At 58.6% G+C, this 57,671-nt stretch carries 44 protein-coding genes and 5 pseudogenes (2 of these 49 cut by a window edge); 26 read left to right on the top strand and 23 right to left on the bottom strand.

The window, feature by feature from the left end; all coding sequences use genetic code 11:
- Positions 1–820, top strand: the 3' portion of a protein-coding gene (locus AC0L3B_RS25825) for a radical SAM protein (RefSeq protein ID WP_473381278.1). 284 nt of this gene lie to the left of the window's left edge; only the last 820 of its 1,104 coding nucleotides appear in the window; its start codon lies off the left edge, out of view; its stop codon occupies positions 818–820.
- A 321-nt stretch (positions 821–1,141) separates the two neighbouring features.
- On the opposite strand, the gene AC0L3B_RS25820 is transcribed toward AC0L3B_RS25825, so the two are convergent.
- The gene (locus AC0L3B_RS25820; RefSeq protein WP_473381277.1) at positions 1,142–2,698 is read right to left on the bottom strand and encodes an ISL3 family transposase; all 1,557 of its coding nucleotides are present in this window, start codon (positions 2,696–2,698) and stop codon (positions 1,142–1,144) included.
- 95 nt (positions 2,699–2,793) lie between these two features.
- On the opposite strand from AC0L3B_RS25820, the gene AC0L3B_RS25815 reads away from it, so the two are divergent.
- The gene (locus AC0L3B_RS25815) at positions 2,794–3,147 is read left to right on the top strand and encodes a hypothetical protein (protein ID WP_473381276.1); all 354 of its coding nucleotides are present in this window, start codon (positions 2,794–2,796) and stop codon (positions 3,145–3,147) included.
- Here the strand turns inward: AC0L3B_RS25815 and AC0L3B_RS25810 are convergent.
- Positions 3,123–4,406: an IS256 family transposase gene (locus AC0L3B_RS25810; protein ID WP_473381275.1), complete on the bottom strand. Its 1,284-nt coding sequence runs from the start codon at positions 4,404–4,406 to the stop codon at positions 3,123–3,125. The two genes, AC0L3B_RS25815 and AC0L3B_RS25810, sit on opposite strands and share 25 nt — an antisense overlap.
- 110 nt (positions 4,407–4,516) lie before the next feature.
- Between AC0L3B_RS25810 and AC0L3B_RS25805 the strand changes: the two are divergent.
- From AC0L3B_RS25805 to panC (AC0L3B_RS25795), 3 genes and pseudogenes are all read left to right on the top strand, one after another.
- Positions 4,517–5,556 (top strand): annotated as a pseudogene (locus AC0L3B_RS25805) (IS5 family transposase); the annotation flags it as partial.
- Positions 5,557–6,987: 1,431 nt separating this feature from the next.
- Positions 6,988–7,860 carry a 3-methyl-2-oxobutanoate hydroxymethyltransferase gene (gene panB, locus AC0L3B_RS25800; RefSeq protein ID WP_473381274.1) on the top strand — a complete coding sequence of 291 codons (873 nt, stop codon included), beginning with the start codon at positions 6,988–6,990 and terminating at the stop codon, positions 7,858–7,860.
- Between the two features lie 14 nt (positions 7,861–7,874).
- Entirely contained in the window at positions 7,875–8,735 is an 861-nt protein-coding gene (gene panC / locus AC0L3B_RS25795; protein ID WP_473381300.1) for a pantoate--beta-alanine ligase, read from the top strand.
- 156 nt (positions 8,736–8,891) lie between these two features.
- On the opposite strand, the gene AC0L3B_RS25790 is transcribed toward panC (AC0L3B_RS25795), so the two are convergent.
- From AC0L3B_RS25790 to AC0L3B_RS25775, 4 genes and pseudogenes are all read right to left on the bottom strand, one after another.
- Entirely contained in the window at positions 8,892–9,470 is a 579-nt protein-coding gene (locus AC0L3B_RS25790; protein ID WP_473381273.1) for an anthranilate synthase component II, read from the bottom strand.
- Positions 9,467–10,857, bottom strand: a pseudogene (gene pabB, locus AC0L3B_RS25785) (aminodeoxychorismate synthase component I). Before pabB (AC0L3B_RS25785) ends, AC0L3B_RS25790 begins: the two are co-directional and overlap by 4 nt.
- Positions 10,858–10,953: 96 nt before the next feature.
- On the bottom strand, positions 10,954–11,289 hold the full coding sequence (locus tag AC0L3B_RS25780) for a Dabb family protein (protein ID WP_369726178.1): 336 nt from the start codon (positions 11,287–11,289) through the stop codon (positions 10,954–10,956).
- Positions 11,290–12,190: 901 nt separating this feature from the next.
- The gene (locus AC0L3B_RS25775; protein WP_473381272.1) at positions 12,191–12,880 is read right to left on the bottom strand and encodes a methyltransferase; all 690 of its coding nucleotides are present in this window, start codon (positions 12,878–12,880) and stop codon (positions 12,191–12,193) included.
- A gap of 1,385 nt (positions 12,881–14,265) precedes the next feature.
- On the opposite strand from AC0L3B_RS25775, the gene AC0L3B_RS25770 reads away from it, so the two are divergent.
- Complete coding sequence (locus tag AC0L3B_RS25770; RefSeq protein ID WP_473381271.1) at positions 14,266–14,934, top strand: helix-turn-helix transcriptional regulator; 669 nt, start codon at positions 14,266–14,268, stop codon at positions 14,932–14,934.
- 18 nt (positions 14,935–14,952) lie between these two features.
- Here the strand turns inward: AC0L3B_RS25770 and AC0L3B_RS25765 are convergent, their stop codons facing one another.
- From AC0L3B_RS25765 to AC0L3B_RS25735, 7 genes and pseudogenes are all read right to left on the bottom strand, one after another.
- Positions 14,953–16,302, bottom strand: a complete 1,350-nt coding sequence (locus AC0L3B_RS25765; protein ID WP_473381270.1) for an aminotransferase class III-fold pyridoxal phosphate-dependent enzyme — start codon at positions 16,300–16,302, stop codon at positions 14,953–14,955.
- A 23-nt stretch (positions 16,303–16,325) separates the two neighbouring features.
- A pseudogene (locus AC0L3B_RS25760) lies at positions 16,326–16,961 on the bottom strand (HAD family hydrolase); the annotation flags it as partial.
- A complete protein-coding gene (locus tag AC0L3B_RS25755) occupies positions 16,958–18,223 on the bottom strand; it encodes a Tm-1-like ATP-binding domain-containing protein (RefSeq protein ID WP_473381269.1) in 1,266 nt (421 codons plus the stop codon). The gene AC0L3B_RS25755 and the pseudogene AC0L3B_RS25760, both read right to left, overlap by 4 nt.
- A gap of 587 nt (positions 18,224–18,810) precedes the next feature.
- Complete coding sequence (locus AC0L3B_RS25750) at positions 18,811–19,962, bottom strand: acyl-CoA dehydrogenase family protein (RefSeq protein ID WP_473381268.1); 1,152 nt, start codon at positions 19,960–19,962, stop codon at positions 18,811–18,813.
- An 81-nt stretch (positions 19,963–20,043) separates the two neighbouring features.
- Positions 20,044–21,255 (bottom strand): ABC transporter substrate-binding protein, encoded by a 1,212-nt coding sequence (locus AC0L3B_RS25745; protein ID WP_473381299.1) that lies wholly within the window; start codon positions 21,253–21,255, stop codon positions 20,044–20,046.
- The gene (locus tag AC0L3B_RS25740; protein WP_473381267.1) at positions 21,252–22,811 is read right to left on the bottom strand and encodes an acyl-CoA synthetase; all 1,560 of its coding nucleotides are present in this window, start codon (positions 22,809–22,811) and stop codon (positions 21,252–21,254) included. Before AC0L3B_RS25740 ends, AC0L3B_RS25745 begins: the two co-directional genes overlap by 4 nt.
- A 119-nt stretch (positions 22,812–22,930) precedes the next feature.
- Entirely contained in the window at positions 22,931–23,983 is a 1,053-nt protein-coding gene (locus AC0L3B_RS25735) for an AraC family transcriptional regulator (RefSeq protein ID WP_473381266.1), read from the bottom strand.
- Here AC0L3B_RS25735 and AC0L3B_RS25730 point away from each other — a divergent pair.
- The 12 genes and pseudogenes from AC0L3B_RS25730 (at position 23,959) to AC0L3B_RS25675 (ending at position 35,926) form a co-directional block, all read left to right on the top strand.
- Positions 23,959–25,113: an NADPH:quinone oxidoreductase family protein gene (locus AC0L3B_RS25730; RefSeq protein WP_473381265.1), complete on the top strand. Its 1,155-nt coding sequence runs from the start codon at positions 23,959–23,961 to the stop codon at positions 25,111–25,113. The genes AC0L3B_RS25735 and AC0L3B_RS25730 overlap by 25 nt on opposite strands.
- Positions 25,114–25,221: 108 nt before the next feature.
- Positions 25,222–25,557: pseudogene (locus AC0L3B_RS25725) on the top strand (nuclear transport factor 2 family protein); the annotation flags it as partial.
- Positions 25,558–25,813: 256 nt separating this feature from the next.
- Positions 25,814–27,430 (top strand): linalool dehydratase/isomerase domain-containing protein, encoded by a 1,617-nt coding sequence (locus tag AC0L3B_RS25720; RefSeq protein WP_473381264.1) that lies wholly within the window; start codon positions 25,814–25,816, stop codon positions 27,428–27,430.
- The gene (locus AC0L3B_RS25715; protein WP_473381263.1) at positions 27,423–27,965 is read left to right on the top strand and encodes an SCO family protein; all 543 of its coding nucleotides are present in this window, start codon (positions 27,423–27,425) and stop codon (positions 27,963–27,965) included. The genes AC0L3B_RS25720 and AC0L3B_RS25715 overlap by 8 nt, the downstream gene beginning before the upstream one ends.
- 843 nt (positions 27,966–28,808) lie before the next feature.
- A complete protein-coding gene (locus tag AC0L3B_RS25710; protein ID WP_473381262.1) occupies positions 28,809–29,069 on the top strand; it encodes a hypothetical protein in 261 nt (86 codons plus the stop codon).
- A complete protein-coding gene (locus tag AC0L3B_RS25705; protein ID WP_473381261.1) occupies positions 29,029–29,670 on the top strand; it encodes a histidinol dehydrogenase in 642 nt (213 codons plus the stop codon). Before AC0L3B_RS25710 ends, AC0L3B_RS25705 begins: the two co-directional genes overlap by 41 nt.
- Before the next feature lie 1,276 nt (positions 29,671–30,946).
- Positions 30,947–31,219 carry a DUF3551 domain-containing protein gene (locus AC0L3B_RS25700; protein ID WP_473381260.1) on the top strand — a complete coding sequence of 91 codons (273 nt, stop codon included), beginning with the start codon at positions 30,947–30,949 and terminating at the stop codon, positions 31,217–31,219.
- A 543-nt stretch (positions 31,220–31,762) separates the two neighbouring features.
- A complete protein-coding gene (gene ehuB, locus AC0L3B_RS25695; RefSeq protein WP_473381259.1) occupies positions 31,763–32,602 on the top strand; it encodes an ectoine/hydroxyectoine ABC transporter substrate-binding protein EhuB in 840 nt (279 codons plus the stop codon).
- A gap of 73 nt (positions 32,603–32,675) precedes the next feature.
- Positions 32,676–33,341 carry an ectoine/hydroxyectoine ABC transporter permease subunit EhuC gene (ehuC, locus tag AC0L3B_RS25690; RefSeq protein ID WP_473381258.1) on the top strand — a complete coding sequence of 222 codons (666 nt, stop codon included), beginning with the start codon at positions 32,676–32,678 and terminating at the stop codon, positions 33,339–33,341.
- A gap of 1 nt (position 33,342) precedes the next feature.
- Positions 33,343–34,014 (top strand): ectoine/hydroxyectoine ABC transporter permease subunit EhuD, encoded by a 672-nt coding sequence (gene ehuD, locus AC0L3B_RS25685; RefSeq protein WP_473381257.1) that lies wholly within the window; start codon positions 33,343–33,345, stop codon positions 34,012–34,014.
- Positions 34,014–34,829 carry an ectoine/hydroxyectoine ABC transporter ATP-binding protein EhuA gene (gene ehuA / locus AC0L3B_RS25680; RefSeq protein ID WP_473381256.1) on the top strand — a complete coding sequence of 272 codons (816 nt, stop codon included), beginning with the start codon at positions 34,014–34,016 and terminating at the stop codon, positions 34,827–34,829. The genes ehuD and ehuA overlap by 1 nt, the downstream gene beginning before the upstream one ends.
- A 323-nt stretch (positions 34,830–35,152) precedes the next feature.
- Complete coding sequence (locus AC0L3B_RS25675) at positions 35,153–35,926, top strand: GntR family transcriptional regulator (protein WP_473381255.1); 774 nt, start codon at positions 35,153–35,155, stop codon at positions 35,924–35,926.
- Between the two features lie 791 nt (positions 35,927–36,717).
- Here the strand turns inward: AC0L3B_RS25675 and AC0L3B_RS25670 are convergent.
- The 4 genes from AC0L3B_RS25670 to AC0L3B_RS25655 form a co-directional block, all read right to left on the bottom strand.
- Positions 36,718–37,428: an aspartate/glutamate racemase family protein gene (locus tag AC0L3B_RS25670; RefSeq protein WP_473381254.1), complete on the bottom strand. Its 711-nt coding sequence runs from the start codon at positions 37,426–37,428 to the stop codon at positions 36,718–36,720.
- Between the two features lie 277 nt (positions 37,429–37,705).
- Entirely contained in the window at positions 37,706–38,872 is a 1,167-nt protein-coding gene (locus AC0L3B_RS25665; RefSeq protein ID WP_473381253.1) for a M20/M25/M40 family metallo-hydrolase, read from the bottom strand.
- Between the two features lie 495 nt (positions 38,873–39,367).
- Positions 39,368–40,663 (bottom strand): imidazolonepropionase, encoded by a 1,296-nt coding sequence (gene hutI, locus AC0L3B_RS25660; RefSeq protein WP_473381252.1) that lies wholly within the window; start codon positions 40,661–40,663, stop codon positions 39,368–39,370.
- A gap of 100 nt (positions 40,664–40,763) precedes the next feature.
- Positions 40,764–41,849, bottom strand: coding sequence for an FAD-dependent monooxygenase (locus AC0L3B_RS25655; protein ID WP_473381251.1), 1,086 nt, complete (start codon positions 41,847–41,849; stop codon positions 40,764–40,766).
- 685 nt (positions 41,850–42,534) lie between these two features.
- Between AC0L3B_RS25655 and panD the strand changes: the two genes are divergently transcribed.
- The 4 genes and pseudogenes from panD (at position 42,535) to panC (AC0L3B_RS25635) (ending at position 46,278) form a co-directional block, all read left to right on the top strand.
- Positions 42,535–42,894 (top strand): aspartate 1-decarboxylase, encoded by a 360-nt coding sequence (gene panD / locus AC0L3B_RS25650; RefSeq protein ID WP_473381250.1) that lies wholly within the window; start codon positions 42,535–42,537, stop codon positions 42,892–42,894.
- A 157-nt stretch (positions 42,895–43,051) separates the two neighbouring features.
- Positions 43,052–44,111 (top strand): annotated as a pseudogene (locus tag AC0L3B_RS25645) (8-amino-7-oxononanoate synthase); the annotation flags it as partial.
- A gap of 441 nt (positions 44,112–44,552) precedes the next feature.
- Complete coding sequence (panB, locus tag AC0L3B_RS25640; protein WP_473381249.1) at positions 44,553–45,461, top strand: 3-methyl-2-oxobutanoate hydroxymethyltransferase; 909 nt, start codon at positions 44,553–44,555, stop codon at positions 45,459–45,461.
- Positions 45,436–46,278: a pantoate--beta-alanine ligase gene (gene panC, locus AC0L3B_RS25635; protein ID WP_473381248.1), complete on the top strand. Its 843-nt coding sequence runs from the start codon at positions 45,436–45,438 to the stop codon at positions 46,276–46,278. The genes panB (AC0L3B_RS25640) and panC (AC0L3B_RS25635) overlap by 26 nt, the downstream gene beginning before the upstream one ends.
- A 313-nt stretch (positions 46,279–46,591) precedes the next feature.
- Here panC (AC0L3B_RS25635) and AC0L3B_RS25630 read toward each other — a convergent pair whose 3' ends face one another.
- From AC0L3B_RS25630 to AC0L3B_RS25615, 4 genes are all read right to left on the bottom strand, one after another.
- Entirely contained in the window at positions 46,592–47,170 is a 579-nt protein-coding gene (locus AC0L3B_RS25630) for an anthranilate synthase component II (RefSeq protein WP_473381247.1), read from the bottom strand.
- Entirely contained in the window at positions 47,167–48,561 is a 1,395-nt protein-coding gene (pabB, locus tag AC0L3B_RS25625) for an aminodeoxychorismate synthase component I (RefSeq protein WP_473381246.1), read from the bottom strand. The genes AC0L3B_RS25630 and pabB (AC0L3B_RS25625) overlap by 4 nt, the downstream gene beginning before the upstream one ends.
- A 102-nt stretch (positions 48,562–48,663) precedes the next feature.
- Positions 48,664–49,023, bottom strand: a complete 360-nt coding sequence (locus AC0L3B_RS25620; RefSeq protein ID WP_473381245.1) for a Dabb family protein — start codon at positions 49,021–49,023, stop codon at positions 48,664–48,666.
- A 146-nt stretch (positions 49,024–49,169) separates the two neighbouring features.
- Positions 49,170–49,817 carry a GntR family transcriptional regulator gene (locus tag AC0L3B_RS25615; protein ID WP_473381244.1) on the bottom strand — a complete coding sequence of 216 codons (648 nt, stop codon included), beginning with the start codon at positions 49,815–49,817 and terminating at the stop codon, positions 49,170–49,172.
- Between the two features lie 136 nt (positions 49,818–49,953).
- On the opposite strand from AC0L3B_RS25615, the gene bioB reads away from it, so the two are divergent.
- The 4 genes from bioB to AC0L3B_RS25595 all read left to right on the top strand — a co-directional run bounded on the left by bioB (position 49,954) and on the right by AC0L3B_RS25595 (position 54,734).
- Positions 49,954–50,934 (top strand): biotin synthase BioB, encoded by a 981-nt coding sequence (gene bioB / locus AC0L3B_RS25610; RefSeq protein WP_473381243.1) that lies wholly within the window; start codon positions 49,954–49,956, stop codon positions 50,932–50,934.
- A 382-nt stretch (positions 50,935–51,316) separates the two neighbouring features.
- Complete coding sequence (locus AC0L3B_RS25605) at positions 51,317–52,471, top strand: 8-amino-7-oxononanoate synthase (protein WP_473381242.1); 1,155 nt, start codon at positions 51,317–51,319, stop codon at positions 52,469–52,471.
- A 368-nt stretch (positions 52,472–52,839) separates the two neighbouring features.
- Positions 52,840–53,472, top strand: coding sequence for a dethiobiotin synthase (gene bioD, locus AC0L3B_RS25600; protein WP_473381241.1), 633 nt, complete (start codon positions 52,840–52,842; stop codon positions 53,470–53,472).
- Complete coding sequence (locus AC0L3B_RS25595; RefSeq protein WP_473381240.1) at positions 53,469–54,734, top strand: adenosylmethionine--8-amino-7-oxononanoate transaminase; 1,266 nt, start codon at positions 53,469–53,471, stop codon at positions 54,732–54,734. The genes bioD and AC0L3B_RS25595 overlap by 4 nt, the downstream gene beginning before the upstream one ends.
- A 1,402-nt stretch (positions 54,735–56,136) precedes the next feature.
- Here the strand turns inward: AC0L3B_RS25595 and AC0L3B_RS25590 are convergent.
- Positions 56,137–56,469: a MarR family winged helix-turn-helix transcriptional regulator gene (locus AC0L3B_RS25590; protein ID WP_473381239.1), complete on the bottom strand. Its 333-nt coding sequence runs from the start codon at positions 56,467–56,469 to the stop codon at positions 56,137–56,139.
- Between the two features lie 315 nt (positions 56,470–56,784).
- Positions 56,785–57,671, bottom strand: partial view of a transglutaminase family protein gene (locus tag AC0L3B_RS25585; RefSeq protein ID WP_473381238.1) — the 3' portion only. It continues 1 nt past the right edge of the window; the window shows 887 of its 888 coding nt (coding positions 2–888); its start codon straddles the right edge of the window (only 2 of its three bases are visible, at positions 57,670–57,671); its stop codon occupies positions 56,785–56,787.

The raw sequence follows: 57,671 nt of genomic DNA, 5'->3' as shown, positions 1-57,671 counted from the left end.
AACCACCTCGAAGTGCTTTGGGAATTGCCAGTACTGCTTCCGCACGGACGTGCTTAGCGAGAACGCTTTGATTGACGAGTCAAGTGGAGGAGATGCGGACTTGTGCCGGCTGATTGAATACCTCCGCAGCCAACCTGAGGTCAGTGAGGTGATCCTCTCAGGTGGAGATCCGTTGATGCTGCCGGCATCCCGGCTGAAGGCAATCATCGAAGGAATTGGACTGGTTCCATCGGTGAAGTCAATCCGAATTCATACGCGGGCGATCGTCTATGAACCGAGAGCGTTCACGCCAGAGAAGATTGACCTCTTTGCGAGGCATGGCCTTCGCATCACCTTCCACATAGTGCACCCATACGAAGTTTGTGAGGAAGTCTCCGAAAAAATCGCGGAGCTTCGACATCACAAGATTAGGCTCTACAATCAACTTCCGCTGCTGCGAAACACCAATGATCATCAACTAGTGCTTCATCGGCTCTTGGAAACGCTCGATGGGCATGGCGTGCGTAATCTATCAATATTCATTCCGGATCCTATCAACTTCTCCGCGGCCTTTCGCGTTCGTTTGGCTCGCGTCTGGCACATTGCCGATCAACTTAACTTGTTTTCACCATCATGGATCAACTCAACGCGCTTTGTGTTCGACAGCAACCGCGGAAAGGTGAGGCGAGAACATTATATTGAAACGAATATCGAAACAGATGTCGCCATCTTCCTGCGCGACGGAAATTCAGTTCCTTTTCCGGATTTCCCTGAGCATCTTGATGTCCCCGGAGAGGTCGAGGCCATGCTGTGGAAGGAAAATAGAAAACAGCAAGTGTGAATAAGGTCGGCTGCAGTCAATTAATGCCTCGATCGGCGGAGCGCTAAAGAGGCGGTTTGATCGGCCGCAGGTTCATCGGGCCGTTGCTTTCGGTGCAACAGAGTTAGTCGTTCTTGAAGAACTTCCAAGTCATTGAGCGGGAATCCTGTTTTCTGACGAGGGGGAGATTGCTGGCTTTCGGGCTTTGACGGGCCAAAAGTTTGTAATTGTGCTTGTGAGGATTCCGTCGAATCGCGCGGCGTGATTCCTTCGGTCGGATCGGAGGGTGTCATTCGGCCTGCAATATTGGCTCTGACGCATATTCGATGATCGTGTTTGTTTTTAAGGCGCGCCAATCAGCCTAGCCTGAAGGAGATCGAGCTTAGCGCGCCCGTACATCTGCCGCTTGACCAGCTTGAGCTTGGTGATCTGAGCTTCCACTTGGCCATTGGACCATGGTTGCGTGATAGCCGCGTGCACCGCGCCCTTGTCGTTGGCGATGCCATTCGCGAACGAACCAATGAGGCTCCGTTTGGATTCATCTATCCAAGGTTCGAGCTCGATCTCGGCCCTCTTTCGGATCATCGCGTGGAAGCGGCCAACGAGAGCGTTGGCATCGGCCAGCATAGGGACGCTTTGTTCAATAGCGGCAACCGTGACGGTCTCGGCCTTGGTTAGGTGGTCCCGCTTCATCGTCATCAACTGCGCTATCGTCCGGGCGGCGGGGACCCTCTGCAATTGTTGGCGGCTGATGGTCTCGGCGCGTCGCCGTCGCGTGGCCCATTCCGCCACCACGCGCAGCGATCCCTTAAAGCCTTGCCCTCTCAAACGGCGCCAAAGTTCGGCACCGTTACGACAGCCGCCTGACCATTGCGCGTCCAGGAACGGCAGGTGCCCATCCAGGGTGCTTTGACGGGTGCGGAATATATCCGTACCGCCGCCGCGACTAATTTGGCGAACCAGGTTGCGACTATGTCCTGTGCGGCGGACGATCTCCTTGAACGGCACACCGTCGCTGACAAGAGCCGCTATTGCGGCATGGCTGTCCTGGCGCCGCAGATAGCCCTGATAGCGAAGCTTTTCCGCGCAGGTCAGCAGTTTAAGATCGATCGTCGTCGCCCCGATTGCGGTTCGGATTTTGCTCATGGAGCGGCGCACCGCATCAAGGAAGGCCGCGCTCGCGTTTTCCATCAGATGCCAGCGGTCGGCGACCTGGATGGCGTTCGGCAGCGCCTTGGCTGCTGCCTCGCCATATCCACCACCGCGATCTCGCGACACAATGTTGATGCCTGGGTGCTTCGACAGCCACGCCTGAACGGTCGCCGTTTCCCGGTCGGGCAGCAAGGCAACGATCCGCCGACGCTCCAAATCGCACACGATGGTCCCGTACCGACGATTTCTCCGGAACGCCCAGTCGTCGATACCCACAACAAGCAATGGATCCATCGGCATCGCCGTCCGCCGGCGGACCACCCGCAGCAAGGTATCGTTGCTGACAGGCAGCATGAGCCGCTTGGCGAAGCTTGCCGCCGGCCGGCCGCCGAGCGCCAACCCCAGGTGATGGACGATGTGTTCGAGCCGTGCCGTCCGACGCCGTCGCAGCGGAACGACGTCTTCTCCGAACCGCTCTGTGAAGATCCGACGGCGGCAATGCGGCACCTCACATGTGAAGCGCCGCGTGAGCAATCGGAGGCGCACCTTTCTGCCCGCTGATGGCAAATCGGCCACGTGCCGGATGTAACGGCTATGGACTCGGCGCGATGCTGTCGCGCACAAAGGGCATTGGGCCTCCGCAGCCTCTGACCGAACAGCCAGAATAATTGAATCCTCTGAATCACTTACGCCATCAAAGACCAAACCACTCGGTACTAGCGATGAAATTCGAAAGCCTGTCCGCATGGCGCCGATTCTCCGTTGAAGAACCACAGTCGCCGGCGAACTTCATCAGAAATGAGTCAGAGCCAAATTTGAACGCCGATTGACAGGAGGGAACGATGAAGCCGAAGGAAGGGCGCGACAGCGGACAAGCCGATCTCCTGCGCTCCCGGCTGGACGCGATCATCGACATGAACCATGCGCTAGTGAAGCTTTCGCGGACGACCGACTGGTCGATCCTCGAAGAGCGGTTCGGCGCGGTCTGTGAAATTAAGCCGGGCCGGCCCCGCTGCCACGCGGCTGATGGCAGGACTTGCATCCTCAAGCACACCTACGAGCTCTTGTGCGAGCGCTGGGTGGAGAACCCTATTACCAGTTCTTCTGCGGCGAGGAGTTCTTCCAGCGCCGCATGGAGCTATCGCCAAATTTTGGTGACGGCCGAAGCCGGTCAGGCGGCGGCGGTTATGGGCTGACGGTCGGTCGGTGTGGCGATGACCTCGATCCCATCGTTGAATGTCACACCGAGAACGAGTTTTGGCAACTGGTTGTGGCCATCCAGACGACGCCAGCTTTTGTGCGCGGCCTCAAGCAGTTTGAAGACCATCGCGAGCGCCGTCTTGTTGGACAGGCAGCCCTTCGATCGGATGGTGCGGTGGCGCACGGTGGCGAAGGTGCTTTCGATGGGGTTGGTGGTCCGCAAGTGTTTCCAGTGCTCGGCCGGGAAGTCGTAGAACGCCAGTAGCGTGTCTCGATCCTTGCTCAGGCAATCGGCGGCCTTCTCGTACTTCAGCGCGTAGCTCTCGATGAAGGCGTCGAACGCCAACTCGGCTGTGGCCTTGGTTTCAGCCATCCAGATCTCCTGCAACGTGCGTTTGGCCTTCGGCTGCTGGCTCTTCGGCAACTTGGCGAGCACATTTTCGGTCTTGTGCACCCAGCAGCGCTGCTCGCGCGTTTTCGGCCAGACCTCGCCGGCCGCCTTCCAGAACCCGAGTGCGCCATCGGCAATGACGAGCCGCGGAGCCACGTCGAGCCCGCGCCGCTTCAGATCGAGCAGCAGATCGCGCCAGTCCTGCGCGCTCTCGCGGGCGCCATCGGTAAAGCCGACCAGTTCCTTGCGGCCTTCCGGCGTCGCGCCGATGAGCACCAGGATGCACTGCTTTTCGTCTTCGAGGCGTGCTTGGAGATGGATGCCATCGGCCCAGATGTAGACGTAGCGCTTCGCCGACAGATCGCGCCTCTGCCACGCGATGTGTTCGTCGAGCCAGCCATCCTTCAGGCGACCGATGGCGGATGCCGACAACCCGGCAGCATCCTTGCCGAGCAGCGCAGCCAGCGCCTCGGAGAAGTCGCCGGTCGAGATCCCCTTCAGGTAAAGGATCGGCAGCAGCATCTCGATCGACTTCGACCGGCGCATGTAGGGCGGCAGGATCGACGGCGAGAACCGGATGCGGCCAGGATCGGCGGCGTCCGATTCGCGATCGCGTACACGCGGCTGGCGGACGGCGACCGGACCGATGCCGGTCATCACCTCGCGCTCCGGCAGGTGACCGTGGCGGACGACGCGCTGGTGGCCGTCCCGGGTCTTCAAAACGGCATGTTGGCCAAGAAAGTCTGTAACCTCGGCCTCGACCGCCTGGGCAAGCAGGGCACGCGCCCCATTGCGCAAGACTTCTGTGAGTTGATCGTCGAAGATTCCTGGCTGAATCAGATGGATGACGTTATCGTTGGACACGGCATATCGCTCCTTTGGTGGAGAAGTGGAGGCGTCAAGCACCCCCACGATATGCCGCCTTTCCGATTCCCGCCGTCACCAACTTTGGGCGATAGCTCCGCCGCATGGTGTTCGACCGCTTGTCACTAACGCGCTGGCGCGAGCGCATGGGGCGAGGAGAAGCTGCAGGCGATGCTGCAGGAGAGCCTTGCGGTCGCCACCCAGGACCGAGGCGATCAGGCCGTCCGATCTCAACCGCGTCATCATCGACACCACGGTGCAGCCCAACAACGTGATGTTCGCGACCAATGCGCGGCTTCTGAACCGCGCCCGCGATATCTTGGTCCGGCTCGCCAAGGGGGCAGGCATCAAGCTGCGTCAGTCCTATGGGCGGTTCGGCAAGTTCGTCCTGATCAAGCACCAGCGCTATGCCCATGCCAAGCAGTTCAAGCGCGCCAATCGGGCCTTCAGGACGCTTCGAACCTATCTCGGCCGCGTCATTCGCGATATCACCCGCAAGCTCGAAGGCAATGTCGGCTTGCTCCATGAGATCGCGCTCGACCGCATGCTGGCGCTGGCGCGATGCGTGCTCGACCAGAAGCAGCGCCAGCGTGGCCTGAAGGTCTAGTCGCTGCACGCGCCAGAGGTGGAATGCATCGGCAAGGGCAAGGCGCACCGGCCCTACGAGTTCGGCGGAAAGGTCTCCGTTGCCACGACGCTATCGCACGCCAAAGGCGGCCATTTTGTCGTCCATGTGAAGGCGCTGCCCGGCAATCCCTTTGAGGGTCACACGCTCAGAACCGTGATTCCGGACATGGAAGCGATGATCGGCAACACCATTGAGCGCAAGTTGCTCGACAATGGCTACCGCGGTCACAATGCCCCGCCCGATTACAAGTTCAGGGTGTTCATCCCAGGTCAGAAGCGTCGGGTGACCCCGCAGATCAAGCAGGGGCTGCGCCGCCGCTCGGCCGTAGAGCCGGTCATCGGCCATCTCAAATCTGAGCATCGCAGGGGGTACAACTACCTGTGGCATCGCCAGGGCGATGCCGCTAATGCCGTCCTCGCCGCAGTCGGCTACAACTTCCGTCGCCTGATCAGGTGGCTCAGTCTCTTGTTGTGCCAAATCCTCGCTCAGTTCACCGCCCGATTTCATTTCGTCCCTGCTTGAAAAAGGCGTTCTTCACGGTCGACGAGTTAGGTTGCTGGGCAGAGTATGCTGCAAGCCCTAGTACCCCCTTTCCTTGGATTGTGAGTCGCGAACTGACATCAGGGACGATCTGAGAGCAACAGAAGTCACCGTTTTCGCAGAGTATCGCGTGTCACTCAGCTCTGACTCCGGGCACTACTTCCGCATTGAAGTAAATTCAGCAATCTGTCGAACGTTCGTGTACGCAAAGCACGACACTGCGCCGTTTTGTGAAATATCCGCGCCGTGCCGCTCAGTCCCGATCTATCTCAGTATAGGCAAGAGCCTCAAAATGCTCGACGACTGGCCTTAAGTCTTAAGCGGCTACCGAACAGCGCCGGCCATGCAGCTGTGTCGGTTCCTGCACAATCTCATGGCCTGGGCGCCGCAGCCGACCTGCAGCACCAGATCATTATCCAAGCGCCTACAAATGCAGGAAATCACAAGCCAGAAAAAGTGTATGCGTGCATTCGTCGCGGGTGCCATGCAGATCGCACGTCTACAACATCCGGTAGATGCCAACGCTGACGAATGGATGGCGTTTTTGTGCGGTAACCCACGCGCGCTCGTGGTGCGCCATGACGCAGTGAGCCGGTCGGGTTCAAGTTAGCGGCAAGCTCATTGCGTTCGCGAAGCTTGGGGCTTCCGTCCTCGTCCCCGCGCTCCGTATCGGGCGCACACGTAGAGCGAGACAGAGAATAACGCCGGCTACGTGAAGAAGAACGCGATCGCGGGTCATCCATTCGCGGGCTGGTCGGACCTCGGCCTGCTTTGCAGGATGGCGGCAACCAAGCAGGCCAGCACCCTGCGCTCCGACATCGCACGCCAAGCCGATGCGGGCTCGACCAAGAGGTCATCTGTGCCGCGGAAGGCGCTTGACGCGAGTCGCCGGGACCGGTGACCCGGCCCCCCGACTGACCACAGGTTAACCACCTTTCGGCCACTGGAAGACCATGACCTTGATCGCAGCGCTGCGGCACGACCAGATCAGCGCACCTTCGATCGTCCGGTGCGCTCTCATCTGGAATGGACCGGCCCAGCCCACTCTGAGGCGCGCCGTGACGCAAGGCGCTTCCACATGACAATTTGAGTTTGGGAAGTTTTTGTTTGATGGTCGCGCGACCATTGGAGCTTTTGTGCACACGGCCGCTACCTTGGAGACGTATGTTTCTTTCTTCCTTTCACGGTTGACAGTTTTCTCTTGTCCTCCATAGGAAAGAATGGTCCCAGGATGGGCATAATACTCAACGGCGTCGATCGCAACAATCGGATTACCGTTCGCCTAGTTATTCGGTAATGGGGCGACCTGGGGAGCGCTGTGGCGTAGAAATCGTAGGCCGCACAAATGAGAGCAGATCCGTATCGCTTCGAGCTGCAGAATCGACTTGAGACATTTGATGGAGCTGATCGAAAATGAGCCACGCTTCGGAAGTGTCAGTTGAGCGGGTCACGATCCCAATTCTGCAGCGGTGGAAGCAGGAGCGGCGGCGTGTCACCATGACCACCGCCTACGATGCGGTTACGGCAGGCATCGCCGACCCCATCGTCGACATCATTCTTGTGGGCGACAGTGTTGGCAATGTCTGTCTCGGATTCGACAACACGTTGCCGGTCAGCATGGCAATGATGAACCATCATCTGGAGGCTGTTGCACGCACAAGGCCCCGTGCCTTGCTCGTGGCCGATCTGCCGTTTCTTAGCTTTCACCTTGGTCCGGAGGAGACGATACGCAACGCTGGAGGGTTCCTGCAGCGAGGCGCAGATGCCGTGAAACTCGAGGGCGGGGCCAAGCGCGTGGAAATGGTGCGTGCCCTGGTCGATTGCGAAATTCCTGTCATGGGCCATCTCGGCCTCACCCCGCAAAGCGTCAATATCATGGGCGGATTCAAGGTGCAGGGCCGGAAAGCCGATGACGCTTTGCGGCTGCTCGATGACGCTCACCGTCTGCAGGAGGCCGGATGTTTCGCGTTGGTGCTTGAAGGCATTCCGGCCGAGCTAGCCCAGCGAGCGACCGAATCGCTATCGATACCAACCATCGGAATCGGTGCGGGTCCCGACTGCTCGGGCCAAGTGCTCGTATTCCATGATGTCCTGGGGCTGACCTTAGGTCATCGGCCCAAATTCGTTCGCGCCTATGCAGATGGCTTTCAGCTTTTACAAGCGGCGCTGTCGCGTTGGGCTGCCGATGTCCGCACCGGTGCGTTCCCGGCGCCGCAGGAGTCCTATCGGCTTCCTGAAAGCCTGAGTGACATTATCGCAACCTGGGCTCCTCCCAACTCAACCTGATGTAAGGTGCAATGATGCAGACGATTACCACGGTCGCTGAGCTTCGTCGTGAGCTCGCCAAGGCTTGCAGCGTGGGCAAACGCGTCGGGTTAGTGCCGACAATGGGTTATTTGCACGATGGCCATCTCGCCCTGATCGAGGCGAGCCGCGCGCAATCCGATATCACCGTCGTTAGCATTTTCGTCAATCCGGCTCAGTTCGGACCAAACGAGGATCTCAGCAGCTATCCTCGCGATTTCCTGCGCGATGAAAAATTGTGCCGCGATGCTGGTGTTGCGATTGTGTTCGCGCCGGGTGCACAGGAAGTCTATCCGGCTCAATTCGAGACCTTCGTTGAGCCGGGCGAACTGGCGAAGCCACTGTGCGGAGCTTTCAGGCCTGGGCATTTTCGGGGCGTCGCGACCGTCGTGTGCAAGCTGTTCAACATGGTGCATCCGGACGTCGTGTTTTTCGGGCAAAAGGATTTTCAGCAATGCGCGGTCGTGCGTCGCATGGCAACAGATCTCAATCTTCCCATCAAGATCGTCGCCGTGCCAACCGTTCGGGAACCGGACGGGCTCGCGATGAGCAGCCGCAACCGGTATCTCAGCCAGAAAGAACGTCGGCGAGCCGTTGCCATCAGTCGTGGACTGTTCGCCGCGGCGGATGAATTCCGCGCAGGAGTGCGCGAGGTGGACAAGCTGGTTGCGATCGCCGAGCGGCAACTTGAGACAGTTGATCGGCTGCAATACCTCGAACTTGTCGACGGTCATACGCTCAAGCGCGCCGAGAGTCCGCTGCGGCATCCGGCGGCGCTCTGTGTCGCAGCCTACGTTGGTTCGACCCGGCTGATTGACAACGTCCTGCTGGGACTATCAACGGTAGAGTTCTATTGATCCGAGCACCTGAAAGGTATTGATAAGTTCGACCCGCTTACGGCGTTGTGTGCTGCCCGCAGCAATGAACTCAACCCGTTTCGGCAGTATTGCTCCTTTCGCGTTGACCGATATTTTATCGAGCTGCGCATTGTGAAACTGACCTGTGCGGCCGCCTTAAGAAAGCTCTGCAAGCCGTAGGAAGTTTGCGAATAGTGCGTCCCCTTGCGGTGTGAGTATCGACTCCGGATGGAACTGCACGCCATATGTCGCTTGATTGCGATGGGCAAGAGCCATGATCTCCCCATCATCCGAGAGTGCTGTCACAGTGAGGTCTCGGGCAGATGCCGGATCCAATTCGACGATAAGCGAATGGTAGCGCCCTACGCAAAGTGGGGATGGTAGTCCTTCGAACAGGCCCCCGCCTTCATGCGTGACATACGAGGGCCGACCATGCATAGGACGGCGTGCGCGCGTTACACGTGCGCCGAACTCGCTCCCAATGCACTGGTGTCCGAGACAGATGCCGAGAATTGGCACCTGACCCGAAAGTTCGCGAACGACGGCTGTCGATATTCCAGCCTCATTTGGAGTGCCCGGGCCGGGGGAGATGACGATCGCGCGGGGCCTGAGGTCAGCAAGTTCGCTCACATGGATCGCGTCGTTCCGGACGACACATGTTGCTGCACCAAGCTTGCGGAAATATCGCGCAATGTTGAAGACGAAAGAGTCGTAGTTGTCGATGATGAAAATCAAGATGCACCGGCGCCTTCAGCAATAAATGCGCGAAAAATGCGCTCTGCTTTTGCTAGGCTCTCCTCATATTCGGCGATCGGATCGGACATTGCCGTTATCCCGCCACCTGCATGGAAGGCGGCCTGGCCGGCATCGATCGTCACGGTGCGAATGGGAATATTTGAATCCATATGTCCATTGAACCCTATGTAGCCTATGGGACCGCAATACACCTCTCGCGCCACACGCTCGATCTCCAGGATAATTTCCATCGAGCGTACCTTGGGAGCTCCGGTAACGGAGCCGCCGGGAAAGCAGGCTCGAAGTAGGCTGACGGCGTCCTCTCCGCATGCCAGCTCACCCGTAACGACCGACACGAGGTGGTGCACTGATGCATAGGACTCGAGGTTGCACAATGACGGGACATGGATTGATTCGGGCGTGCAAACGCGCGAGAGATCATTGCGTAGGAGGTCGACGATCATGGTGTTCTCGGCGCGCTCTTTTTCCGAACCTGACAGCGTCTCAGCACGACGCCGGTCTTCCTCCCGATCAGCAGAACGCGCCATCGTCCCCTTAATAGGCCGCGTTTCGACCTGTCGACCGTGAAGCTTGAGGAAACGCTCGGGCGAACTCGATGCAATGGTGAGCTTGCCATACCGAAGGAGGGCGGCAAAGGGAGCCGGATTCACTCTCCGCAGCTGACAATAGAAGGCTATCGGATCGAACGAGTTCGCCAGGCGCGCGCTGAAGCGTTACGCAATATTGACCTGGAAGGCGTCACCCGCCCGAATGAGATCAATTAGGCTCTGTACTGCCGCAATGTATCCTTGGCGACTGAAATTTGAATGCCATAAGCCGGCTTGGCCTGGTGTCAAATCAGGAGAGGAGGCTGAGACTCTAATCAGCGCAACAAATTCTTCGGCTCTTCCGCGAGCTCTCTCACGCCGGCGAGCCGGATCCTGCTCCGGCCACCCGGTAGAAACGACCCAACATCTGTTATGGCTGTGATCGAAGCTTATCACGACGTCGTAAAGATGTAGGATTGCCTGAGGCACATGCCCCCGATAGCCGGCACCGACAATCGCTCCAGCGTCCTGTTCAGCTCGTATCCAAAAAAGCCGGCGGCACCGCCCTGGAAAGCCGGGAGATCGGCGCAGTGCACTTGCGGATAGTTGGCTAGCAGAGCGCGAAGTGCCACCCAGGGATCGCCCACAATGGTCTCTCCGTTGCAAATGCCTTTCCCGTCCGCGATCATATAGGTGCAGAAGGGATCGCACGTCACATAGGAATGCTGCCCGAGCACCGCGTCTCTCGATGCGCTATCCAGGAACGTGAGGTGCCTCCGATGCGAGAGGCTTCGCATGGCTGTGACGGGCTCAATCCACTGCAGTTCCACTACATGCATTATTCTGTCGCTCAGCTCAGCGATACATCGGTGATCGTAATTCCGCCCGGCGAAGGCGAGCCTTATGGCCACCCAAAAGCCCTACATGCCTGACAATTAGCCACGCCCGTGGGGAGGGCCTGCCGAACATACTGGCTCCGCATCTGCAGACATGCTGTAGTCGGCCGCGAGACGTAGCTCGCGGAGCGGTCTTACTTGCCGGATCGAATCTTGATAAAGCTCGTGCGCTTTATAGGCTTCGAGTTGGCCTTCGTCGTCGAATTCACCGTAGACGATCACATCAATTTCGTTGCCAAGCCGGTCACTCTTGCGGTTGCGAGCGACCTCAAGCCGCCGAGCGTGCGGGATTTTGGTGAGAACGGAAAGGCCCTCGATGATTTTGTCGATATGCGCCTTATCTTTTGCGGTGAAGAATACGATGTGTCGAATCATAGTTTACCGCCGGTAATCCCAAACATTGCGGCTTGAGGTCGCCGAAAGCGACAGAAGCCTCCTTCGCCAATCATGCAGGAGTCGGGCAGCCGTTCAGCTGCTACCGCGCGGCAGGCGCCCTGTCGATCGCACTGCCCGGTGTTTAGCTGAATCAAGCTGGACCATGTCTGAGACGAAGTTTTCGCATCCAGTAAGAAGGCGCCTGATCATCAGTCCCCGGGAGAAGCTTAAGTATATGACTGCGTCGACGCCACTAGCTTTGCGTGGATGTCGTGCTTGAAACGATCTCACTTGCTGGATTGACGCATAAGAACTGCAGTAAAATGCGCTCGTTCGTCGAAAAGAGGCGGGGCGCCCCCTTCATGACGCTGAACGGAAAGAGCGCCGCCAAGCCCTGAAGCGTTGATATCTAGGCATGACTTCAATTCTTAAAATTGCTATCCGGCTGATCACCGCAGCGAGATCGCTCGTGAAACTACACTCAAATTACGGAACGTAGCGATGGTCCGCCCCTGCCGCCGAGTTCACAAGTTCGCGATGGTCGTAGCATTGCGCATCGGGCCCGCAACGCTATCTCGCCCACTCGTCAGATCTCACTGTCGGGGCGACGAATTGTGCCCGGCCCCAAGACGCGTCCGGCCGAACCGCTCGAGCCCCGGGCGGGATTAATCCTCACCTCGCACTCCGGGGTGAAGCCAACCAGTATGTTCTTGGAGGCTATTGTCTGGATCACGGCACCGGACCTGCGATGTCTGTCGACGCTCGCGATCGAGATGCGCACTCATGCACTTGGCCAAGCGATTTCAGCTGGGTCGGGAACATGCAAATTGGCCTGATCGACTACACTGCCAAGCGCTTGGCGCTGATGTGATGGGTATCGCGCTTCTTGGCCAAGAGACTTTCATCGCGCGGATAGCTTCCAAACAATGCGGACGTGCCCGCCTGGAATGGTCGGTCGGAAAATATGCATGTCTCTGACGCGCAGCTTGCTCTCCTCGATCAGGTTCATGACATGCCCAACGTCTCCCTGATCGGAGAAAATCACATACATCGCACCCTTCGGACTTAACCAGACGTGCGCCCCTCCGACGGCGGCGGCCATGACCTTGTGATCTTGATCGAAACACGAACGCTCGAGATCGTCATTGGCCTTGCGGTTCCAATAGGGGGCGGCAAAGATAATGGTATCAAATTGTGCTCCAGGTTGTAGCGCAGCATAGGTGTCACTCTCGAAGGCTTCTGCTCGATCTCCATAGCCTAATCGCTCTATGTTTATCTTCGTCGAGAGAACGGCCTGCGGATTTATGTCGAGAGCGACTAGACGTCTTGCCCCGGCACGGAGTGCTGCAAGGCCCAGCACACCGGATCCGCACCCAAGATCGAGTACCGCCGCGCCGGGCTCGATGTGCCATTTCGAGATCAGTGCGTCCGGTGCGTGACTCAGGCGCGGTGACAAAACCCCGGGCAGGATGTGCAAAGACATGCCGCCGACTTCGACATCGTGCGGATCATTGTTCAAACGCAGTTCGGCCAACATTGCATCCACGTCTGTTGTTTGGCTGCGTACGGATGCGCCGAGTTGGGTCATCATTTCAACCTCCATGAGTGCTTAGCGAGCGGCGGGAGTAGTCCAGGGCAGCAACACGGTGGGCCAGACGCGTGCGAAACCGGCAAGCCGTTCAACGTTAAACTCGATCATCGGGCTGAGAAGGTTGATCCGCTCGGGGGCGGTGTTGCACCTCTCGGATATGGCCCACGGAAGATATTGCTCATCTGGCCGCGCCCACTCGCTTGCTGTCCTAGCTCTCAATAGCAACGTCCGTGCCAAGCGTTGGCCTGATTAATTTCGAGCTGGGTCTAGACATGCGCCCGCACAGCGGTTGAAATTGAAGTGCTGCAAACTCCTTGACGTGAAACGTGGTGCCTCACGCGACAGAAGAGCGCAGTTTCCGGGCCGTTCCAACCATACGATCGAGCGCAAAAGTCCGGGACGCTGATCACAAGCGCCCTACCGTGAGCTCGCAACACGGTACGACTGTCTGCTTAGCCGTCGGAAGGCCCCGAGCTCTCGATCGGCATCTTCTTCCGTGATATCGTCGTGCCGCTGATGTCTGGACGGCGAGACGCGTTCTCATCTTGGTTGTCGCGCCATCCATGTATGCTTGAGAACAAAATGTCGGAATAGGACAAGGGCTGAGCCGTACGTGTGTTTGAAATGCGGAGCGCACCGTATTTCGCGAGCGGCACGGCAATTCCTGGATCAGCAACAAGAGCTGCCGCGCCGCCGCCGGGGAGCGGCGCCATTCCTCAGCCCGCTTCGTTCCGCAAGCTGGCAATTGGCTGGCTCGGACGACGCTCCCGATTGGTCATCGCCTTATTGCTCCTGTGGGACGCGGCTCCCAGGCCGGGGCGCCGATCGGTTGCCGCCGATCGTCACCGCCGCCTTGCCGATCGGGCTGCCCGAGCTGGCATGGATGAGCCACTCATCGGATGCCAATCCAAGCGATCCCGCCCCGGCACTGCAAGCGAGCAGGCGCTCGTCGAATGTCGCCGAGGTGCCATAGTCGCGCTTTCCGCTTTGATGAGCATGACCATCGGACCGGTCGGAATGGTCCCGCTAGGTTGGCGTGCGAATTTAAGCATCGCGGTTAGATCGAGTAGATCGATGCTGCCCGCATTGTACAACGTCGCGCGATGCGAATTCATCAATGCAGGGCTTCACGATGTGATGCGGCTTGGCAATCAACCGGTCGGTAGGCCGGCAATCCGTGCGAGAATCGAATCGGTTGCGGCGAACGTGCCGGTGTCGCTGTCCAGTCAATCGATCGAGGCGCAGACCAGGTTCGGACCTCGGCTCGGTGGCAACCTAAACCGATGGCCCGCAAGTTGCTTAAGTAAGTGCCGTGCCTCTCCGGCGTCGCCCGCGCGAGGACGCACCAGATATCCCGAATGGAGTGGAATCGAGGAAACTAGGCCATGCTGATGCTCATGGGCCGCTCGGAGGCCGTAACGACCGAAGCCGTGCATTTTGCCCAGTCCATGCTGGAGGGCTCGGCGACGGCATTTTACGAAGTCGATGAGGGCTACAACCTCCGGCGCTTCCTCTTGGCGCGCATTCCGGAGCCGTTTCATCTACAGTATCTCGAGGGCATGAGTGCCTTCGACCCGCAGCATCCGACTCATGCGGGTGAGCTTGCGGTGGCGCGCCTCAGTAAGACGATGGCCGGCCAGCAAACAGGCGAGACAGCGCTCTACCGCTCGTTCATCGACCAATGCGGCATCGTCGACATGCTCGATTTCTTCTTCCGGCGCGACGACCAAATCGTCGCCGGGATGAGCGTCGTATGGGATAGGGAGGCGAGGATCCCGGAGCGCGCGGTGACCATCGCCGAGAAGATCCACCAGTACCTCCAGTTCAACCTGGTCGGCCGCGCCGCCGCGTCCGAGGACGGGCAGCGCTATGGGCTGACCAGCCGCGAGATGGACGTGGTACGGCTGTTGTGCTGCGGCCGCACCAATTGCGAGATCGGCGAGTGCCTTAAGATCGGCCAGGCGACCGTCAAGACGCACCTCATCCACATCTTTCAAAAGCTCGGCGCGGAGACGCGCTCCGCGGTGGTGGCGCTGATGGCGCGGCCGAATTAGCGGCCACGCTTGCCTTCATCAACCAGTCGCAAGGCCGTGGTCGATCGCGTGAGCGATCGTCCTGGCGTCCTCGGCCGTAATAATCAACGGCGGAGAGAGGATAATATTGCTGCCGGAGACGCGAACCATCACGCCGGCATCGTAGATCGCATCGCCGATCTTTCCGACGCGCTTCTTGTCGAGCGCCTTCTTGCTGCCGCGGTCGGCGACCAGCTCGAGCGCGGCCATCAAGCCCTTGCCACGCACGTCGCCGACGATCTCGTGCTTTTGCTTGAGAGCCGAGAGCGCCTCGTTGAGGATGGCGCCGTAGGCCTCGGCCCTGGCGTCGAGCTTAAGCCGCTTTGTTTCGGCAAGCGCGGCGATGGCGGCCGCGCAACCGACGGGATGGCCGGAATAGGTGTAGCCATGGCCGATCGAGCCGAAGCTCGTCTCGTCGCTCTCGAAGGCCTCGGCGATTTTATCGCCGATCATGGTGGCGCCCAGGGAGAAATAGCCCGATGTGACGGCCTTGGCGATTGTCATCATGTCCGGCTTGACGTTCCAGAGCCGCGCGCCGCACCATGCCCCGGTGCGGCCGAAGCCGGTGACGACCTCGTCCGAGATCAGGAGGATGCCGCAGCGGTCGCAGATCTCGCGCACCAGTCCCATGAAACTCAAATGCGGCACGATGACGCCGCCGGCACCGAGCACCGGCTCCATGATGAAGGCGGCGATGGTGTCGGCGCCCTGGAATTCGATCTCGTCGAGGAGCGCATTGGCGCAGAGCTGCGCGAGTTTCGCAGGATCGGTCTCGTTGAACGGATTGCGGTAAGTCCAGGGCGAGGGGATGTGGTAGACGCCCGGCAGCAGCGGCTCGTAGTTGCGGCGGAAATTGGCATTGCCGTTGACGGATGCGCCGCCGAAATGCGTGCCGTGATAACCCTTCTTCAGTGCCAGGAATTTGGTGCGGTCGCGCTGGCCCTTGATCTTCCAATATTGCCGTGCGAGCCGCAACGCGGTCTCGACGGAATCGGATCCACCCGAGGTGAAGAACGTGCGCACCATGCCCTCCGGCTTGAACCATTCGGTGAGCTCATAGGCGAGCTCGATTGCGGGTCCCGTCGACACGCCGCGAAAGCCGGAATAATAGGGCAACTCTTTGAGCTGGTCGGCGATCGCCTTCTTGATCGGATCGCAGCTGTAACCGAGCGTCACATTCCAGAGCCCCCCGACCGCGTCCAGCAGGGTCTTGCCTTCGATGTCGGTGACGTGGATGCCCTCGCCCTTCATGATGATCCGCGGCGGATGGTCCTGCATGTCTTTGGGATGCGCCATCGGATGCCAGATCCGGCGGGCATTGTTCTCGATGAGAAAATTGATTTCGGGCATGAATGGCTCCGCTGTCGAAAGGCAAGGCCGAGCAGGTGGAGGGCCTGCCGGTAAGAGTTCTGGGGATGTCGAACATCGAACCAGGCGGTCGAGAGGCCGCAGGCGATCGCACCCTTCCTGGTCGTCGACGAACACGCAGGCCTGCGGCGCGAGCTCGAGGGCATCGCACACGGCGCCATAGGCGCGCGGTCGGGCTTCAGGATGCCGGTATGCGTGGCGTCGACAATGACGTGACATGCCCGAGCAGCGGCAGCTTGCGCCGAAACTCCGCGCCGTAGAACAGGTCGAGCTCGTTGGATAGAATGGCGAACTTGCGGCCGGCTCCTCGCCGTCCGGATGGCGCGCTCCGCTTCGGGGCGGATGACGAGCATCGGATCGGCGCCGCGCGCGCGACGGACAAGGTCTGCATATCCCGCCAGTCCTCGCCGACGAGCCTGCCGACCTCCCGGCTGCGAGTCAACCAATCGTCGCGCGCGGACAATTCTCGGCGCTGCATCGCCGACCAGCGCGGATCGGTGTCCTCCGCGAAAGGCCCGCGCCAGGTCAGTGCTCCCTTGGCAAGGCCGCGCGGCTTCCGTCGCATCATGCGTTTCGAACAGGGTTTTGTAGATCACCCCGCCGAAATCCAGCACCAGCGCGCTTGGCGCGGATATGCTCATGTCTGCTCCGCCGGAACCTTGCCGGCTGGAACGACGCCGTCGGCCACCCAGCGGTCGAAGATCGCCAGGATCTTCGCGACGAAGCCCGGGTGATTGATGTGGTCCTTGATCACGTGAAGCTCGACCGGCGGGCGGATCGCAGCACGCATTTCCGTGACGAAGGCGCTAAGGCCTTCGGGATCGTACAGCGTCTGGCGGTCCTGATCCCATCGCTGGATGCCGCCGAACGGAAGGACGAAAGCTACTGGCGCCGTCGCCTCCGCAAGCTTCGCGGCAATGGCGCGCGCGATCCGTCGGCGATCGACGGCACCGGAGGTCGCTGACGCAAGCAGGCGGTTATGCGCATGGCACGGACGATCGGCGAGTTCCGTCGGCACCGGCAGCCAGGCGGGAAAGTCCACCATGTCGATGGCGCCGGGCGCCACGATTTGCGGAATGCCGCTCCGTCCGGCATTCATCAGACGGTCCGAGCCGGAGTTTACCACCGAGCCCATCAACTGGTTGGCGACCTCCTGAAGGCTGAGGTCGAGCACCGCGGCAAATCCGCCTTGCGCTGCGATCGATTCCATCGCGCGGCCGCCCATGCCGGTGGTGTGGAACACCACGACCTCGTAGCCGCGAGCCTCGAGCTGCGGCTTCAGCTCGACCATGTAGCTGAGGCAGCTCTTACCGAGCGAGGTCACCGCTAAGATCGGCCCCTCGGGCCGCGGCCTGATCGCGCCGCGGGCCGCGCCGACGATCGCGCCGCAGGCCTGCGACAGCACCGCCGTGCAGGTGCCGTTGAGGCCGTAGAGGCCGCCGGCCCACAGGATCATCATCAGATCGGCGGCGATGCGCTCGGGGGGAATCAGATGAGAGAAGGCGATGGTCGACACGATCAGCTTTGGAAAGCCGAGCGGGAGGGCGAGCGCGACGTCGAGCGCGAGGTCGGTGCCCATGGTGCCGCCGATCGCGATCATGGCGTCGATCCGGTCGTCTTTGCAGAGCTGCCGCGTCAGCCGGGCGGCGCCGCGCGCCATCAAGGTCATCGACGAATTCTCGTCGCCGCTCGCGATCACGGCGGCGATCGTCGTGTCGGCGGCGGCGGCCACCGCGTGCTTGTCGTGCGCTGCCTTGTAAGGGGGATCGCCGAGCACGCTGACGTCCATCAAGGCGGTCTCGCCGCCGGCGCCGGCAATGCAGCGCTGCATGAACAGGAGCTCGTCCGACTTAGTGTCGCCGGTGCCGATCAGCAGGATGCGCGGGCGTGATCTGTTGGTCATGTCTTCGGAATGCCGGTGTCGGCGAACGGACGCGCAACGGCGCCATGTCCGAGCGCAGATGAATGTTGCCGCAACGTTATGGACTTGCTGCGATGCTTAACATCCACCTATCGGTGGATTGTAATAAATCTCGCATCGAAGCTGTATGAAGCGCGGTCGGCCGCGCAGCCGCCGATAACGTTGATGGTATTGTTGACGAGCTATGCCAGCGCCGGTATAGCCGCGACCATGGCACTTGTCGTGCTGCGCTCGTGGAGCTTCGCGCTCGGAGGGCGGCGACCGCCGCGATCCCATGGCTCTCGAGATATTTCCGCGACACCGGCCCGGATTTTCCGGGCCGTGACGGGGACGGTACAAATATCGTAGGTGATCAGGCGAACGACGGAGCCAGCCGCGCGCAGCTCCTTGTACGTTTCAGAGGGATTGCGACGTGTTTGCGGACTGAACGGATCAAAGTCGTTCGAAACGGCTGGCCAGCAGCCGACATTTTGATCCTCCTAAAAGGTGTTCTTGATCTCACCATTAAGTCCATAGTCGAACAACACGGGCCTTCGCCGTTGGCCATCAAGCCGATGCAAAACCGTTCTCTATTTGCGGAGGATCTCGCGGCCCATTACGATCTTCATGATTTCTGTCGAACCCTCCATCTGCTTGCACATACGCAATTGGTTGTAGAAGTCGCTAAATGGATAGTCGTCGATTGCAAGACCTCGTCCCCCCAGGATCTGCATCGATCGATCCACGACCCGGAGTCCAGCATCGATGCAGTAGCCCTTGACCATCGAGGCCTGTAGCCTGGCGGCCGAGTAGCCTCCCCGGTCGACGAGCCAGGCTGCATAGTAAGTGTTCCACCGGATCGACTCGATGTCGTATTGCGAGTCAGTCAGCATCCACTGGATCGCCTGGTTTTCGCCGAGCTTACCGCCGAACACTTCGCGCGTCCCCGCCCAATCGATCGCGAGCTCCTGGCTCCGCTCGGACATCCCGAGCGCCACCCCTCCCAAGCGAAGCCGAAAGCGATTGAATTGATGCTGGGCAATTGAGAATCCAGCCCCTTGTCCCCCCAGGAGGTTCTCCGCCGGAACGAGGACATTCTCCAGCTTCATCTCCTGCTCCACGCCCCATTGGCGCGACATGACAGGAATGTCTCGCACTTTCTCGAAACCGGGCGTGTCGTTGTCGACGAGGAAGATACTAATCCCGCGATGCCCCTGTTCCGGATCGGTCACCGCAGCGACGGCCGTGTACGACGCCTCATGGTGCCCGGTCCTCCACATTTTCCTTCCATTGATGACGTAGTGGTCCCCTTTCTTGACAGCCGTCGTCCGTATGCGTGCCAGATCGGAGCCGGCTTCCGGCTCGGTGAAGCACATGGACCATGATGTCCGGCCCTCAAGCACCGGGTAGAGGTACTTGCTCTTGATCTCTTCGCTTGCCTCATAGAGCACGGGCCACGGAGCAAAGTGCCCGCCAGGCATGCGCCTTGGCGATTTTGAGAATTCGGCAAGGACGATCACATCCTCCATCGCTCCGAGCCCTTGGCCGCCGTAGGCCTTCGGCACGTTAAGCTTCGTCAGCCCAAAGTCCTGGAGCTTCCCTTTCAAATGCGCCGTCAACTCCGGGCTGTACTCGGGAACGGTGATTGGCCAGGAGCGATAAACGGGCAAGACTTCGGTATTGATGAAGGTGCGTGCTCGCTGCTGGAGATCGAGTTGTTCCTTGGTGAGTTCAAAGTCCACGGCAGGTCCTCTCTATAGATAATGAATGGAGGCCGGCGAAGGACGTCGCCTCCGCCCCCCAGATGTCGTCAGTCGAAACGCTCATTTTTCCGCGTCGATGACCTCGCCGATTGGCTTCCAGGTCGCTCCGTCGAACTGCATCAGCTGCTCTTGGCTTATCGGCGTGTAGCGTGTGGGGCTGGTATTGAACGTGATGCCGGGAAGCATGATTGGAAGTTCGAGGTCCTCGATGCCGGGCGCCTGTTTCATCAGGTTCTCGCGCGTCAGGTTGTCTCCGCAGTTCGTAAGGACGTGAACAAACGTCTGTGCAGTGGCGTAGCCGAACACGTGAAGGGTTTCCGATGGATTAGCTTCGGGCATGTATTGCTTCATGAACGCGAGATACTCCCTGATGCCCGGGTCGTCGGCCCACATCTCGTCGTTGGGATCCTTCCGGAATGCCACCGTGATGACGCCTTTCGAATTCTCGAGCCCCGCCGGCACCAGTGTGCTCGACATTGAGCCGGCCGCATCGCTCAGCAGATGCACGGGATGCCAATTCGTTTCCGCGATCTTCTTGATGGCCTGGGCTGCAAACTTTGGCGTCGAGATGTCGACCAACACATCGGCGCCAGTCGCTTTCAGGATCAGGATCTGTGAATCGACAGTCGGCTCAGCGACCTCGTAGCTGATCTCCTTGACGATCATTGTGAAGGCCTTGTCGCCCAAGCCATCGTGGAGGCCCTTGATGTAGTCGCGTCCGAAATCGTCGTTCTGAAAAAGCACGGCTACCTTGGCGCTGGGTCGCTCCTTCAGAAGATACTTGGCATAGATCACGCCTTTGGCATGGTTGTTCGGCTGCCAGCCCATGGACCACGGATAGGTGGCGGGCTCCGAGACCCGATTGGCACCCGTGCCCAGGAACAGCCCCGGCACCTTCTTGGCGTTCAGATATTTTTGCGTTGCAAAGTTCGTGGACGAGCCGATCGTGCCGACGATCGCCAGCACTTCCTCGCTCTCCACAAGCCGACGCGTTTGCTCGACAGCCTTTGCGGGGCTATAGCCATCGTCGAGCGAGATCAGGTTGATCTTGCGACCGTTGATCCCGCCATCCGCATTTACCTTCTGGAAATAGGCGGTCATGGCGCGGCCGATTGCGGCGAAACTGGATGTAGGGCCGCTATAGGGCATGGTCTGGCCGATTTTCACTTCGGTATCCGTCACGCCGGGTCCGTAGTTCTTGTCCTGGCCGACTGTCGGAGAGATCAAGCCCGCCCACGCGGTTGCACAAATCGCGATTGTGAGCTTCTTCACGCTGTTTGCCTGTCCTGCTTGATCTGGGCTGAGGATCGCTGCAAATAGCGCTCCTTCAGCACGTGCTTGAACAGCTTTCCGTTGGCCTGCCGCGGCAGTTCGGCCTCGAAATCGATCGAGCGCGGACATTTGATGTGCGATAGGCCCTCCCGGCAGAATGCGATCAGTTCGGCCGCGAGTGCGCGTGACGCCTTCGAAGGGGTCTTGAGCTGCACCACCGCCTTGACCTCTTCGCCATATTCCGGATTTGGGATGCCGAACACGGCGACGTCGATGATGTCAGGGTGCAGCGCCAAGCGGTTCTCGATTTCGAGGGGATAGATATTGACGCCCCCGGAAATGATCATGTGGGAGCGGCGGTCGGTCAGGAATACATATCCTTCCCGATCAAGGTAGCCGACATCGCCGATGGTCGACCAACCCTTTGCATTTCGCGAGCGCGCGGTCTTCTCGGGATCGTTGTGGTAGACGAATGGCGGGCCGTCGAAATACACGTCGCCCATCTCACCGGGGCCAAGCTCATTCTGGCTTTCGTCGAGGATGTGGATCGTGCCAATGCAGGCGCGCCCGACCGATCCGCGATGCGACAGCCATTCCGCCGTCGAGATGCAGGTCGCGCCGTTGCGTTCCGAGCCTGCGTAATATTCCCAAATGATCGGGCCCCACCACTCGATCATTCGTTCCTTGATCTCGGGCGGGCAGGGCGCGGCCGCATGAATCGCGCAGCGATGGGATGATAGATCGTATCGGGTGCGCACCTCCTCCGGCAGCGCCAGCAGACGGAAGAACATCGTCGGCACCCACTGACTATGGGTGATGCGGTAGCGTTCGATCGCGGCCAGAACCGGCTCGGCCGCGAACTGCTTCATGATTATGACAGTGCCGCCGTTTTCCAGCGTGCGCATGGAGAGGCGAAGCGGCCCGGCATGGTACAATGGTGCCGGGGAGAGATAGATGCTATCCTCTGTGAAGCCGAAATTGGTTTGCGCCCAGTCGCCGGACGCCCGGGCCTGCTTCGCATTTGTGAAGAGCGGCTGCTTGATGCCTTTGGGTTTGCCCGTCGTGCCGGAGGAATAGCAGAAATCTTTGCCGACCGGGCCGTCGGGAGTCTCGATCATGCGCTCGAAGCGCGCGAGCTCGGCGGCATAGCTAAGAGTATCGTCCAGTGCACCATCGACCGCGTAGACGGCGCAATGGTGAGGGTTGTTGGCCAGCAATGCCTGGGCCGTTTCGGCGAACCGGGTGGCGACAAAAAATGCTTTGGCGCCGCTATCTCGGACAATGTATGTGGCCTCCTCGGGTGTCAGATGCGTACTGACCGGTGTGTAATAAAGTCCCTGGCGACGGGCACCCCAGATGAGTTCAAAGTAACTGAGGTCATTATCGAGCATGATCGCGATGCCGTCGCCGGTGGCTAGGCCCGTCCAGATCAAAAGTTGTGTGACGGCGTTGGCTCGGCGGTCCAGCTCACCATAAGTCACAGTCCGTTCCGAGAACGCGACCCGCGCGGCTATCTTGTCGGGATGGCGTTCTGCCCAGTGGCGTAGGATTGGCATTTCTTCCCCTCAAGACGATGGTCTTCGCGCCGAATGGGATCGGCTTTCGGGGATTGTCGATTTCGGCGCGCGGTCATTGAATGACCGCGGATGCCAATCGGATTGACCAAATCCGACTTCTATTTCGCCGGTGGCCTATGGCTCTCCCGGTATTCGCCAGGCGCAGAGCCGGTCCAACGCCTGAATGCCCGGTGGAAGGCGCTGAGTTCGGAGAAGCCGAGGGAGACTCCGATCTCCTCGAGCGACAGTCGGGATTTCTGCAGCAGATGGATGGCGAGATCGCGCCGCAGCCGGTCCTTGATTTCCTGAAAGCCGCAGCTCTCTTCTTCGAGCAGGCGGCGGCGTAGCGTCTGTGGGGACACGGCCAGTTTGCCTGCGATGTCCTCAAAGGGTAACGGGCGCTTCAGATTGCGGCGGAGAATTGCTCGTACTCGCTCAGCCATGCTGCTGTCGTCCCGATAGCGCACCAGCAGCGCACCGGGCATGGACGCCAGGAAACGCCTCAGGCGCTCCTCATCAGGCACGATAGGCAGGTCGAGCAACTCGGTGTCGAACCGGATTTCCGTACGGGGCTGCTCGAACAGCATCGGGGCTCGATAGAACGGTTCGAGTTCCAAGCTGAAGGGTTCTTCTGGAAAGACGTAGTGAACTGTGATCAGCGGCAGCCGGCGGCCCACGAGCCAGCACATCAGGCCATAGGCGAACATCAGGATCGCGCCGTTGGCCATGCGCCGGCGGTTAGGCTGGGCAATGGTATCGGTGACGTAGAGCGAAGCGTCGTCGGGACCTTCCGCGAGACGCACCACGAAATCGTCCGCAACCAGATGATAGAATTGGCAGCCGATCCTGATCGCTTCCCGCAGATTGGCGCACCGGATCAGCAAGCGGCACATCATGCGGAAGCTGCCGGGCTTGATGGGACGGCTGCCGAGGAGCCAAAGTTCGTCGCGCGTCTCCCGCGTAATGACCGCGATCAAGCGGGCAAACTGGTGTTGCGGCAATCGGGCACCCGGCTTCTCGAGCTGTTCAGCCGCTATCCCCGCCCGTGCCACCAGCTGAGCGACATCGAATCCTGCCTCCCGGACACCGCTCAGCACCAGCCCGACATAGCTGCAGTCAATGGCGGAACGCGGCGGCGCCTTGTCTAATGGCCCAAGTCTTTGAAATGGCATGGTGGCATCATGTTAGCCCGCAGATTGGGCACTCGCCACCGTCGTGGTGGCAGCTACGGTCAACGCTATTGGTTATTTTTGTCATTGCGGGCGCGACGCTTCGTTTCATTGTTACCACCAAATTAGATGGGGGAAACTTGGTGCGTGCCCTGATGAGTTGTGAGCCAGGTGGTCCGGAGACCCTACGGCTGCTCGATGTGCCAATGCCAGTCCCCGGGGCGGGACAGGTGGTATTGGCGGTGAAGGCCTGCGGCGTCAACTATCCGGACCTTCTCACCATCCAAGATCGCTACCAGGTCAAGATGCCGCGTCCCTTCGCTCCGGGAGCCGAGGTGGCTGGAATAGTCTCTGCGCTGGGATCCGGCGTATCCGGATTTCGGGTCGGGCAACGGATCGCGGCCCGCATTGGCACGGGCGGTATGGCAGAGTTCGTGGCTGTAGATGCCGGACGTTGCAGCCACGTTCCTGACGGAATGTCCTTTGCCGATGCCGCCGTGATGCAATTCACGTTCGAGACGGCATATTATGCGCTCCACACCCGCGCACGTCTCAAGGCAGGCGAGACCGTGCTCGTGCTTGGCGCGGGGGGAGGCGTCGGCATCGCGGCAGTGCAGGTTGCACGCAATCTCGGGGCCCATATCGTCGCCGCGGCTTCGTCACAGGAGAAGGTCGACTTCGCTCGCCGCCATGGCGCGGGCGGAGGTATCCTGTATCCCTCTGTGCCGCCCGACGAGCGCCGGGACGTCGCGGCTCACCTGAAGACCGCAATTGGCGGCCGCGGCGCGGATGTGGTCATCGACCCGGTAGGCGGTTGGCTGACGGAAGCTGCTATCCGCTGTGTAGCAGAGGGCGGCAGATATCTCGTGCTCGGCTTCACGGCGGGTATTCCATCCCTGCCGCTCAATCTTCCGCTCCTGAAGAACTGCGACGTGCTCGGGATTAATTGGCGGACGTTCATCTTGCAGCAGGATGCGCAGAATGAGGCCAACCGGCGAGAGCTGCAGCGCTGGTACCGAGAAGGCATCTTGTCCTCCGGCATCACCGCGGAATTCCCTCTGCATGAGGGTGGCAAGGCGATCCAGCTCCTTGCTGACCGGAGCGCGTTCGGAAAACTTGTGGTGACAATCTGATCATTCAGCCGTCACCGGGCTGACGAACCATCGCGGAAGGCATCAACGAAGGCCGAGAGTTAAAGACCCCAGCAACCATCCTATAATGATGATGTAGCGGAGCACAGCATGAGCAAGCTGGACAAGCAGAAGTTGGAGAACATCGGCCACTCTTGGGTGGAGCGATGGAACAAGTCAAGCGCGGATGACTTCGCGGATCTGTTTAGTGAACATGGAGAATACATCGACCCATCGTTTGGATTGCTACGTCGTGGTCGCGATTTCCTGAACCTCCATCATCAATTTTGGCATCGGGCAATTTCGGGGTTTCGCCTGACGCCGGAAAGAATATTCGCCGGCGATGCCGTCGTGGTGGTTCAAGCGATCGGAGAAGGAACCTTTGATGGTGAGAGCCTTGGGAAGGGCGCAGTAGTCGCTACCGGCAAAGCTTTTCACGGTCGTCTGTGCGCCGTCCTGGCCATAGATGATGAACGCAAAATCGGCCGCTGTTCGGAATACTACGACCGAAGCCTGTTCCCGGGAGGAGAACAGCCTGCCTGCCGCGATCTTGACCACCTCTCGATCGCCTGCGCCGGCGGCCATTACCATCCTGCTGGTCGGTCATCAAATCAGGATCCGGGCAGGAGTTGTTGGAGACGTGGATCTCAGGCGCGCAGATCTCAGCATGTAACCAAAAAGATTGGCTTTCGGGAGGACCAGCATGACGGTTTCGGAGCTTGGGAGCACCTATCGCGAGGCGCCGGATGTGTCGCGATTTCCTATTCTCGATCCTCTGCAGCTTGGCCATCTCCGCCACATCGAGAACCTCGCCGCCCAGCCCGACGGCGAATGGTGCAAGATGGGCATTCCCGACCCCGGGCAGGAATGGCTGGACTCCTATCGCTATCAGCTCGCGCAGATGGCATATGCGCTGGCCCTTGCGCACTATCACCGGCTGCCTGCCGCCCCCGCAGTCTTTCGGGGGACGTTCGATCAGTTGATCCGCAAGATGTTGCGGCGCGAGGTGTGGGGATATTGGAAAGATACCAGCCAATCAGGGCCATACGTCAATCCAGACATCAAGGAGCTGCGTAAGGGCTGGACCGACCCGGTGGTGCGCGAGAACATCATGTATAGCGGGCATCTGTCCGCTATGGTGGGCATACACAGTATGCTGTTCGATGACGACAGCTATGACCAGCCCGGCGCGTTGACCTTCCTGCACAACCCGATCTTCTGGGGCATGCAGCCCGAGAAGTTCGAATACAACCGCACCTCGCTCAACGAGGTGATCTACTGGCAGATGGTCGAGAATGGATGGCTCGGGGTCGCCTGTGAGCCGAACTGCGTGTTCATCGTTTGCAATCAGTTTCCGATGCTTGGCTTTCGGTTGGCCGATTTACGCAAAGGCACTGCGGTGGCCGAGGAGGCGACACAGAGCTATCGGGTCGCCTGGGAGAAGAAGGGCATCTTCTCGAACGAAGGCTGGTTCCACGCGTGGTGGCGAATTGAGCAAGACGAGTTCGTGCCGCCGAAGAGCGTCGGCTGGACCGCATGGGGCGGAGCGGTGATGAACGCTTGGAATCGCGACTTCGTGCACGGCATCTATCGCGACCAGCTCCGCGGCGTCCTGAAATACGGCCGTGACGGCCTGGTCTCGCTCCATCCGAACTCCGTGGTGCCGCGCGTGCGCGAGGCGCTGGCGGGCGGCCAGCCAGTCGAGGACATCGAAGACCGCACCTATTCATGGCCGATGCCCGACGTCGGCTACGTCGCCATGCTGCTGTCCGAGATGGGAGATCCTGATCTTCAGGGCCTGCTGGCGCATGCCGACCGCCATATGTCTCCGACCTGGAGCGACGGCGGTCTCTATTATCCGCGGAACGAGCAATCCTATGACGCGGACGGCAATCTGGTCCGGATGGATCGGCTGACTGGCAATGCGATGCTGGCTTATGCGCGCCTGAATGTTCCCGACGGCTTGTGGGGATTGTACAACAAGCCATGGACCGCCGATCACTTCGCTGCTCCTGCCTTGCGGCGGATCACGCTGGCCAGGGATGTGACGCGTGCGATCTATGACCGCGACGCAAAGCTCCTCGTGCTGACGCTTCAGCCGCGCCAGGCCGGTGGTTCGGAGACCAGCCTCGGAATTGGGCCGATACTGCCGGTTGCGTCCTGGACGCTATTCCGTGACGCCGAGCCGGTGGCCGCCAGTCGCGCTCGGACGATCACCGCAATCGGCGCGGTCCAGGCGGTGGTACACGATGGGACCATCGTGGTGAACCTGGCACTCGAGAGGACGACCACACTCATCGTGGCGTTCGACCATGTCTGACTGCTGCAAAGGACAAGCCGCAGGCGAGCCAGCCAAACGGCCCGGCGGTGCCTTTGAGCTGATCGATCATCATGGGCAGGCCGTCGGCGACCGCAGCTATCGCGGCCAATTTATGCTGCTTTTCTTTGGCTTCACCCATTGCCGCGCAGTCTGCCCTGCTGCACTCGCGCGGCTCTCGGCGGTGATCGGCAGGCTCGGGCCGTTGGCTTCACGCCTACGGCCGCTCTATGTCACCGTCGATCCAGAGCGGGACACGCCCGAGGTCATGAAGATATTCCTGGAACGCAGCTATCCGCATTTCACCGGCCTGACTGGCTCGCGCGAAAACATCGACCATGTGAAGTCGCTGTACAAGGTCTTCGCGAGGCGCGCCGATTCCGACGATGTGACGGGATATCAGATGCCGCACACCGCCTTCACCTATCTGGTCGGTCCGGATGGTCGCTACGTCGCGCATTTCACCGATGCGGCCGGTGAAGACGAACTGGTGGCGCGGATCGGCAGCCATCTCGGCTCGGGAGGCGTAGCTCCCTGAAGCGGTCAGCGGCTGCTCTTGGCCCAGGCGAAGAGCGGGCCCTGAAGAAATGATCGGGTTCGACCAATCCAGGGTGTGGGTGTCGGAGGGTGAAGGCGATGATGCGGTGCGTCGCCGCGCACAGTGGCAGTTGCAAGTCGCAGCCTGCAGGGTAGCAGTGCCCGTTCGAAGGAAGCTGCAGCCGGACTAGCATCCTCGAAACGGCGGCATGTGGGCGACGGTGGAACTGCATCGCTGCTGTTCCAAGTGTCCAGCTCACTACTCCCAGGGGAAGTCTTCTCACTCCCGCCTCGGGATCCGGTACAACCGAACAGATGCGCATTTTGCCGAGCGCTGCCGTGGTGATGCCGATCCGGCATGAAGGGAAACCAAAATGATATTGGATACGATGCTTGCAGCAGTTGGCGTCGCTATCAACAGAGAGAACGAGCGCAGTTGACGAGCTCTAAGGCTCGAGTCACTCGTCGCGATAATATCCAGGGGGGATGTTGTGATTGCAGCACTGGTCACGTTTGACGTCCCTCGCGGCACCTCGTTGGCCGAAATGACGGCCTCCTTTCAGCAATCCGCCCTCAACTTCTTCGCCATGCCCCAGGTGTAGCCGCAAAGTACTACCTGTTTGATGGAGAGAAGACGGGTGGAGCATTCTACGTGATTTCGAGCGGCGGGCATGCCGAGCGAATGTTCAATGATGAGTGGCGGAAAGCGCTCGCTGCGGGGCCCCTCCAAATCTCTCCGTGTTCGAGGTGCCGATTACGGTCACTAATGCAATGAAATAAAGCGCGTCAAACAGCTAGGAGTTGATGATGTCCAAGGAAGTTGACGCTTCGAGCCGCGCAGACATTGAACAAACTGCAAAAGCGTTGTCGAATTGCGCGCTGGGGGGCAGAGGATCAGATCGGCACACTGAACAACGTTTCTGAAACTGACATCATTGATGCCGGAAAACTCATCCGCAAGGGCGAGGTATTTTCGCTCGCTCTCTCCCTCAAAGAACCCATCCAGCCTGGCCTTTTTGGAGGGCGCTGGAATCCAATCCACACGATGCTCGCAACCGGGACTGATGCCGGTGCCGAAAACCAGGATCTTCCGTTCCCTATCTAAGATATGCCGACGACGCGATCAATATGCCGTGCCAAGCATCGACGCAGTGGGACGCGCTTTGTCACATCGTCCTCGGCGCGGTCGCCGAGATCGCTCGCTTGCTCAAGATCTTGCCCACCGCCGCTGTCGCCGCAAAAGCGTGGGCGGACTATGGCGAGGTTATTGTCTGCGAGTCAGACGAGAGATGGTGAAAGAAGCAGATCGCATTGCCTCCGAGCATGTCCAGCTGATGACTCGAGACCCTGACTACTTCCTGATGAACATGAGCAACTATGGCGATCTGTTCTTGGGGCCGCGGACCAATGTCGCTTATGGCGACAAGGTCAGGTGGGCGAGATATACGCGAGATATACTTGCGCGAGATCGAGGGGGCAGCGCGCGCGCCTACGCCTACTGCGGCGCCACAGCCCGCACGCTGCCCGGTGGCTGGGAGAGCCTCGGCGACATCGGTCACTTCGACGAGGCGGCTACCTTATCTCGTCGACCGGCGCACGGACATGATTCTGGTCGGCGGGTCGAACGTCTATCCAGCCCAGGTGGAGGCCGCCATCGACGAGCATCCATTGGCGATTTGGGGCGCCTTGATCGGTCTCCCGCATGAGGACATGGCTCATACGTCCACGCCATAGTCCAGGCTCTCCCCGGCCTGTCCGCGGAGACGCTGCTATCGCATTCGGCCGAGCGCTTGGTGTCCTACAAGCTTCCGCGCACCACCGAGTTTGTTGACGACCCGCTTCGCCATCAGGCGGGAAAAGTGCGCCGGACTCAGCTCCGCGACGAGCGTATCGCCCGAACGAAGACGGGCCAAACCCAAGATCAAAAAAGTCCATTGCCTGAGTACCGACTGCGGCAGCTCACATCTGCGCAGGGACGCGGATTTCAGTCGTAAGGAGACGAGATTTTGTCTAAAGATCAATAAAGGACCAAGCAGAGAGGCGGCTTGCCGGGGCGCAGTCAGGCATGGCGATCGCATCAACGCGCTCTCTGACGATCCAATTCGCGAGCTGACGATGGCTGCCGAAAACTTCGAAGACGATACCGAACTTCCGTTCACATCCTGAGCGGGCGCGTCCTTGACGGCAGTGCAGATTTGAAAAGTCGCGAGGGCAGTGTGTCTTCCGCGCTGCGGCGTCACGGGCGGATGGGACCGCGACTCACCCGGGCCTGGTACGAGTGGACCAGGTGACGATCGCCGCAGTGGAAGGTTTTGTATCTGACAGCAATCGCGCTCGCTGTCGCCTTCGATTTCCGGACCGTGGCGCGGCCATCCCCCGCAAGATGAACTACGATGAAGTGCATCAAGCAGCTTGCTGCTGGACTAAGTCTTGGAGCTACGGAACATTGACTAGTGGCATAGGGCCGTGGGACGCGGCACCAAATCAATTTGGTGCTGACCGCCTGCTGCCAGCGCGATTACAAAGGCCGCAAGGAGGAGAAGAAGTCCGCGCATTTTCACAGAAAGCTATCGCAATGATGACGGGAGCATCCGATGCCGTCGTGAGTTAGTCCCCGGCCGTCGATTACGCAGCAAGTATCACGAAAGTCGTTAGATCTATTGATGAGCAGGTTAACGGCGAAACGAAGCGCGATCACGCCGAAAAAAGAGCCTTATGCCTCGATAAGGGCAGGAATAATGCGCGAATTCGAATTATGTTTTACTTGGCCGTTCAGACGTTGCTCGGCCGGATGTTGTTCTTGGGTTCGTGGCGCAATGAGGCATTCCATGCACAATCATGATCTTGTCTCCGAAAGCCCATTGGCGCTGACCGCCGCCGGCATCGCGCTGCTCTGCTCCAGCCTGCTGGCATTTACGTTTATTTAGAGCGCGATGAGACATTTCGTCCGCGGTATTCCGCTTTCACGGAGGTACAGACCTCATGCGATATGCTTTGTTCATCGTCGGAGTTGCCTTTACCGTTCTGGTCGGGTTGGGAGCGCGTTCGACCGCCGCTCCGCGACATCATTCGGCACACATGCTGCCCGTACTTCCTTCAGATCTCTACTGCCTGCAGGGCCGCATCTGGGGGTATCCCGGCAACTGCCAATTCTCGACGTACGAGCAGTGCACGGTCACGGCCTCGGGCACAGACGCGTATTGCGGTATCAATCCGTTCTATGCCTTTGGGCCAGATGGAAGGCAATCGCACTAGTGGAGAGGAGGAGGAGTTGCCGCGGACGGCGTTGCAAATGAACCCCGGGGTCCAAACTCCATGGTTCGCTTAGGTACGTGCACACACAACCTTGGCCCGTGCATCGGCCCCTGCTAGCGGGACCTCCCTGCTCCAAACCGACGTTTTGACCACGAAATCTCGTCGAGATTAGATAGCAAAAAGAATTGTATTGGCAACTTTACAAATAAGGGCCTAACGTGTAAAAAAAGGAGGCGAGGGTGGACTTCGTCCTCTCATGGTGATCCAGAAAACGTCCGGTAGTCGAAGAGGACTCACCGGATGAATGGTGGTTGCCTAAGATTGCTTCCCGAAAAGTTGGCGCGCTCGTTCAATGCGTCCGACGAGCTGGATGATGTCATGCTAGCTCCCGCAGAACTTCTGCGAGACCGCAATCGAGATCTGAGCGAGGGCAACGCTGGCTACGTACTCAGCGTGCCAGGGAAAACAGCCGACGCTTGCAACAGGGCGGCCGGTCAATTTCAACACTAGCAACCAGCCACGTTCAAAGAGGGGAATGAATTTATGAAATTCAAGATTTGCGCATCCGTAGCAGCAGTACTATTCACTCTGATCGCGCCCATTGCTTTCGCGGGACCGTTAACCAGTCGCTTAGAGTCGGGAGCTGCAATTCGTATCGGCTTTGCCAACTCACCGCCATATGCATTCGTTGGGGCGGGCGGCGAGCCCGCTGGGTTCATGAACGCTTATGTCATCAATCTTTTGAAGAAGATGGGGTTCACACAAATCGAGGTGGTAACTTCAGACTTCTCCGGACTGATACCAGCTCTTCAAGCCGGAAGAATCGACATCGTCACGTCTGGTTTGTACATCAAGAAAGACCGATGCAACACGATCGCTTTCACCGCCCCCATGCTGAAAACGGCTGATGCTTTGCTTGTCCCGAAAGGCAATCCGAAAGGCCTTCAGAACTACGAGGACATTGCCAAGAAGAGCGCAACAATGACGGCAGTTGTTGGCTATGCCACCATTGACAGCGCAAAAAAGTTCGGCGTCCCGCCGGACCGCATTATGCAGCTTCCTGATGGACCCTCGGTTTTGGCAGCAGTCAGATCGGGACGCGCAGACGCCGCAGCAAACTCGGATCTATCTCTCCAGGCTCAGGCTAAGGGCGCTGAAGGTTTTGTCGAAGTTACCGATTCTAATAAAATGCCGGAATCAACGTTCAATTGGGTTGCTTTTGGCTTACGGAAAAATGATTCTGACTTCGTCTCGAAGTTCAACGCCGCTCAGAAGGAGTTTCTCGGATCGCCCGAAATGCTTTCCGCAGTTGCGCCATTTGGCTACACGGAAAAGCAGCTTCCAGGTTCGACTTCGCTCGAATGGGTTTGTGAAAATCGCTGATCTCCCGGGATGGACGATGAACGGGCCAGCAGGCTCGTTCGTCGGAGTTTCTCGCTGAGCGTCAGGAGTATGCATGGGCTTTTGGCTTTTTCTGGAGCAGTACGGATCAAGATATCTCAGCGGCAGCTTGGTGACGGCCGGGCAGTTTGTCCTTGCTTCCCTTGTAACAGTAGTACTTTCGGTCACTTTTGGACTGTTGGTATTATCAAAAAATAATGCGCTTCGCGCATTTGCGGTTGCCTACATCGAATTTTTTCGCGGTAGTTCTTTGGTCGTACAAATATACTGGATCTTCTTTGTACTGCCGCTACTAGGACTGAGCCTTTCTCCCTTTAGTGCCGGCTTTTTGGCAGTTGGCATCAACACTGGCGCATATGGCGCGGAAGTCGTGCGGGGAGCAATTCTTGCAGTACCGAAGGGGCAATGGGAGGCGGCTTATGCGCTTTCGATGTCGCCGGCAAAGCGCATGTACCGTATCATCTTTCCTCAGGCATTTCTAATCATGCTACCGCCTTGGGGTAACCTGTTGATTGACGTCTTAAAGGGCACTGCCCTCGTTTCCTTGATTGGGCTGGCGGAGCTCATGTTTCAGGCAAAGCAGATCAACAATCTTACCTTCCGTTCAGCGCAAGCCTTCGGCGCTGCGTTAGCGATTTACTATCTGCTAGCCCGTTTCCTTATTACACCGACCGTCCGCAGTCTCGAGTCGAGATTGCGGCGAAAGATGTCGAGGACGTGATATGGAGCTAGAGTGGAGCTGGAGCTTCGCCTGGGAAATACTTCCCGATTTGCTCGCCGGAGCTTTAAACACACTTGCCGCGGTTGGCATCGGTTATTCGATCGCCCTTGTAGGTGGCCTTATCCTCGCTCTTCTGCAAAGAACACGTAGTCAGCTCGTGACGGCAGCCGTGCGCGAATTCGTCGAGTTCATCCGCTCGACACCGCTTCTCCTGCAGATCTATTTCGTGTTTTTCGTAGGACCGCAATTCGGTATTCAACTGTCTCCGTGGGTTTCGGGACTGATAGCAATTGGGCTCTACCGGTCGGCGTATCTTTCTGAAATTTATCGAGGTGGATTGGAGGCCGTTCCGGCCGGCCAATGGGAGGCTTGCACTGCGCTGAATCTTTCCGGACGAGATACCTATTTCAGAATCATCATACCGCAAGCTCTGCCCCCCGCATTGGCTGGCATGGGCAATGCTCTGATCGCGATTTTCAAGGACACCCCAATGCTCTCGGCGATCGGGGTCGCTGAGTTGATGCATGCCGCGACAGTCGTCGGAACGAATAGCTATCGCTACCTTGAGCCTTATACCCTCGTGGGTATGTTATTCCTTCTGCTCTCGCTGCCTGCAGCCTGGGTGATCCGTATCTTTGAGCGATGGTTGCGCAGCAGATTGGGAATGGTTTGATGGAAAGTTCGCACGACTATCCGCTTGAGCTAACGGGCAGCACTGTACCGATGGTGCGCTTTATGAATGTCTCTAAGAACTACGGCGGTTTGAAGGTGCTGGATAATCTCAATTTGGACATCGCCCAAGCAGAGAAGGTGTCGATAATCGGGCCTTCGGGCTCAGGAAAGACGACCGTCTTGCGGATGCTGATGACATTGGAATCGATCAATTCCGGGGTCATTTATGTCGACGGGAAACCGCTCACACACATGCCCAGAGGCGGAAAGCTGGTCCCTGCGGATGCGTCGTATCTCCGACGGATGCGAGCAAGCATCGGCATGTGTTTTCAGAATTTCAATTTGTTTCCTCATATGACGGCTCTCCAAAATTGCATAGAGGGGCCTGTTCAGGTTCTCGGTCTTAGCAAGGCGGAGGCCCGAGTTAGGGCCGAGGAATTGCTAAGTATGGTGGGCATGATCGAAAAGAAAGACCAATATCCGGCACGGCTTTCCGGTGGGCAGCAGCAGCGCGTGGCAATTGCACGGGCTTTGGCCATGCGTCCGAAGGTCATGTTGTTTGACGAAGTCACGTCGGCGTTGGATCCAGAGGTGATTGGAGAAGTGACGAACGTGATACGGAAGCTTGTCTCGGAATTTCGGCTGACAATGTTGATGGTCACTCATCAGATGGGATTTGCCGCGGACATTTCCGACAGGGTGTGTTTCTTTTTCGGCGGCAAGATCGAAGAACAAGGAGAGCCCCAGCAGTTGTTCGGAGATCCGAAACGGGAGAGAACACAGCAGTTCTTGTCTGCAGTAAAGGAAGCTGTCTAGTACGCTTTTGCAGAATGATAATCATCATTTCGAACGGAAGTTATTCGCCTGGGCTAGACGTGCCACGCATATGTAAGCGCCTTTGGGTTTGCCTGCATAGAACGGACGATCCGCTCCGTATATTGCAGTCGAGAGCTCCTGTTGACATTGAATTCTGGGCTGACGTTCTGCTATCTCCCGCGGGCACCCGCATCTGAGATTGATAGAGAGGCTCGTCATTTGCGCTTCATGAGCCTGCAGTTGTTTAGATGGACCCAGGGGGAAAGCTGTCTAGATGATACGATCGGCTCTGGCTGATTGTGCATCATTGGGCTAGCATGCGGATGAGCACGAACGTTCATCATTTCCGCAAAGCCCTTATGAGTAATTTCGCTTACCATCCCTTTCCCAAATACCTGCAAATTAGAGAGATCGTAAGACGGCGCCTTCGCCTGCTTCAGCCCGGCGACCGCCTGCCAACGGAGTCGGAGTTGGCGGCAGAGTTCGGAGTCAGTCGCGTCACGGTGCGGCAAGTGATGAAGATTTTCGCCACCGAGGGAATCATCGAACGCCGGCCGAGAGTTGGCACGATACTCAGGGCTGTACCAGCCGCTCCGGCTGACGATAGGCTGACTGGACCAATCGAAGAATTCGGTATCGCCGGTTTGGAAACAACCAGCGAGGTGATCCAAAAAGGCGAAGTCACGGCAGAGAGCGATGTGGCGAGTGCCTTGCGGATCGGTGTCCCAAGTACCGTTTACGAAGTACGACGGGTTCGAATGCTCGAGGCCTCTCCATTCGTCGTGCTTGAGGCGTTCTTTCCTTTGAGAGTTGGAAAAAAAGTAGCTGCTCGAGAATTCCCAGGTCTCTTTGTGCCTCTCCTTCGCAAGATCGTGGACAAGGATATTTGGGAGGAGCATCAAGAGATCGATGCGCTGGTCGCCGGAACCAAATTCGCCGCGGCATTACAAATAGCTGTCGATGCGCCCATCCTCTGCGTCAAACGCTTGTTCTTAGATTCCAAAGGGATCCCGGTAGTGTATTTCAGGGAAAACTTCCGAGCGGACCGCTACTTTTATACTATCCGTCTACCTCAGCCGACTTCGCCGTCCGGCTGAAATAGGTCTGTCTTAACCTGCTCCCCCGCTTGCCCTTCGTTTATAAGGAGAGTCGCTTGAGGGGTGGTGGACGCAGGCCGGCGGCGGCGCTGGTCAGAGAATGAGAAGCCCGGGATCTCCTGAGAGCTTACGGGCGCCACGCCAGGTCCCCGCAACAGCGCGGCAGTACGCTTCGCACGATTGCGTCATGGTGGGCCAGGGGCCAGGGCAACAGCGCGTACGCTAGCACATAATGCCGCGGCCCTGCCGGCCCTGTGATCAGTCAGCGATCGAGCAGAATGCGGCCGCTGGTCGGCGTTGTTGGCCCGCGGAGCGGGGTCGATTTTCCGCGCTCCGGCCATCAGCGCCAGGAACCCGCCGGCGCAAGTGATGTCCTCCAGCGCGGTGAAGTGATCCAAGGGCGGATCCCTCCCTCGCGGCACCGGCGTCCGAGATCACAGCGCCATTGCTCGCGACGCCGGTGCACTTCTAATACTTGATAGGAGCGGCTTCCTCATTCCGTTTGCGATTGACGATGATGCGTTCAAAGCGAGTGCAACCTCTCCTGATTTGCACTGCTCTGGCTGACGTTGTGACAGGCGAGGGTGAAGAGCTTCAGCGAGCCAGCGGAACCAAGCAGACGGCCACGATGGCCACAAGGAGGCAGATCGGGCGCCCGATAGCCTCGATCCATCGCAGAACTTTCTTGGCGTACGCCTGGCTTCATTTCGTTGGCCGTCCCGATAGAGCGTTCTGCGACCTCGTCGAAGATTAACCGTCTGGTGATTCCGCGTACGTCGCGCAGTTGAGCGTTATTTTTTTGCAGACAAAAAGGTCAGCCTGCATAGCGACGTTATGTCGTATACCGGAAACCCCGTCGCTCTTCGGATGGAGGAAGACACTATTGGGAACGCGGTGCACTCGAAAAGCAAGGCAGCTACACCCGAGTGCTTTTCGCGGACGCGCCGCACGCACTCCAGAACGTCAGAGTCGATATCCTCTGGTCTCGTGAGGGGAGGAGGACGCCGCATCTCATTTTGCCACAGCCGGCCGCCCTCTACGCCTCCTATCACGACCCGTTCAATGTCTGCTGGGTCCTCAAGTTGCAGTAAGTCGATTCCGAGACATTGTGAATCCGCGGTGATGATTGCGATCTTGCCAGCCGCAGGAAGTTGACGAAGGAGGATAGGCAGCAGGAGCAAGCTCGAGGTTGCGACCGGAACATCGACAGCTTCAGCAATCGCTTTCTGATGTCTGATTGTGAAACCGCAATTGGCGCTAATTGCAATCGCTCCACGATCGACCAACCGTTTAGCAGCGGCAAGATAAGCTCGCTCTAAGGAGGGATCTCCTCGGATAACGTTCTCTGCCCATGCCCCCTCTACCGTCTCAGAGATAATCGGGAAATCAAATGTCCCCCGATAGAAAAGGTGGCCATGCCTCGGATCCACTGGCTCTGTGCCGCGCGGCAAACCTCTTTCCAAATTAAGAATGCCAAGAGATTGCGGTTGCTGCTGCGACATCGATAGACCCCTGTGAAATACTGGCTGACCAATTTACATGCACCACATTGTCGGTGCTCCCGCTATTCCTCGCCCAAGCACCTAACGAGGCGACTCCTAGCCCGGCGTAGACGTTTTTCAAACATCGTTTTCTTCGTGTGAACCCGTTACCGCTTTTAACTAGCTTCCGCACCAAGCAGCGCGGTCGGCGATTGCCATCATTTATCAAAGCAGGACGTTCGATGAAACGAACGGGTCATTAATTGCGGGCCGCAGCGTTTGGCGCACCATGGATGCGTTACGCCGGCGCAGATAACCGCTTTATTATACCGGCCAGAAGCGCGCCTTGTTCGGCGATGCTCGACACTTCGGTCCGCTCGCGCCGGCTGCACATTTCATGCGTGATCGGGCCCAGGCCGTCCAAAGTCGGCGTACCGACCGAAGCGGCATAGCTGGCATCAGAACCTCCTCCCGAGAAAGCCGGAAACATTTCGATAGCGAGTGCCGCACCGGTGTCCTCGGCTAACTTGAATAGAAAGTGGCTTCCGTCGCCTTCTTCAAATGGCGGTCGCATCCTGATGGAGTGCTTGATTGTCACTCTCCGATCAGACGAAGCAAGCTCTTCGGAAATGCATCGTTCGATATCATCTATTAGCGCTTCTGTGGCTTTCTTGGTCCGCGCCCGGAGGTCGGCATCGAACCAAGCAACTGCCGGCATCACTTGTCTGGCTTCCCCACCTTGCATTAACCCGACGGAAACACTTACGCCACGCTCATCATCGCTCAAGCCCTCAAGGCGCGTTACAAGACGGGCGAGTACCGAGAGCGCCGATGCTCCGGCCTTCTTATTGTTACCGACATGGGTTGTGATACCGAAGGCATCGACCCTCAGATGACCAATGGCTCCTCGACCGACAACAAGCCCTCTATAGGGCCTGGCAGGCTCAAGCGTGAGACAAAAATTTGCGGCTCTTGCCTCAGTCTTGATCCAGCTGGCGCTTGCGTCGCTGCCGACCTCCTCGTCAGGTACAATCAGAAATACCACACGTTCGATTCCATCGATGCCCATTTTGAAGAGTTCGCGGAGTGACACGATCGCGGTGGCTACGCACACTTTCATATCCCCGACGCCGGGTCCGGTAAGAAGCCCATCCTTCTGCTCGAATTTCCACCCTTCGACAGTGCCGGTGGGCCAAACCGTATCGGCATGACCCAGGATGAGGATCGATCTGCCCGGACGACCCGACTCCCAACGAGCGGTCAATTGATCGCCAGCGGCCTGCCTGATCTCGCGCTCGACTTTGAATCCGGCTGCGATCAGCGCCTTTTCGAAGACGTCATTAACGCGATTGACGCCCTCGCGATCATAGCTGCCGCTGTCAATGTCAACTGCAGCTTTGGTAAGCTGAAGAATGTCGGGGAGTTTTGCCTCCAGAATTCGAAGAAACAAACGGTCCCAGTTCATGTTGATAGCTTTCGCTGTGGTGGGTAGAATTGCGCTCAATACGGCAAAATGAATTGCATCAGTTCATTAGAGTTTGCGGCCGGTCTGCGGGTTCGACTTTGCATCAAGCCCCGCCTTAGCGCGACTAAGACTTCCTCCAAACACGGCTCCGTTTCGGCCTCGATTGTTACCGCTTCGCCGTTGCCGTATGCTGGGAATACCGTGGCTTCGTGACAGTGCGTCGGAATCCCGGAGGCGAGCGCGTCTGTATACCGGCGAGGAGATCAGGAGAATTGTTTCCACGGCCGAATGCTTCGATTACGATGCCGTCGCCCAGTATCGACAGCGGCTATTCTTTTCATCATCATCACAGTGGTCTCCAGTACCGCAATATACGGAAGCGGCGCGGCATTGATTGAAGAACTGCAATGACCTGCGTGCCGCGATCGAACCAGACGTCAGATTTGCCAGCCAGTGTCTGTAACTGGACAGCCGGTCTCTGCAGCAGCAATGTATTCAAGTGATGCCTCGCCGGTGGGGCTGGCCTGTGTACTTTTCGGCGTCGCTGCAGGGGCGTGCGAAGTCGGAATGAGTTTCGAAGACCACCCGTCCGCGCTTCACAACACCAATGCAGCGGTTCGCGCCGAGAAGGTAGGAAAGATCGTCTGGATGCTCGATTTCCCAAAAAGATAAATCCGCAGCTTTGCCAACCTCAATAGTGCCCCGCTCCTTCCGCATGCCGAGGGCGCACGCCGCGTTGACAGTGAACCCGCGCACTGCCTCTTCGGGCGTCATGCGGAATAGGGTGCAAGCAAGGTTCATTATTGTGGCCGGGGAATTTGTGGGCGAACTGACCGGATTGCTGTTGGTGGCCAGAGCCATTTTTACTTTGTGCTTGCGGAACAATGCGATGGGCGGCACGCGGGTCTCTCGCAATGTATAGTTTGCGCCTGGTAACATGCCTGCCACAGTCCCGGCTTCTGCCATTGCTATGATCGATTGTTCAGACGCATATTCGAGATGATCGGCGGTAAGCGCTCTGTGCCGTGCGGCAGTCGCCCCGGCGGACGCGTCGGAATATTGGTCCGCATGTAAACGCACCGGTATCGAGTGTGCTCGTGCGGCTTCGAACAATCGGCTTATTTGACCGTCACTGAAACCAATGGTGTCCGCGAATCCGTCAACCGCATCAACGAGGCCTTCCGATACTGCGATGGGCAGCACCTTTTCGATAAGGAAAGAAATATAATCGTCGGGCCGCCCTTTGAACTCCGGAGGAACTCCATGTGCGCCGAGAAATGTGGAGACGATCGTAACGGGTAGATCCTGTTCTAGGGCGCGAGAGCAACGTAGCTGCTTTAGCTCCGTCTGAAGGTCTAGACCAAAACCGGATTTGCTCTCGATCGTGGTGACGCCATGCGCAATGAATTCTCGGACACGCCGCGAAGTCGTCGCGAACAACTCCTGCGCGGAGCAAGCTCGCGTCGCGTTGACTATCCCTGGGACACCACCTCCAGACCCATAAATCTCGTCACGGGTGGCCCCCCTGATCCGCATGCCAAAATCGCGGCGCCCGTTGCCACTGTAGACAACATGAGTATGCGGATCGATGAGCCCAGGCAGCACCCAAGCCCCCCCCATGTCGTGAATCTCGGTGGCATGCTCATGAAGTGCATTTGGGAGAGCATCGCTTCGGCCGACCCATGCGATACGTCCACTTTCTACCGCGATCGCCCCGTTCTCAACGATTCCGTAGCCCTCCTCGTGCGCCATCGTTGCCAGGTGACCGTTGACCCAGATTGCATCCCACATAGTTTCACTCCCAGTCACTCAAAGCTGATGTTGCGGCGCTTGGCGGCAGCATGAACACAGTAAGGAAGCGGTAAATTGATAGTCGGACGCTTGCACGAACTTACACGCCCATAGCTTCAATTTCGCGCTCATACCGCACCACTATTGGCTCTACCTTGTTGCGTCCAAGGTAGCTTCCTTGCTGGGAGCATTTCACCACGTAGTAAGCGGCTTTGAGGCGCTTTTCTTCATAGGTAGCGAGAGCCTCGTCAACATCGCTTGTTCCGGAAAAGACATCTCGCAGAACTCGCGAGTCAATGAACGCTTGGCCGGCACCCTGTGCAAGATCAGGAACTGGTGGATGTGCGGCATCCCCAAGCAACGTAATACGGCCGTGCGTCCATTTTTCGGGGAGCCCTTCCGGAACATCGAGAGAGCTTTGAATGATTGCATCCTTCGGGGTAATGCTAAACGCCCTTGAAATTGGAGTGTTTGTCCAAGAGCTAAAGTAATCAAGGAACTCGTTCGGATTTTTTGCCCCACTTACTGAACCGAACCAGTATGCCTTTCCATTTCCTATGGGAAGAAACGCGATCCATCCACCCGGCGCGTAAAAGCCGGTTTGCGCTGCCGGATCTATGTCCAGCTGTTCAAGGGTGAATATAGCGCGCCAACGATATGCGTGATGCTCGTTGGGCTGGAAACGAACTCCACCTACCAATTTCTCACGGACGGCTGAAAAAATTCCGTCAGCAGCGATGATGAAGTCGCCCTCATAGCTCGACCCATTACTGAAGTGGCAAATTGCCTTGTCGCTGCCATTCTCGACAGACACGACCTCATGACCAAACCTTATGAGATCCGTTCCGTATGAGTCAGCTAGCATCGAGATCAATGCCGAGCGATGCACTCCGATTGCCGGCGCACTATATTTGCGGGGCCAGTCACTCGTATCTTTCTCAAAGAGCAAATTGCCAGTGGCATCATAGTTATAGTAGCGCTCAATTTTGACCGAAATGGCATCAATCTGCTCCTTCAGGCCCAGGCCATATAGTGCCCGGACTCCGTTCGGCCAAAGCATCAAACCAGCTCCCGTCGCCCTAAGGACAGGAGATCGCTCGAACACAGCTACATCAAATCCCAATTCCTTCAGCCCGACAGCTGCAGAGAGTCCCCCCAGTCCGGCGCCACAGATACCAACTCGCATCTCAACCCCCACCAGAGCTGCGGAATAAGCTAGGTCCGCAAATCGTTGCTCATACCCAGCGCGCCCGGATCGGCCCCGCCTTCGTTGAACGCCCGAGTATAGACTTGCCTTAACGTAATTGTATAGCTGATAACACAATTGCTTTCTCGCGGCGCTCCATCGGTCGTTTCTGAATCCCATCCGCGGCATCAGCCCTTGCGGAGGAACTGCGCAAATGCCGCAATAGCCGCACGATATCTGCACATTCCAGCACAACTGACCGAATTCCTGCTTCAGGAAGACGTACATTTTCCGCGGGCGACGCCCGCGGGTTATGCTATCAAGGGGGCGCCTCCAATCGAAACCAGCGCGGGAGCCATGATCTCCCGGAAGAGCGCATTTGTCCTGCCAGGCCAATGCCGTTGCACCGGCTGTTACGCGGGGCTGGCTTCCTAAGCGCGCGACCTGCATGCCAAGAGCTTCGATACGCGGCGAGGGATTCGCGGGCCCTACTGGCATCAAAAGTAGCGTCTCTCCAGAGACCTGCCGCTACTGTTCGTACACAGCACATCACATGACCGGTCCGATACCCTCCGGACGGATTGCGTCAAACTGCCATCGCGTTTGGCTTTGCCTCGGATCACAGCTAGCTGGATCGGTATCGCCGAGATTTCTTCGACTGGACGGGAAATGAGAATCACTTTTGATGAGAGGCAAGATCGATCGAGCTTCCGTAACTGAAACCGATCTGAACCGGGGAGAATCGATATCCGTTGATCGTACGTTGCTCGACGCGACGGGCCTCCTGATCAACGAGCGCGTCGAGATCTACAATCTCGATAACGGGGCGCGATTTTCAAGCTACATCATTGAAGCGCCTCCAGGGTCCGGCGCCATTGACCTGACTGGTGCGACGGCCCGATTGGCAATGCCAGGTGACAAAATCAGTATCGTTGCATATGCCTCATTTGAGGAGGCAGAAGCGAAGCTTTTCAGACCGCGCGTGGTGCGGGTCGACCGGAATAATCGTATCTTGCTGGGCTGGAACGCGGGCTGCGAATGCTAACCCCTTTCGCGCAATTCGGCGGGATACAGCTTCCTTTGAGATCGCTGGTTCAGTCGTGAAAGAACCGGTGAATTCGCGGCGTTCCGCCAACAACGATTTTGGGCGTGCTTTCCACACCCGGGAGGTAAGCAAGGGCCCGCGCGGCCCCGAGCTGTCCGCAGGAATTGATTTCACATCTTACGATTACCTGGCCCTCGCAAGTGCGCCACGCATGAGACAGGCTGTCTCCCGTGCGATAGAGGCCGGCACCCCGGTCGGGGCAGGCGGCCCGCGGCTCCTGCGGGGCAATTGTCAGGAACACGAGCGGCTCGAGGCGGAAGCGGCTCAGTTTTTTGGGGCGGAGAGAGCTCTTTTTTTCGGCGGCGGTTATGCCGCCAATTTTTCTGTTTTGACAACCCTGCCGCAGCGAGGCGATCTAGTTGTTGTCGATTCGCTCGTTCACGCGAGTATTCATGATGGGACGCGAGCGGGCCGGGCCGACTTTCGGATAAGCGCCCACAACGATCCCCAGTCGGTGGAGAATACAATCCGTGACTGGCGCGCTCAAGGCGGAATGGGGCGCGTCTGGATCGTGGCCGAGAGCCTCTACGGGATGGATGGCGATTTCGCTCCGCTGGAAGAGCTCGTCGCATTGGCGGCCCTGTGCGGGGCGTTCCTGATGGTGGGTGAAGCCCACGCTACAGGCGTGTATGGTGAGCAGGGACGAGGGCTCGCGGCTCCCTACGCGGGGCGTGACAATCTAGTTGTCGTCCATACGTGCGGAAAGGGCCTCGGAGCCGCGGGAGCACTCGTTGTTGCCTCCAAGGCTATTTGCGAGTTCATGATCAACCGCTGTCGCCCGTTCATGTACGCTACCGCCCCATCTCCGCTAATTGCTGTTGCTGTCCGGGAGGGTTTATTGATTCTTCAGCAAGAACCTGAGCGCCGGGACCGTCTCGAACGGCTAATCTCATTCACGCATCGTGAGATGGAGGCGCGCAGCCTCCGATGCTCGTCCGGCTCGCAGATCGTACCTTACATTGTGGGCGATAATGCAAATACGAACCGGCTCGCCTCTGCAATGCGCAACCGAGGCTTCGATATTCGCGGGATTCGGCCGCCCATAGTGCCGGCGGTCGGGCCGTCTGCGAATTTCGCTGACGCTCAACGTCAACGAGAACGACGTGACGTCAATGCTGGATGCGCTGGCTGAGGAGACGAGATGGTATTGCCGCTGAACCTCCGGCGCCTGACAGGCAGACCGAGGTTGGAGCAAGACAAAAGATTCTCCACCGCGCTCACCAGCCTCCCGGCGTAAATTGTGGAAACGGGTTTAGGCCTGAGCTGACGGGAGCTAATGGTGAGCTGGTTCCATGCCTGGTCCTCTCGCCAGATCGGATCGTGCGGTGCCTTACCGCCTTCATCCATACGAGTTCATCCTTCGGCCGGAATCGACGAGGTGGTGGGCTCGGGCAAGTGACAGCAGACGGAGACGCCTTGACCCGTTGATCGCGCGATCATTAGAAATTCCTCCATGCCAACCTTCATGTTTGGAGAGGAATATCGCTTTCTTTACGCCAGCGTTGACCGCTTTCACGCGACGCTAGTAGCAATGCCGGCGCTTAAATCCGGGCAGGGGTGGCCGGGTCAGGGTGGATCAGGGTGGATCAGTACCGAAAATGAGTAACATTTCGAAAGCGCCTGTTGAGCGCGTTACCATTCACACTCTGCAGAAATGGAGGCGGGAAGGGCGTCGCATCACAATGACACCGGCGTACGACGCGATTACCGCTCGCATCGCCGATCCGATCGTCGACATTATTCTTGTGGGCGACAGTGTCGGGAATGTCTGTCTCGGATTTGACAGCACCCTTCCGGTCACCATGGCGATGATGAACCATCACTTAAAGGCGGTCGCGCGCACTGCGCCCCGTGCTCTTCTGATAGCCGATATGCCCTTTCTTAGCTTTCACGTCAGCGCCGAGGAGACAATCCGCAATGCCGGAGGCTTCCTGCAGCGCGGTGCCGATGCCGTGAAGCTCGAGGGAGGTGCCAGCCGTGTCGACATGGTTCGCGCCTTGGTCCGTTGTGAGATCCCTGTTATGGGCCATCTTGGCCTGACACCGCAAAGTGTCAACGTCATGGGGGGGTTCAAGGTGCAGGGCCGGAACGCGGATGATGCATTGCGCCTGCTTGATGACGCGCACCGTCTGCAGGAGGCCGGATGTTTCGCTCTCGTCCTGGAGGGAATCCCGGCGGAACTTGCCGCGCGGGCGGCCGAGTCGGTAGCCATACCGACCATCGGAATTGGCGCCGGTCCCGGATGTTCAGGGCAAGTGCTCGTCTTGCATGATGTGCTCGGATTGGCCGAGGGCCGCCGGCCGAAATTCGTTCGCGCCTATGCAGACGGGTTTCAACTCATGCAGGAGGCGCTATCGCGCTGGGCAGCTGACGTTCGTTTGGGAACGTTCCCTGGTCCGCAGGAGACTTATCGGCTGCCTGAAGGACTTGACGACGTCATTGCAAATTGGGCGCCTCGATCTCAAACCGATAGTTCAGAACATGCAGACAATCACAACGGCCGCTGAGCTCCGCCGCGCTCTCGCAGACTCCCGCAAGAACGACAGACGCATCGGATTCGTCCCGACGATGGGTTACCTGCATGACGGACACCTGGCGCTGGTTGAGGCGAGCCGAGCTCGATGCGCCGTGACTGTCGTGAGCATCTTCGTTAACCCCACTCAGTTCGGGCCAAACGAGGATCTAAGTGTCTACCCCCGTGATTTCTCCCGGGACCAAAGGCTGTGCTCAGAGGCCGGGACAGATTTCCTCTTCGCGCCAGATGCACAGGAGATCTATCCGACTGAGTTTGACACATTCGTTGAACCGGGCGACTTGGCGCGGCCATTATGCGGAGCCTTCAGGCCTGGGCACTTTCGTGGTGTCGCGACTGTCGTCTGCAAGCTATTCAACATGGTGCAGCCCAACGTCGCCTTCTTCGGGCAGAAAGATCTGCAGCAATGTGCCGTCGTTCGTCGGATGACAGTTGATCTAGATCTTCCGATCGAGATCGTCATCGTGCCAACAGTTCGAGAACAAGACGGGCTCGCAATGAGCAGTCGGAATCGCTATCTCAACGCTGAGGAACGTCAACGCGCCCTTGCAATCAGCCGAGCCCTGCTCGCGGCTGAGGCGGCATTTCGGGCAAGTGAGCGTGATCCCGAGAAACTGGTACAAATTGCCAAGTGGCATCTGCAGCCAATCGATCAGCTGCAGTACCTGGAAATTGTCCACGCCGATACGCTCAGGTCAGCCGCAAGTCCCCTCACTGGCCCCGCCGCCATTTGCATCGCAGGGTATGTAGGCCGGACCCGGCTCATCGACAATGTGATGCTGAACCACTGAACGCGTTCATCCATCTCTTTCGGGGCAGGTTCATAGTTGCTCGCCTGCCGCACGAGATCGCTAGCCAAAATCTAGCCGGCGCTTGCCGTTTTCGCGGCGACCCCGTTGCCGGGGGGCGTCAGGTACAACTTCCACCCGAGGCTAGTTGATCAGCGCGTCCGCGGCTGTTTCGAAGATGCCGCTATGCGATCCGGCTATCCCGGGCGTCTCCACTGGCATGGGCCAGCGGCTTGCTCGATTTCGTGCCGCCTCATCCAAGTGAGGACCGCACCACGAGCCAGGAAGGATCGTTTCTGGTATCCGATCGCCACGCTCAGGAAGCCTCTACAAGTCGCAGAAAGTTCATGAGCAAGACGTGCCCTTGCTGTGTAAGTATCGATTCCGGATGGAACTGCACGCCATAGGTTGGTTGATGGCGATGTGCAATGGCCATGATCTCGCCTTCGTCCGAACGCGCGGTCACCGTGAGGTGCGGCGCGCAGGCCTCATCGAGCTCGACAACGAGAGAATGGTAGCGCCCGACGCAAAGTGGAAACGGGAGGTCCTTGAATAGTCCAAGGCCGTCATGCGTTACGTACGAGGACCGGCCGTGCATAGGGCGACGTGCACGCGCGACGCGTCCGCCGAAAACGCTGCCAATACACTGGTGCCCGAGGCAGATGCCCAAGATTGGGAGCCGGCCGGAAAGTTCGCGGATGACGGCGGTAGATATTCCGGCTTCCATGGGAGTGCATGGACCGGGGGAGATAACGATTGCACGCGGCTTGAGGCCAACAAGGTCGCTCACGCCGACCGCGTCGTTCCGGAACACCTCGGTTGCTTGTCCGAGCCCGCGGAAATAGCGCGCAATGTTGAAGACGAAGGAGTCGTAATTGTCAATGATGACGATCACAATGCACCGGGCGTTTCAGCACCAAATGCATCAAAGATGCGCGGCGCCTTGGCGAGCGTCTCGTCGTATTCGGCCTCTGGCTCCGACATCGCCGTTATACCGCTACCCGCGTGAAACACCGCCGATCCGTCATTGATCGTGACAGTGCGGATCGAGATGTTCGTATCCATGTGTCCGTTGAAACCGATGAAGCCGATCGCTCCGCAATAGACCTCTCGCGCCACACCCTCGATGTCCGTAATAATTTCCATCGCGCGGACCTTCGGTGCCCCTGTAATGGAGCCGCCGGGAAAGCAAGCTCGAACTAAGGAAACGGCGTCTTGGAGCTCTGCAAGTTCACCCGTGACGACTGAGACGAGGTGGTGCACTGAGGCATACGATTCGAGCTTGCACAAAGCTGGAACACCGATCGAATCCACAGTGCAAACGCGAGATAAATCGTTCCGCAACAGGTCGACGATCATGATGTTCTCTGCGCGGTCTTTTTCGGATGCGATCAGCATTTGAGCGCGGCGCTGGTCTTCCTTCGAATCCGCGGATCGCGCGATCGTACCTTTGATGGGTCGCGTTTCGACCTGCCGTCCGTCAAGCTTCAGAAGCCGTTCCGGCGAGCTCGACGCAATGGTGAGCTTGCCGTAGCGCAGCAAGGCTGCAAAGGGGGCTGGGTTTAATGATCGCAGCCGGCAGTAGAAAGAGATGGGATCGAATGAAGTCGAGATCTCAGCGCTGAAGCGCTGCGCAATGTTGGCTTGGAAGACGTCGCCGGCCAAAATCAAATCGATAACGCGCTGTACCGCTGCAATATAATCCTCACGACTGAAGTTCGAATGCCATCTGCCCGATGTGGCCAGGGAGTTATTCCGCGGCGGTGTTGGGCCGGCAAGCAGGGCTGCAAACTCATCGGCTCGCCGGTGTGCGCGCTCGCTTCGCCGCATAGGATCCTGCTCCGGCCATCCAGTAGAAACGAGCCAGCTTCGGTCGTCGCGATGATCGAAGCTGATGATCGCGTCATAAAGATGCAGGATAGATTGGGGCAACTGCTGACCAGGAGCTGCCGGCACCGGTAATCGCTCCAGCGTCCTGTTCAGATCGTAACCCAAGAAGCCGGCCGCGCCTCCCTGGAACGGCGGGAGATCGGGGCGATGCACTTGGCGAAACCCGGCCAGCAGGGTGCGAAGAGCTTCCCATGGATCGTCGTCGAGAGCCTTTCCATTGCAACTCGCCTGTCCGTCAACGACCGTATAAGTGCTGAAAGGATCGCAGGTCAGATATGAATAGCGCCCCAGCAACTCATGGCGTGCTGCGCTGTCGAAAAACGTAAGCTGCGATCGATGCGCCAGACATTGCATCGCAATGACGGGCTCGATCCACTGCAGTTCGCGGACGTGCATCGCCCTGTCAGTCACCGGCGGACGGCGCGCTCGGAGGCGGGTCCCGCCCCAACGAGCGCGAGCTCGTCTCGGTCCCGCAAAGTCCTGGGATCGACTGTCAGATTAATCCTCGCCGGTGGCCTCAATTCGCAGAGTGTTCGAACACGTTGCTGCCGTTGACACGCAACGCTCATCTGTTGGTACATTGTAGTCGGCCGCGAACCGCAACTCCCTGAGTGGTCGTACCCGTCTGATCGATTCCTGGTAGAGATCATGCGCTTTGTAGGCTGCGAGCTCCGTCTCGCTATCGAACTCACCATAGACCACGACGTCGATGTCGTTGTCGAGCTGGTCGGCCTTGCGGTTGCGAGCGACCTCGAGCCGGCGTGCATGTGGGATTGTGGCGAGAACTCTTAGGCCTTGGATGATCTGCTCGACGTGGGCCTGATCCTTGGCGCTAAACAAGACGATGTGACGAATCATGGGTGCCGCAGTGAGTGATACCGCTAGTTTGGTCGCATAACTAGCCTGCGATGGAGCTTGGCGCAACAACACCTCATGCCACGCGCCAGACCGGCCTGGGGACAATGTTGCGACGGGTCGTGCTCAGCACCGAACTCGGCCAGATCTCATCCTGCCGCGGACCCCGGAAGGGCAAGGCGCTCGATCGTTTGGATGTGGCGTGCAAGCAGGTTGCAGGCGTGCTCGACGTTGCGCGCCCGCAGCGCCTGCAGGATGAGGCGATGATCCTGATTCGACCGCGGGCGCCAGCCGGCGCTCCGTGCCATAGCGAACACCATTCGAGAATTCGCAAGCTGCAATCCATCGAGGCTCGCGAGCAGGCGCGGCATCGCGCATGGCGCGACCAGCGCGCGGTGAAACGCGCGATTGGCCATCTCAAACTGCTCAATCGTCTGGGCGTCGTCTCCTTCAATCAAAACGCGTTCGATCCGTGCCAAATGCTGAGAGGTGAACTTTGGAGCCGCATTGCGCAACGCGACTACTTCGAGCGCCGCACGCATTTCGGCAATCTCCTTCAATGACTTGGTATCGAGCGGCGCAACCCGCACCCCACGACGTGGCTGCGCTACGACAAGATGTTGGGCCTCGAGTTGCCGAAACGCCTCGCGCACCGGGACGTGGCTTGAATTGAATTCCCGCGCGACATGATCCTGCCGGAGCGGGGTCTCCGGCTGCAGCTCACCGCTGATAATGCGCTTGCCGATCCCTTCGGCAATGCGCGCCGCAGTCGTCGCGTTTTGGTCAGGGACAATCATAGATTATCTACCGCAAAACGGGGTGCATGAGCAGGTCGCATGGGTTAGCATTACTCCAGATCTGCAGTTCATAGATAGTTTCGCTCATTATCTATGATGGAATGCTAAGGCAAGTTTGATGATTGGAGCGGTGAAGATGGAGCGGCACGGTGGCGGAAATAGCGCGCCGCTCCGCGGTGACTGGGCGCCTGCCGAAGCCGAAGCGCTTTATGCATTGCCGTTTGCCGAGCTGATGTCTCGCGCCCAGCGCGCTCATCGGGACAACTTCGACCCAAACCACGTCGAGACTGCAAGCCTGCTCAGCATCAAGACCGGTGGTTGTCCGGAAGACTGCGGCTATTGCTCGCAAAGCGCGCACTACCACACCGGCCTGAAAGCGACCCGCATGATGGATTGCGCCGATGTTGTCGCCGCCGCGCAACGCGCTAACGATGCTGGGGCCACTCGCTTCTGCATGGCTGCGGCGTGGCGCAGCCCAAAGCACCGCGACATCGATTCGGTCTGTGAGATGATCACTGGGATCAAGGCGCTTGGCATGCAAACCTGCGTTACGCTTGGCATGCTGACGCCGAGGCAGGCCGCTCGGCTCGCCTCAGCCGGGCTCGACTTCTACAACCACAACGTCGACAGCTCACCGGATTTCTACGACAAGATCATCACCACCCGCACCTTGCAGCATCGGATCGACACTCTCGAACATGTGCGAGCTGCCGGCATCAAGGTCTGCTGCGGTGGCATTATCGGCTTGGGCGAGCGTGTCGAGGACCGCATCGCGATGCTTGTCCTGCTCGCCAATCTCCCGAAGCACCCGGAAAGCGTTCCAATTAACCTCTGGAACGCGGTCGAAGGTGTGCCGGTCAATGACACCGCAGAGCGGCCCGATCCGATCGCACTGGCGCGACTGGTAGCGACCGCCCGGATTATGATGCCGAAGAGCGTCGTGCGGTTGTCCGCTGGACGGCAATACATGACCGATGAACTGCAGGCCCTATGTTTTCTGGCCGGCGCAAACTCCATCTTCATCGGCGACGTGCTGTTGACGACAAAGAACCCGCAGCGCGGCCGCGATGCGAACTTGCTGCACCGGCTCGGGATCAGGTGCGGGCTTACAAAATGAAAGACGTAAGCGCGCACGCTGTGCCGTAACCTTCAGCGTAAGTGACAATGCAGATTACCTTGATGAAAGGCAAACTCCATCGCGCCTCCGCGGCTGGAGCCGTTCTCGACAGTGACGGCTGGGTCTCGAATGATCGTGCGTGCTGATGCGGTAGGACTCCTGATCCACGAACGCGTCAAGATCTACGACATTGAAACCGGGCGCGCTTCGCGATCTATGTGGTGGAAGTCGATGACTCCTTTGACGAGATGGAAGCAAGAACTTTCAAGCCGCACGCGTTTATCGAGACACTTGCATTCTGCCGTCGAAGCCAAGAGGCCGATGTTTGGGCTTGTTCTAGGCGGCCAACAGACTTTTCTTGAGCGATTCTGGGAGTTAAAGAGTGACGTTAAGCCTTGCGGTCAAAGTTGACGGTTATGTCGCGGCGTTGCAGGCCCTAAGCGCAGACGACCGGCTGCGCAGCCTCAAGCCGCGCAGTGGGCTCGATTTCACATCGAATGATTATCTGGCGCTGGCGAGCGCACCGCGTATGAAAACGGCCATCACGGCTGCGCTCGAGGCCGGCACCCCGGTCGGGGCCGGCGGGTCGCGGCTCCTGCGTGGCAATTGCGACGAACACGAATGTCTCGAGGCGGACGCAGCCCAGTTCTTTGGGGCCGAGGCGGCGCTTTTCTTCCCGGGCGGCTATGTCGCAAATTTTGCAGTCCTGACAACGCTGCCCCAGCTGGGTGATTTGCTTGTTCTCGATTCTCTTGTGCATGCAAGCGTTCATGAAGGAGCGCGTGCTGGCCGGGCCGAGTTTCGTCTAAGCTCCCATAATGATCCTCAGGCGGTCGAAAGCACAATTTGTGAGTGGCGGGCCAGGGGCGGAATGGGCCGCGTCTGGATCGTGGTTGAAAGTCTCTACAGCATGGATGGCGATTTCGCCCCGCTCAAAGAGCTGATCGCGATCGCGGATCGATATGATGCGTTTGTCGTGGTCGATGAGGCACATGCCACGGGCGTTTACGGCGAACACGGTCGAGGCCTCACCGCGCTTTATGAAAGGCGCGAGAACCTCTTGGTTGTCCATACCTGCGGCAAAGCACTGGGAGCGGCCGGGGCGCTTATCACGGCGTCGGGCGTGCTGCGCGACTTCATGGTCAATCGCTGCCGTCCATTCATCTTCGCCACGGCGCCCTCACCATTGATGGCCGTGGCCGTGCGGGAGGCACTTTTCATCCTGCGGGAGGAGCCGGAGCGACAGCAGCGTTTGGCCAAGCTGGTCGCGTTCACGCATCGGGAGATCGGCGCGCGGGGCGGGCGAAGTCCCTCGGACTCGCAGATCGTGCCCTATATTCTGGGCGACAACGGGCGTGCGATGCGGCTCGCATCGAGATTGCAGGTGCGCGGCTTCGATATCCGCGCCATCCGGCCGCCAACTGTTCCGGCGGGAACAGCTCGTCTGCGAATTTCACTGACGCTTAACGTGGCGGAGGATGACGTGCGTGCAATGCTCGATGCTCTGTTCGAGGAGACAAGAGGTGGAGCTCCATGAGCTAAACAGGTTCGTGGTGACCGGTACGGAGGCCTATCTCCCGGTCCCATCCTATTGCAAACCGATTCAGGCCGGCCTCGAAGGAGAGCCGGTGGAACTGGTCCACGGCTAGGCAGTGAAGGCGTTGCAAAGATTAGAACGCGCTCGTGCATGGATTAAGTACACCCGCAGGCCTCGACGGTTGTGACATGAAAGCTTTGTAATTCTCCTGACTAGCTGCGGAATTCGGTAACGAACGGCCCAGCATTAGAGAAATTCGGCTGAGCGCCCCGGCAATAATGGGCGCAAAGATGAAAGCTTCCGGCCGACCAAGAGGACAAGGTGCGTTCGGTGCTCGACGTGTTTATTGAGACGAGAGGTGAAGCTCGATGAGTCAGCGGATTGTCGTGACAGGCACAGACACCGGAATCGGAAAAACGGTGTTTTCCGCCGGACTCGCCGATCTCCTCGGCGCGAACTATTGGAAACCGATTCAGGCCGGTCTCGAAGGAGAGACTGATGCCGAGCTCGTCGCACGGCTGGGCAGTCTCTCGCCCGATCGCATCATTCCGGAGCTTTACCGACTTCGCACCCCCGTTTCGCCCCATCAGTCCGCTGAAATTGACGGAGTCCGCATCGAGCCCGATTCGCTCAATGTGCCAGACACCGGGGAGCGGCCGTTGGTGATTGAGGGCGCTGGCGGCCTGATGGTGCCGCTGAGGGGCGATACACTCTACATTGATGTGTTCGAGCGATGGCGGCTTCCCGTCGTGCTTTGCGCGAGCACGGCACTGGGCACCATTAATCATTCGCTGTTGTCGATAGAGGCTCTGCGAACGCGCCAGATCCCTATTCTTGGGATTGCCTTCATTGGGGACCCAAATGCTGAGACCCAGATCGCAATTCGCGAGATTGGGCGCGCGCGTTGGTTAGGGCGATTGCCGTGGCTGTCTCCCCTCGCGGCAGACACGCTGCACGCCGCCTTCAAAACCTCGTTCCGTGCCGATCAATTCCAGCAATGACGACCAAGCCGAAGTCGCCGATCTGGCATCCGTTCACACAGCATGCGCTCCAAGAGGAGATGACAAAAATTGTGCGGGGAGATGGCGCCTATCTCCACACCGCTGATGGGCGCCGAATTATCGATGCTATATCATCCTGGTGGGTGGTGACCCACGGACATTGCCATCCACATATCGTGCGCGCCATCCAGGAACAGGCAGGCAAGCTCAACCAGATCATCTTCGCCGGCTACACTCACGAACCGGCGGAGGAGCTTGCTGCGCAACTCTTGAAGCTCGTACCCGATGGCCTCAAGCATGTTTTCTTCTCGGATAGTGGCGCCGCGAGCGTGGAAGTGGCGCTAAAAATGGCAGTCGGCTACTGGCACAACATCGGCAAACCGCGACGATGCATTGTCGTGATGCAACATTCCTACCACGGGGACACAATTGGCGCGATGTCGGTCGGTGCCAGAGGGGTGTTCAACGCGCCGTACGCGCCCCTGCTGTTCGACGTGACCTCAATCCCGTTTCCTGCGAGCGGCCGTGAGCAGGCGGCACTGGATGCGCTGGAGTGGGCTTGTCAAAACGAAATGCCCGCCGCATTCATTGTGGAGCCTCTGATTTTGGGGGCAGGTGGGATGCTGATGTATCCCGCGTGGGTGCTAAGAGAGATGAAGCGGATCTGCGAGGCCTCTGACGTCCTCTTCATTGCCGACGAGGTCATGACGGGCTGGGGCCGCACTGGAAGCTTATTCGCCTGCGAGCAGGCCAATGTCATTCCCGATGTCGCCTGCTACTCCAAAGGCCTCACGGGAGGGACGCTTCCGCTCGCGGTGACACTGTGCCGGGCGGATATTTTCGACGCACACTATTCAAAGGATCGTACACGGACATTCTTTCATTCAAGTTCTTATACAGCGAACCCCGTGGCCTGCGCCGCCGCAAAGGCCAACCTTGATCTCTGGCACGATCCGGAAACTCACCAGCGCCTGGCGTCGGTCGGCACGATGCAAGAAGAGGCGGTTGAGGTACTCCGCGCCGATCCGCGCTTCGAAAACGTCCGCCGGACTGGCACCATCGCAGCACTCGATCTGAAAGCGAGCGATGAAGGCTATCTGGCCGAACTCGGTCCGAAGCTTCAGGCCTTCTTTAAGCAGCGAAATCTGCTGCTGCGACCGCTCGGGAACACGATCTACGTGATGCCTCCCTATTGTGTCACAGCGGCAGACCTTGACGAAGTCTACGGCAGCATCAGGGAGGCCGCCGCTGCGCTGACCTGAGGTCTCGCTTGCCGCGCCTTCTCTGGGAAACCCAAGCACCTCAGCTTGGCCTGGCAGCCACAACTCTGCGTCTCACCCGCCCCGCAGTGATCATGAGTACTCAAAAAGTCGCGTGCCACCTTTAACCGTGCAAACGCGCAGCGGTGGCGCTTACAAGCCTTGGAGTGCTGTTAGGCGCCTCTTCCGCCGCGCCGGCCAAATCCATCAAACCAAGCCGCGATAACGCAGGATTGTGTCGCGAGTGGCCTATTCATTGCATTAATCGAGATTGGATAATTGCTACATTCGTCAGTGTAGCCGAAGCCACTCAGATGGAGCCCGGCGCACACCAGTCTCAAACTTGCGCCCGATGTCCCGTACGCATCGCGAAACTTGGCGCCGCCCACTTTGCGTGGGGGCGTGGTGCTGCGGCCATGAAAATGCCCGAGGTGCGCACCTAACGCCGACAGGAGGCCACAATGCGCAACAGCTCCAGTAATGGTCACCACGATCAGTCAAGGTGCTGCGCGATGTGCGGTGGAAAGTTTGGGCTGATCCGCCATTATTCATGGCGGACGGCTCTTTGCTCCAAGAAATGCGTTGGCCGCTTCATGGCGCGACGCGAGGCCGACCACATCTGGCTTTGCTGGTTGCACACGGCTCGAGACACGGCACGAGTAATTGCGGCCGAGAACGGGAATGGGACAAGGACATTGGCTGAGTAGGTTCAGGATGGCATCGATGTATCAAGCGACAGAGAGTTCGGCGACAATCATCGACTTCGCAGCTTACAGGGCCATCAAGCGTGCTGCGGCCGGAAGGAACCAGGTTTGCTCGATTGCACCCGGCAGCGCGATCGTACCTCTCTATGTATTTTGGTTTTTCCTGGCTTGGACCCCATTCTTGATGGGTCAGCCCGCAATGGAAAACCAGGGTTCATGATGCAGAGTACGCTGCTGATTCGCTGGTCTTTCGGTGCCGCAATTCGATTCAGTCGCTCAAGGTTGCTTTAACGATAGCCGCGCGCTCGCAGACGCATCGATCGGGACAACGGCGCCGACACGCCTGTCGCAGATGGTAGGCAGTAGCTTCTCGAGGCCGGGCCGTGCAACGCCATCGCCAGAGCGGCCAGGATCGTCATCGATGAGGGCGGCATTGCTCCAGCCGATGTGGCCCGCGCATTCAAGCGATCGTTGATGATCCAAAGCGCCTCCCTTCTAACGTCGGCTCCTCCTCCCTCGGTCTGACACCGCGCCGGTGTCCAGTTCGGCTTTCAGGCGAGCTCTCTCCAGCCGCTTCCTGAGCGCTGCAAGCCGGTTAGAAAGTCCCGTCAATTCCTCAATGCCAAGCTCACCGAAGACGAATTGATCCAGTTCCTCCTGTTGTGCAGCGATGTTCGCGAGACGCCTTCGGGCTTTGTCCGTTAGCGACAGCTGGACGAGCGAGCGTCCCTGATGCCGGGCTTCCGCCGCACAAATCCGACTTTCTCCAGAGCCTTCGAATGTAGCGTGATGAAGGATGGATCGACTTTCATCAGTCTTGCGACCACGCCGGCGGGAGCACCGCCATCCTTGTCTAAATCCGTCACCGCCATCAAGATCGCCAATTGTGTTCCACTAATGCCGAGTGCCGCGGCTCGGACGTGAAGAAAATCCTCCAGACAGACATTGAGGGATCTGATCTCCAACGATAATCGCCGCACCAGCTCCTGACTCTCAGCAGAGCCATTTCCCCCTTTTGTTGCTTGCTTAGTCAAATGCGGTGCCGCCGAATGTTAGGACCCTATTCAAAGCTCGTTCGCGCTGACAAGGTTCAACACAGGGACAATTTGTTGGGCATCACGCGCTTGCTGCCGTTGGCTATTGGAGAATGCCGAGATGTGGCCCGAAGTATGTGGCTCCCAGCGAGACCCCTGGCCTACATGTCGGCGGCTTCTGCTTGCCAACCTGTTGCCTTCACGAAAAATAACAGGCTCGCCCAGATGCACGTTCAAGCTGGATGTTTTTGACTGTGCGCCGATGAGCGCGTTTCAACTCCGTGTCCATTGCGTGTGCGATCAAGATCGCGACGCTTATGGCGATGAGGCTATCGGTTCCGATTTCACGTTCACCGGGACTTCCATCTCTGCTTCATCTGTGGGGGCGCCCCAATAGCTGCCCGAAAGCGGGATAGCTTGAGCAGGTGTCCGAGCGACGCCAACCCTGATAAGGTCGCGATTTCCAACGATGCCGTTGGTTGGATCAAATTCAACCCAACCAGAGCCTGGGACGTAGATCGAACACCAGGCGTGTGTCCAGCCGCCTCCGAGACGGACGCCCCCATCACGATCGGGTACATAGACATAGCCAGTGATGAAGCGAGTGGCAAAGCCGAGCGAGCGCGCGGCCTCCATCATCAGGAGCGCAAAGTCGCGGCAAGTTCCCCGTTTAAGATGTATGATTCCAGCGGGTGTTTGAGTGCCTCGCATCGTACGGCGTTGGTAGGAAAATCCCTCTGCGATCGCTTCGTTGAGAGTCATGAGCAACTGACCAGTAGGGCGATTAACACCTGGCGCCACGAACTTTAAAAGCCATTCGTCGACGGCTGTATCGTCTGGATAATGGCGATGGATGTATGGGGCCAGATCCGGCAGTTCATTGCCGTCATAAGCGAAAGGATGCTCCCGAGCGTATTCCTCGATCCGAAAGTCTGGAGCTTTCTCTGGCGTATGCTCAAGACGGATGGTCGTTTCAAACTCGAGCACCTCTGCCAGGGTGTTGAAGTCAACCAGCGTGAGGCAGTTACCGAATACGTCGTGTATCCAGCGGATTTCGACCGGGTCCGGTCTTACCTCAAGTTTGCAGTCCAGTAGCCGCTGATCAAAACTGTCTCTCGGACGAAAGAGTATTTGATGCTGGCCAAGCCCTACGGACCTACGGTAGCGATAAACGGTGCTGTGGTGGACGGTGTAAACGATCA

The sequence above is a fragment of the Bradyrhizobium sp. Kon56 genome, assembly GCF_055807635.1.
This window is presented reverse-complemented; position numbering and strand designations above follow the sequence as displayed.

Bases quoted from the DNA above. Each gene is read 5' to 3' on its own strand.
- AC0L3B_RS25705 (WP_473381261.1), top strand. From the start codon at position 29,029: ATGCCGGTGCCGAAAACCAGGATCTTCCGTTCCCTATCTAAGATATGC.
- panB (WP_473381249.1), top strand. From the start codon at position 44,553: ATGAGTAACATTTCGAAAGCGCCTGTTGAGCGCGTTACCATTCACACT.
- AC0L3B_RS25730 (WP_473381265.1), top strand. From the start codon at position 23,959: ATGGCCCAAGTCTTTGAAATGGCATGGTGGCATCATGTTAGCCCGCAG.
- AC0L3B_RS25735 (WP_473381266.1), bottom strand. From the start codon at position 23,983: ATGCCATTTCAAAGACTTGGGCCATTAGACAAGGCGCCGCCGCGTTCC.
- AC0L3B_RS25595 (WP_473381240.1), top strand. From the start codon at position 53,469: ATGACGACCAAGCCGAAGTCGCCGATCTGGCATCCGTTCACACAGCAT.
- AC0L3B_RS25775 (WP_473381272.1), bottom strand. From the start codon at position 12,880: ATGATGACCCAACTCGGCGCATCCGTACGCAGCCAAACAACAGACGTG.
- hutI (WP_473381252.1), bottom strand. From the start codon at position 40,663: ATGTGGGATGCAATCTGGGTCAACGGTCACCTGGCAACGATGGCGCAC.
- AC0L3B_RS25715 (WP_473381263.1), top strand. From the start codon at position 27,423: ATGTCTGACTGCTGCAAAGGACAAGCCGCAGGCGAGCCAGCCAAACGG.
- AC0L3B_RS25720 (WP_473381264.1), top strand. From the start codon at position 25,814: ATGACGGTTTCGGAGCTTGGGAGCACCTATCGCGAGGCGCCGGATGTG.
- AC0L3B_RS25675 (WP_473381255.1), top strand. From the start codon at position 35,153: ATGAGCACGAACGTTCATCATTTCCGCAAAGCCCTTATGAGTAATTTC.
- panC (WP_473381248.1), top strand. From the start codon at position 45,436: ATGCAGACAATCACAACGGCCGCTGAGCTCCGCCGCGCTCTCGCAGAC.
- AC0L3B_RS25670 (WP_473381254.1), bottom strand. From the start codon at position 37,428: ATGTCGCAGCAGCAACCGCAATCTCTTGGCATTCTTAATTTGGAAAGA.
- AC0L3B_RS25620 (WP_473381245.1), bottom strand. From the start codon at position 49,023: ATGATTCGTCACATCGTCTTGTTTAGCGCCAAGGATCAGGCCCACGTC.
- panC (WP_473381300.1), top strand. From the start codon at position 7,875: ATGCAGACGATTACCACGGTCGCTGAGCTTCGTCGTGAGCTCGCCAAG.
- AC0L3B_RS25655 (WP_473381251.1), bottom strand. From the start codon at position 41,849: ATGCGAGTTGGTATCTGTGGCGCCGGACTGGGGGGACTCTCTGCAGCT.
- AC0L3B_RS25665 (WP_473381253.1), bottom strand. From the start codon at position 38,872: ATGAACTGGGACCGTTTGTTTCTTCGAATTCTGGAGGCAAAACTCCCC.
- bioD (WP_473381241.1), top strand. From the start codon at position 52,840: ATGAGTCAGCGGATTGTCGTGACAGGCACAGACACCGGAATCGGAAAA.
- AC0L3B_RS25780 (WP_369726178.1), bottom strand. From the start codon at position 11,289: ATGATTCGACACATCGTATTCTTCACCGCAAAAGATAAGGCGCATATC.
- AC0L3B_RS25770 (WP_473381271.1), top strand. From the start codon at position 14,266: ATGCTGATGCTCATGGGCCGCTCGGAGGCCGTAACGACCGAAGCCGTG.
- panD (WP_473381250.1), top strand. From the start codon at position 42,535: ATGAGAGGCAAGATCGATCGAGCTTCCGTAACTGAAACCGATCTGAAC.
- ehuA (WP_473381256.1), top strand. From the start codon at position 34,014: ATGGAAAGTTCGCACGACTATCCGCTTGAGCTAACGGGCAGCACTGTA.
- AC0L3B_RS25700 (WP_473381260.1), top strand. From the start codon at position 30,947: ATGCGATATGCTTTGTTCATCGTCGGAGTTGCCTTTACCGTTCTGGTC.
- panB (WP_473381274.1), top strand. From the start codon at position 6,988: ATGAGCCACGCTTCGGAAGTGTCAGTTGAGCGGGTCACGATCCCAATT.
- pabB (WP_473381246.1), bottom strand. From the start codon at position 48,561: ATGCACGTCCGCGAACTGCAGTGGATCGAGCCCGTCATTGCGATGCAA.
- ehuC (WP_473381258.1), top strand. From the start codon at position 32,676: ATGGGCTTTTGGCTTTTTCTGGAGCAGTACGGATCAAGATATCTCAGC.
- AC0L3B_RS25820 (WP_473381277.1), bottom strand. From the start codon at position 2,698: ATGCGGACAGGCTTTCGAATTTCATCGCTAGTACCGAGTGGTTTGGTC.
- AC0L3B_RS25755 (WP_473381269.1), bottom strand. From the start codon at position 18,223: ATGACCAACAGATCACGCCCGCGCATCCTGCTGATCGGCACCGGCGAC.
- ehuD (WP_473381257.1), top strand. From the start codon at position 33,343: ATGGAGCTAGAGTGGAGCTGGAGCTTCGCCTGGGAAATACTTCCCGAT.
- AC0L3B_RS25815 (WP_473381276.1), top strand. From the start codon at position 2,794: ATGAAGCCGAAGGAAGGGCGCGACAGCGGACAAGCCGATCTCCTGCGC.
- AC0L3B_RS25740 (WP_473381267.1), bottom strand. From the start codon at position 22,811: ATGCCAATCCTACGCCACTGGGCAGAACGCCATCCCGACAAGATAGCC.
- AC0L3B_RS25615 (WP_473381244.1), bottom strand. From the start codon at position 49,817: ATGATTGTCCCTGACCAAAACGCGACGACTGCGGCGCGCATTGCCGAA.
- bioB (WP_473381243.1), top strand. From the start codon at position 49,954: ATGGAGCGGCACGGTGGCGGAAATAGCGCGCCGCTCCGCGGTGACTGG.
- AC0L3B_RS25765 (WP_473381270.1), bottom strand. From the start codon at position 16,302: ATGCCCGAAATCAATTTTCTCATCGAGAACAATGCCCGCCGGATCTGG.
- ehuB (WP_473381259.1), top strand. From the start codon at position 31,763: ATGAAATTCAAGATTTGCGCATCCGTAGCAGCAGTACTATTCACTCTG.